The organism is Streptococcus sp. XMC (assembly GCF_021341835.1).
Taxonomy (GTDB): Bacteria; Bacillota; Bacilli; order Lactobacillales; family Streptococcaceae; genus Streptococcus.
The window spans coordinates 1-57,671 of sequence record NZ_JAJTNQ010000003.1 but is presented as its reverse complement, the minus strand read 5'-3'; the positions used below and the strand labels follow the sequence as shown (position 1 = coordinate 57,671).

The window sequence follows — 57,671 nt, the reverse complement described above, 5'->3', positions numbered from 1 at the left end:
CTAAGGATTGGACTGTTTCAAAAGATGGTCTGACCTATACCTATAAACTTCGTAAAGGGGTTAAATGGGTGACCGCTGAAGGGGAAGAATTCGGAGAAGTTAAGGCCCAAGACTTTGTGACGGGGCTTCAGCACGCAGCGGACAAGAAATCTTCGGCCCTCTATCTCGTCCAACAATCTATCAAAGGGTTGGATGATTATGTCTCAGGGAAAACCAAAGACTTCTCAACAGTTGGTATCAAAGCTGTCGATGACTATACGGTTCAATACACCTTGAACCAACCAGAAAGTTTCTGGAATTCAAAAACCACCATGGGCATTTTGATGCCAGTCAATAAAGAATTCTTAGATTCTAAGGGAGATGACTACGGTCAAGGTACGAACCCTTCTAGTATTCTTTATTGTGGTCCTTATTTGATTAAAGCTATCACCTCTAAATCTGTTGTGACGCTTGAAAAGAACCCAACCTATTGGGATGCTGATAATGTAAAAATTTCTAAGGTTAAGCTGACCTATTATGATGGACAAGATTCAGAATCTTTGATCCGTGGATTTGATAACGGAGACTATACCTTTGCCCGTGTCTTCCCAAATGGCTCTAACTATAAGAGTGTAGAGAAGAAACACAAAGATGACATTGTCTTCAGTGACCAAGGATCCTCTACTTATAACTTGTCTTTCAACATTGACCGTCAAGCTTATGAGATTACGACTAAAACTACAGATGCTCAAAAGAGCTCAACCAAGAAAGCAATCTTGAATAAAGACTTCCGTCAAGCCATTATGTTTGCCTTCAACCGCAAGGCCTATGTAGCGCAAGCCAATGGGGAAGCATCTGCAGACAAGGTCATCCGCAACACCTTCACTCCTCCAAACTTTGTTCAAATTGATGGCAAAGATTTCGGTGAGTCTGTAGAGAAAAACTTAGAAGAATATGGTGATGAATGGAAAGGTGTTTCTGTCGAAGATGGAAAAGATACCCTTTACAATCCAACCAAGGCCAAGGAAGAGTTTGCCAAGGCCAAAGAAGCTCTTCAAGGCCAAGGGGTAGAGTTCCCGATTCATTTGGACCTCCCTGTTTCATCCACCTATACAGAAGGAGTCAAGCAAGCTCAATCCTTTAAACAGTCGATCGAATCTACCCTAGGAGCAGAAAATGTCGTCATCGACTTGAATATGGTATCTGAGGACGATCTTAATCGAGTGACCTACTTTGCTGAAAATGCTTCCCAACAAGACTGGGATTTGAACAACAACTTGGGTTGGGGTCCAGACTATACCGATCCATCTTCTTACTTAGATATCACAAGCTCTAAGAATGGTGAAAATGCCAATTCCTACTTTGGATTTGATGCGGGAACGAATAACGCAGCTGCTAAAGAAGCTGGTTTTGATGAATACGATCAATTGATCGAAGACGCGCACAATGAAACAAAAGATGTCAATGAACGCTATGAAAAATATGCTAAAGCTCAGGCTTGGTTGACTGATAGTGCCCTCTTGATCCCAATCCATTCAGATGGAGCTTCTCCAGGTGTTCGTAAGACAGTTCCATACACAGCTGCCTTTGCTTGGACAGGACACAAGGGTCAAACCTTCAACTACAAGTACTTGGAATTGCAGGACAAAGTTTTGACAACCAAAGAGTACGATGAAGCGCGTGAACAATGGAAGAAAGAAAAAGAAGAATCCAATAAGAAAGCTCAAAAAGAACTAGAAAGTCACGTAGAGGACTAGGAGCTTTAAGAGCGATTGTATACTGAACAGGGAAGAGAGTGGGACGGAAATCGCTCATTCGTTAGACTTCGATTTCGTCGTCCCACCTCCGCAAAGTTGAGTAGGGCTGTAAAAGCTGATGAAATCAGCCTAGTAGAGCCCACTCAACCACTGCGTCTTGCTCAACAATCCAAAGACAATTGAGAGGCTAGGACTTTTGTCCCAGCCTCTTTTTGGTGGATAGAACCTTTAAAAATCCCCTAAAAATGGTATAATAGGAGCATCACGAAAATTGGAGAGACAGCATGAGTTTTTACAATCATAAAGAAATCGAGCCTAAGTGGCAAAAACACTGGGCTGACCATCATACCTTTAAGACAGGAACTGACGCATCAAAACCGAAGTTTTATGCACTTGATATGTTCCCTTACCCTTCAGGAGCGGGTCTTCACGTAGGACACCCAGAGGGCTACACAGCGACAGATATTCTCAGCCGTTTCAAACGTGCCCAAGGCTACAATGTCCTTCACCCTATGGGTTGGGATGCCTTTGGTTTGCCAGCAGAGCAATATGCCATGGATACTGGGAATGATCCAGCTGACTTTACAGCGGAAAATATTGCCAACTTCAAACGTCAAATCAACGCACTTGGCTTCTCTTACGACTGGGACCGTGAAGTCAACACAACAGATCCTAACTACTATAAGTGGACGCAGTGGATTTTCACCAAGCTTTACGAAAGAGGCTTAGCCTATGAAGCCGAAGTACCCGTAAACTGGGTGGAGGAACTCGGAACAGCTATCGCAAACGAAGAAGTCCTTCCGGATGGAACTTCTGAGCGTGGTGGCTATCCAGTTGTCCGCAAACCAATGCGCCAATGGATGCTCAAAATCACTGCCTATGCTGAACGCTTGCTCAATGACTTGGATGACTTGGATTGGCCAGAGTCTATCAAGGACATGCAACGCAACTGGATTGGGAAATCAACTGGTGCCAATGTCACTTTCAAGGTGAAAGGAACAGACAAGGAATTCACCGTCTTTACAACACGTCCAGATACCCTTTTTGGTGCGACCTTCACTGTTTTGGCTCCTGAGCATGACTTGGTAGATGCCATCACAAGTCCGGAACAAGCTGAGGCTGTAGCTGATTACAAACACCAAGCTAGCCTTAAATCAGACTTGGCTCGTACAGACCTTGCCAAGGAAAAAACAGGGGTTTGGACAGGTGCTTATGCCATAAACCCCGTCAATGGCAAGGAAATTCCAATCTGGATTGCCGACTACGTTCTGTCTAGCTATGGAACAGGGGCTGTTATGGCTGTACCTGCTCATGACCAACGTGACTGGGAATTTGCTAAACAATTTGACCTTCCAATTGTAGAAGTACTTGAAGGTGGGAACGTTGAAGAGGCTGCTTACACAGAAGATGGCCTTCACGTCAACTCTGATTTCCTAGATGGACTGAACAAAGAAGAAGCGATTGCTAAAATCGTATCTTGGCTAGAAGAAAAAGGCTTTGGTCAAGAAAAGGTTACCTACCGTCTCCGCGACTGGCTCTTTAGCCGTCAACGTTACTGGGGTGAACCAATCCCAATCATTCATTGGGAAGATGGAACTTCGACAGCTGTTCCAGAAAGTGAACTTCCACTTGTCTTGCCAGTCACCAAGGACATCCGCCCTTCAGGTACTGGGGAAAGCCCACTGGCTAACTTGACAGACTGGCTTGAAGTGACTCGTGAGGATGGTGTCAAAGGTCGTCGTGAAACCAATACGATGCCACAATGGGCCGGTTCAAGCTGGTACTACCTCCGCTATATCGATCCACACAACACAGAGAAATTGGCTGACGAGGACCTTCTCAAACAATGGTTGCCAGTCGATATCTACGTGGGTGGTGCAGAACACGCCGTGCTTCACTTGCTTTACGCTCGTTTCTGGCACAAATTCCTCTATGATTTAGGTGTCGTTCCAACTAAGGAGCCATTCCAAAAACTCTTTAACCAAGGAATGATCTTGGGAACAAGCTATCGTGACCACCGTGGCGCGCTTGTGGCAACTGACAAGGTTGAAAAACGTGACGGTTCCTTCTTCCATGTGGAAACAGGGGAAGAGTTGGAGCAAGCACCGGCCAAGATGTCTAAATCCCTCAAGAACGTTGTCAATCCAGACGATGTGGTGGAACAATACGGTGCGGATACCCTTCGTGTCTATGAAATGTTCATGGGACCACTTGACGCTTCCATCGCTTGGTCTGAAGAAGGCTTGGAAGGAAGCCGTAAATTCCTTGACCGTGTTTACCGTTTGATCACAAGTAAAGAAATCGTTGCGGAAAACAATGGTGCTCTAGACAAGGTTTATAACGAAACCGTTAAAGCTGTCACAGAGCAAATCGAGTCTATGAAATTCAACACAGCCATTGCCCAACTCATGGTCTTTGTCAATGCGGCGAACAAGGAAGAAAAACTCTATGTGGATTACGCTAAAGGCTTTATCCAATTGATCGCCCCATTTGCCCCTCACTTGGCAGAAGAACTCTGGCAAACAGTCGCAGCAACAGGTGAGTCTATCTCTTACGTAGCTTGGCCAACATGGGACGAAAGCAAATTGGTTGAAGACGAAATCGAAATCGTCGTCCAAATCAAAGGAAAAGTCCGTGCTAAACTCATGGTCGCAAAAGACCTATCACGCGAAGAATTGCAAGAAGTCGCTCTGGCTGATGAAAAAGTCAAAGCAGAGATTGATGGCAAGGAAATCGTGAAAGTGATTAGTGTCCCTAATAAACTCGTTAACATCGTCGTTAAATAACGAGTTTATTAGCCCTATCTGCCACCTTCAATAGTCCACTGGACTATTGAAGCCAACTAAATTGGTTAATATTGTTGTAAAATAACCAATAAAAAACAGTTGAAATTTTTTTCAACTGTTTTTTTATATTAATGGCGTCGGGCTAAGTCAGCTCCGAATTTATATCCTGCATTAAAGACGGATACGAAAAAGTTCGCAACTCCTGAAATCGCAACGATTTCAGCTAGGCCAACACCGCCCTTGGTGTTTTCTAATTCTTCAGTTGTTAAAAGTTGTAAATTGTTCATTGCTTTTCTCCTTTCTGATTCCCCGATATGCAATGATGAGGATCCAAATAACAAGAATCCCAGAAAGTAAATCACTCACTCCATAAGTTTCAAATGGGAGTGTGAGATAGTGAAGGTCGTGTAAGATTTGTAGAACTGCTAAAAAGATTCTAGAAAAAAGTAAAGTAGATATCGTGATGATATGGAATATGCGTCTTTTTTTCATCGTTCTTACCTATGGACGGTTAGCTAGATATCCTAGTCCTGCTCCTGCAGCAAAAACGAGTCCAATACTACTGACAGCAGTTGCAGCAATTTTCCATGTAGCTACCCCTGCAATGACAGCTGGGATAAATCCACCTTGAATAGAGGCTAGTTCATGATCTGATAGTATGTCATCAGAATGAATAGAAATTGTGTTCATCTATCTTCTCCTTTCTTTGAAGAAAATTGCTTCTTCACCTGTATTATTCGTAAAAATTCTAGAAAATCTCTTATTATTTTCAAAATCATGAAAAAAGTTGAAAGTCACCTTTGGAGTGTGATAAAATAAGGAACTATATTAGCTATGAAGAGATTGGAGAATGAGCGATGAAGAAACCAGTGATTGGGATTACGGGCAACCAACGCCCTTTCCGTGAAGAGGATGGAATGTACCTCAGTTATACACCGACAGGCTTTGTCCAGGGGGTTCAAGAAGCGGGGGGCATCCCTCTGATCCTTCCGATTGGTGACCCAGCAACGGCTGAGCACTATATTTCCTTGATTGACAAGCTAATCATCACAGGTGGTCAGCATGTCTCCCCTCAGTTTTATGGAGCAGAAAAGGAAATTGTCAGTGATGATTACTTGCTTGAGCGTGACCTTTTTGAATTGGCCTTGATCAAGGAAGCAGTAGCTGCTAAGAAGCCTATCTTTACGGTTTGCCGAGGCATGCAGCTCTACAATGTAGCCATGGGCGGGACACTTTACCAAGATATCGACCACCACTGGCAAGAAAATCCTGCCAGTGAAGCTAGTCATTCAATCGAAACAGTTGAAGGGACTGTTTTGCGGGATTTGTTCGGAGAAGTTGGTCAGATCAATTCCTACCACCATCAAGCGATCAAGGATCTAGCTCCTCATCTAGAAGTGATTGCTGTTAGCCCTGAAGATCAGATCATCGAAGCAGTCCAATCATCCCACGGGACAGCTTTTCTCGGGGTGCAGTGGCATCCAGAACTGCGTCATCAGATAAGCGAGGGAGACAAGGCCCTCTTTGATTATGTCGTCAATCAACTATAATGGAAACAAAACACGTTAGAAATCGGGTCTTCTGATAGCTAGCGTGTTTTTTCTATAATCTGCGTAAAAATGACTGAAAATAGTCTCTAGGAAGAGGGCTGAAAGGGAGTATAATAGAGAGGAAGACAATGAGAGAGGATAAACACATGATCAACTTTCCAAAAGATTTTTTATGGGGGACTTCGACATCTGGTCCACAGACAGAAGGGCGCTTTGCCGGAGATGGCAAGGGAGACAACCTCTGGGACTACTGGTACCAGGTAGAGCCTCATCGCTTTCGCTTCCAAGAAGGACCTGGCTTAACTTCGACCTTTTATGAAAACTGGGAAGAAGACATTGAGCTTCTAGTCGAGACTGGGCATACTGCTTTTCGGACTTCTATCCAATGGTCTCGGATTTTCCCTAAAGGACGTGGAGAAGTCAATCCAGTAGGAGTGGCTTTTTACCGCCAAGTATTTGAACGCATCAAGTCCAAAGGCATTCACTTGATGGTCAATCTTTATCACTTTGACCTTCCCTTTGCCTTGCAAGAAGAAGGAGATGGCTGGGAAAATAAGGAGACGGTCTACGCCTATCGCGACTATGCTCGTTTCTGCTTTGAAACCTATGGAGACTTGGTCGATCGGTGGATCACCTTTAATGAACCCATTGTTCCTGTAGAGTTTGGTTACTTTTATGATGCCCATTACCCACATAAGGTAGATGCGGCCGCAGCAGTTAAAGTTGCCTACCATACCCAGTTGGCCAGCAGCCTTGCTGTTCAGGTCTGTCATGAGGTGGATCCAAGCTATCGAATCGGAGTGGTCTTGAACTTAACTCCAGCCTACCCGCGGAGTCAGCATCCAGCAGATGTCAAGGCGGCACGAATCGCTGAGCTCTTTCAAGCCAAATCCTTCCTCGATCCGTCTGTTCTTGGGACTTACCCACCAGAGTTGGTAGAGATTTTGCGGGAGCGTGCTCTCTTGCCAGAGGTGGATCCAAATGACTTAGAGCTGATCAAAGAACATACAGTCGACTTCTTAGGGGTCAACTATTACCAACCAATGCGTGTCTCTGCGCCCCGTTATGCGCCAAACCCAGAGTCTCCTATGTTGGTCGAGCAGTTCTACGAACCCTATGTCATGCCAGGAAGAAAGATTAACCCACACAGAGGCTGGGAAATCTATGAGCAGGGCTTGTACGATATTGCGCAAAATATCAAGGAAAATTACGGCAACATCGAGTGGCTCCTAACAGAGAATGGGATGGGAGTTGAAGGGGAAGAAAAATTCCGTCAAAACGGGGAAATCCAAGATGACTACCGGATTGACTTCGTCAAAGACCACCTGCGTGAGTTGCACCGGGCTATCCAAGAAGGGGCCAACTGTAAGGGCTACCTCATGTGGACCTTTATCGACTGCTGGTCTTGGCTCAATGGCTATAAAAACCGCTACGGCCTTGTCGAATTGGACCTAGCCACTCAAGAAAGACGCCTGAAAAAATCTGGTCATTGGTTCCGTGAATTGAGCCAGCAGAATGGATTTGAAGAGTGAGATTTTGAGGATTCTGTCATCTAAGCACGATAGGCCCGTTCATTTCAGTAAATGACTGACTAGTTTTATTTTCGGAAGTGTGGAACTCCATCAGATGCAGATGTTTCTGACGGTATTCTTCATTTCCGATTTTTCATTTAGTGCTGGAAAAGGTTCAAAACCCTTCAACTTTAATATGTGCTATAATGAAATCAGAAGAAAAGGAGCTTGTATGATGGATTTTAAAACAGAACTAGGACAAAAAGTACAAACTCTACGTGAAAGTAAGGGATTAAGTAGACAAGCAATCTGTGGTATTGAGGACCTATTAACGACGCGCCAACTCCAGCGAATTGAAAAGGGTCAGTCTTTGCCAACGATTGCAACAGCAAAGTATATTGCTGAACAACTAGGTGTTTCTTTGGATGCTTTGACAAATCAAACTAGTTTGGAATTACCTGCAGAATATCTGAACCTGAAATATCAACTACGGACGTTATACCATTATGGAGATCGAGATCGTCTTCATCGGCATGAAGAAATTATTGAGGATATTTACGAAAACTATTTTGATAACCTGCCAGAGGAAGAAAAACTGTCTGTCCAGGTCGCCCAAGCCACGGTTGATATGATTGGATCCAAAAATCCTTCTTTTGATCAAGGTTTATTAGATGAGTATCTAGAGCAAGCCATGAAGAAAAAAGAGTTAAGTCTCAACGATGTGGAGATTATCAAATTGCGCTTGCTTTCTTTGGCTTTGGGAGCCTTTGATCAAGATGAATTTATACACTTAGTAGAGAAAATCCTACTTGCGATAGATTATTTCCCCTTATCAGAATTGGAAATGCTACAAAACACTCTTATCTCAGCTGCAGGTGTGTTAGCCCATTATGGGATATACGACAGATTGCCAGACATTGTTAAAGCCTTAAATGATATTATGACAAAGAGACATGATTTTCAGGATAATATTTTTATTTATGCTTTAAATTGGAAAGTTGCTTTATTTATAGAAGATGACCTAGAAAAAGCAAAAGATGATTATCAAAAAGTATGCTTAATGGCTGACTTATTATCTGAGGATCTAGTGAAGAGAAACATGCAAGAAGAATGGAAAGAGGACCTTGCAAAAAAAGGTCTAAACTACACTGAGGTATAGAGGAGCATTTTTCCTTTCGTCTGTTGTTCTCAAAAAAATATAAAATGAATATTGAAAACCTGTGAATCTTCACAGGTTTTTTTGGTGAAAATGATGGTTAGACTGGACATGAATGTCCTCACGTTAGAGGACAGAAATTGGATATACTGAGAGTACAAGGAAGGAAAAAAGGATCTTGGTGTCAGAAAATGGAAATTAGATTACACAATGTAAAGAAAAGCTATGGTTCCTTTGAGGCTTTGAAAGGAATTGATTTAGTTCTTGAGGAAGGGAAATTTTATGGACTTCTTGGTCCAAATGGTGCAGGGAAAACAACGCTTTTTAATTTGTTGATTCAGAATTTCAAGCCGAGCTCAGGAGAGATTTTTTGGGAAGTAGATGGAAAATATTTGCCAACGAAAGATTTTTATCGACATATCGGTATTGTATTTCAAAGTAATCGTTTAGATGATAACTTAACGGTAGAGGAAAACTTAGTATCTCGTGGATCCTTGTACGGCTTATCAAAATCACAAGTACAAAAGCGTATTACAGATTTGCAATCCTATTTAGATGTTGCCACTCTTAAAAAGAAAAACTATGGCAGTTTATCAGGAGGACAAAAACGAAAAGTAGATATTGCCCGAGCTTTATTGCCACAACCGTCTTTGCTCTTGTTAGATGAGCCAACAACTGGTTTAGATCCACAATCTCGTCATGATTTATGGGAAGCGATTAATTATCTGAACAAAAAAGAAAATATGACAGTCGTTCTAATTACACACTATTTAGAAGAGATGGCTGCTTGTGATGTCTTAAATGTCTTAATTGAAGGGAACTTGTACTATTCAGGAGATATTGCCAATTTTATTAAACAGCATTCAACCACTAACCTGAATCTTACGTTAAAACCTGGTAAACCAGTCAATTCGTTATCTGTCTCTAAGTTTGCTAATAAGTGTCAGATCCTTTCGGAGGCAGAAGTCGTATGTAAGGATGTTTCCGTTGAAGAGATGATGGAAATTATTGCAGAAAATCAAGGAAAATCAATTATTGAAACATTTAATGTAGAATATTCAAATTTAGAAGCAGCTTATTTGAACTTACTAAGATCTAAAGGAGGAGAAGGGAATGCTTGAATTAATCTCTAGAAATCGGAAAGTCTATACAAGAGATCGCTTAGCTTTCTTTATGTCCTTCTTATCGGTCATCATCTTGATCTTGGTTTATCAAGTCTTTTTAGGACAAATTCAGATTGATGCCATCAAGGAGGCTTTGAATAGTGATACCGCCTCTACGGCCACCATCCAGATGGTCAATTATTGGTTAATCTCAGGTTTAACGACCATTATTTCAATGACCAGTACTCTTGGTGCATTTGGAGTAATGGTTTCGGATAGAGAAAAGAAATTGAGTGAGGACTTTAAAGTCAGCCCAGTGTCTAACTTTAAAATTGAACTATCGTATGCGATCTTTGCGATTTTATTTGGGATTATTATGACCATGTTCTCTTGTATCTTTGCAATTGGTATGTTTAATGGTTTTAGTGCTCTTCTTGACTATTCTATGATGGACTACTTATCTATTTTAGGAGTTGTTACAATGGGAACGGTGTTATCTGCAACTATTATTCTGCCAATCCTAGCTTTTATTCGAACCAGTTCAGCATTTACAACTTTGAGTACAATAGTTGGAACTTTTATCGGATTCATTTCAGGTGTTTATCTTTCTATTGGTTCTGTAGGAGGAAGCTTGCAACAGGTCATGACCTGGTTCCCTCTTACACAGGTAAATGCGCTCTTGAAACAGATTTTAATGAAAGCTGCAATTAGTAAAGTCTTTGATCATGCACCGTCTACAGTAATTACGAACTACAAAGAATCTTATGGGATTATCTTGCAAAATGCGAGTGGGGAACATCTATCGAATCACTTCATGCTTGCTTATCTTTCGATTATTATAGTTGTTTTGCTGGGAGTTGATTTGATGATTAAAAAGATCAAAAAATGAAGTGAAACTTATACAATTACTCGATAGGCATTTAGATCAGTTGGCATCAATGACGATCTAAAAATAAGCCAATCATCCTAACCTATCACTAAAAAAGTTGGTAGGTTTTTCTTAATCCTTTCTTAACTAGACCAATTTTTGATATTTTTAAGGTTGACAAACAGAAAAAAACATTGTATACTGACTCCGCTGATAATTTTTCTATCGAATCAGACTAGACCAATTTTATAAATTGGCTAAGAAAATAAGGGAACTCAAGTACGGATACCTATTTTCTTTCATTTTTATAGAAGGAGAAAGCACAGCTTGTCTGTGTCGTATATACTATGTGTGGAATTGTTGGTGTTGTTGGAAATACAAATGCAACGGATATTTTGATTCAAGGGCTTGAAAAGCTCGAATACCGTGGTTATGATTCTGCGGGGATTTTTGTCCTAGGTGGTGCTGAGAACCATTTGGTGAAAGCGGTTGGTCGTATTGCAGAATTGTCTGCCAAGACAGCTGGAGTGGAGGGAACAACTGGTATTGGACATACTCGTTGGGCCACTCACGGGAAACCAACAGAAGACAATGCTCACCCGCACCGCTCTGAGACAGGACGTTTTGTCTTGGTGCACAATGGTGTGATTGAAAACTATCTCGAAATCAAAGAAGAATACCTGGCAGGTCACCACTTCAAGGGACAAACGGATACTGAAATCGCAGTGCACTTGATTGGAAAATTTGCGGAAGAAGAGGGCTTGTCAGTACTTGAAGCTTTCAAAAAAGCCCTTCACATCATCCGTGGATCTTATGCCTTTGCCTTGATTGACTCTGAAAATCCAGATGTCATCTACGTGGCCAAGAACAAATCACCACTTTTGATTGGTCTTGGAGAAGGCTATAACATGGTCTGCTCAGATGCTATGGCCATGATTCGTGAAACAAACCAATATATGGAGATCCATGACCAAGAGTTGGTAATTGTGAAAGCTGATAGCGTTGAAGTGCAAGACTACGATGGCAACAGCCGTGAGCGTGCTAGCTACACTGCTGAACTTGACTTGTCAGATATCGGTAAGGGAACTTACCCTTACTACATGCTCAAAGAAATTGATGAGCAACCAACGGTGATGCGTAAGCTCATTCAAGCCTACACAGATGAGGCTGGTCAAGTAGTGGTAGACCCAGCCATCATCAAGGCTGTTCAAGACGCTGACCGCATCTACATCCTTGCTGCTGGAACTTCTTACCATGCAGGATTTGCTTCTAAGAAGATGTTGGAAGAATTGACTGATACACCAGTTGAACTGGGCATCTCTTCTGAGTGGGGTTATGGGATGCCACTACTTAGCAAGAAACCCCTCTTCATCTTTATCAGTCAATCTGGTGAAACAGCTGATAGCCGTCAGGTTTTGGTTAAGGCCAATGAAATGGGGACTCCAAGCTTGACAGTGACAAACGTTCCAGGATCAACGCTGTCACGTGAAGCCAACCATACTATGTTGCTTCATGCAGGTCCTGAAATTGCCGTAGCATCAACTAAGGCTTATACAGCTCAAATCGCAGCTCTTGCCTTCCTTGCAAAAGCGGTTGGTGAAGCAAATGGCAACGAAAAAGCCAAAGCTTTTGACTTGGTTCATGAATTGTCTATCGTGGCTCAATCTATCGAATCAACTCTTTCAGAGAAAGAATTGATTGACGCTAAGGTTCGTGACCTTCTTGAAACAACACGCAACGCCTTTTATATCGGACGTGGTCAAGATTACTATGTAGCCATGGAAGCCAGTCTAAAACTCAAAGAGATTTCCTACATCCAGTGTGAAGGTTTTGCGGCTGGAGAGCTCAAGCACGGAACCATTGCTTTGATTGAGGATGGAACACCTGTTTTGGCCCTCTTGTCTGACCCAATTCTTGCCAACCACACTCGTGGAAATATCCAAGAAGTGGCAGCTCGTGGAGCTAAGGTCCTTACTATCGCAGAGGAAAATGTTGCTAAAGAGACAGACGATATCGTCCTTACAACGGTCCACCCTTACCTCTCACCAATCTCAATGGTGGTACCAACCCAATTGATCGCTTATTTTGCAACCCTCCACCGTGGACTCGATGTAGACAAGCCACGGAACCTTGCTAAATCCGTAACAGTAGAATAATCTAAGAAAGTCTAGTTCATCTAGACTTTTTTTAATAAGCAAATTCGTTGAGATTATAGCTAATTAGTGATAAAATTCCAAAATAACTAATAATGAAACGAGGAAATCAGTATGGTAGAATTAGGAATTTCAACATTTGGTGAAACAACAGCCTTAAATGGGACTGGACAAGTATACAGTCATGATGAACGAATCCGTCAGTTGGTAGCAGAAATTGAGCTGGCTGACAAGGTTGGTTTGGATGTTTACGGTATTGGGGAGCATCATCGGGAGGACTTTGCGGTATCAGCGCCAGAGATTGTCCTTGCAGCTGGTGCGGTGAATACCAAGAAGATTCGTTTGACCAGTGCTGTCAGCATCCTCTCGAGTATGGATCCCATCCGTTTGTTCCAACAATATGCGACCATCGATGCCCTTTCGAACGGACGTGCGGAGATTATGGCTGGGCGTGGTTCATTCACCGAGTCCTTTCCACTGTTTGGCTATGACTTGAAAGACTATGAAGCTCTCTTTGATGAAAAGTTGGACCTGCTTCAGCTGGTAAATGAAAGCACCAAGGTGAACTGGCGTGGACAATTGACTCAAAGCATTTCTGGAAAAGAAGTCTATCCACGTCCAGTTCAGGAAAAATTGCCTCTGTGGGTAGCGACGGGAGGGAACGTTGAGTCAACCATCAAGATTGCTCATGCTGGTTTGCCGATTGTCTATGCCATTATCGGTGGCAATCCTCGCTATTTTAAAAAGTTGATTCAAGCTTATCGTGAGATTGGAAGCGAAGCGGGTCATGCTGACAAAGACTTGAAAGTGGGAGCCCATTCTTGGGGGTGGATTGCTGAAGATGGCGAGCAGGCAGTGAAAGATTATTTCCATCCGACCAAGCAAGTGGTAGATGCGATCTCCAAAGACCGTCCGCACTGGCAGGAATTGCGTTATGAGCAATATCTTGAGCAGGTGGGGCCAAATGGCGCTATGTTTGTGGGAAATCCAGATCAAGTAGCAGAAAAATTGATCCGTATGATTGAGGATTTAGGCTTGGATCGCTTTATGTTGCACCTACCGCTTGGTTCTATGCCGTATGATCAAGTTCTCAAAGCCATTGAACTTTTTGGAACGCAAGTGGCACCAAAAGTGCGTGCTTACTTTGCCATGAAAGAAGGGTTATAAAAACCCATGAAGGAAGAAACTTCATAGGTTATTTGTTTGATGGTGGTAAGACATAATCTTGGATTGCTTTTGCTACGCCGTGCTCTTGGTTGCTGCTGGTGACAACTTGAGCTTCCTTTTGGACGGCTTCAGGAGCATTTCCCATGGCAACTCCAAGTCCAGCCAGACGAATCATAGGGAGGTCATTGAAGTGATCTCCGATAGTCATGACCTGTTCCAAAGGGACCTGGTAATAAGCAGCCAGTTCAAGGACAGCATCTCTTTTTGAGACGGACTTGGCGGTGACTTCTAGGTAGTTTTCCTTTGAAAGGTAAAAGGCAGTCTGCGGAAATTCTTGTGGATCCAGCTTTTGATAGAGTTCTTGAATGTTTTGAGTCTCGCCGATCAAGAGCAATTTGTGTAGATGGAGAGCATCGTCAGAGAGGGTCTGAGAAAGTGGCTGAATCTGTGGCGTCTCACCAGTAATCGAAGCCTCAACTTGGGTCCACTGATCCTCTCTGGAGTTAAACCAGACTGACCCACTATAACAATTAATCGAAATGCTGGGATCTAGTTCTTCCACACGATGGAGGAAGGTGCGGATCTCATCTTTGTTCAGGCTGTGTTCAAATAGAATCTCTTCTCCCTTGACGATGAGAGCTCCATTGTAGCAAGCGATCGGTTCCTGATGGACGCCCAATCTTCTTGCGATAGGAGCAATCCCGATAGGAGAACGAGCCGATGCCAAGATAAAAGGAATCTTTTTTTCTTGGAGCTGAGGGATGAGTTCGATGAGGTCGGGATCGACCTGATGCTGCTGGTCCAGAATGGTTCCGTCAATATCACTGACAATTAAACGAATGGAAGACATAGGCACCTCCTTTTTCTTTAGTATACCATATTTTAGGAGAATGAAAAGGAGGGGTATAGTTGATTCTTATAACGGGGTCAAGTAATTTTCAAAGTAGGTCACTTTCTTCAAAAATAAAATAATAGATAAGAATGCGCGCAAGGCTTTATTTTCAAGGGCTTGCGCTTTTTTTGATACCTGCCTCAATAAAGAAATTTTAAGGCCTTGATAGGGAAAATATATTAGTCAGCTACTTTTCGAGGTGATATCATGGTTACAAATTTCAGAAGGGAAGCGGTCAGTCAGTTTTCTTTTTGAAGAAGAGATTGAGGAGGTTTCACGGTATGAGTAAAAAAGAATTGGTGCTTCGTGCCATTCGAGGCGAAGCAGTAGAGCGAATCCCTGTAGGATTTTGGCTCCATTATGTGACCCAAGAAGAAAAAGAATTGGGGTTAGACAATCCAGCCGTACTTGAAAAGAGTATCAAAGGACACCAACACTATGTTGAAGAAATATCACCTGATTTTGTCAAGATTATGAGCGATGGCTTTTTCCGTTATCCGAGTGCTCTTTATTCGAGAGAGATCACATCAATCAAAGAATTGAAGGATATTCAGCCCATCGGGGAGCATCATCCTTGGATTGAAAAACAAATTGAAGTGGTCAAGGAAATTCGTTCTCATTTTCATGAGGAGATTGCTTCTTTCTATAACATCTTCTCGCCCATTTCTTATTTGAAACGCTGGTTTCGGACAGATCATTCTCGCGGGGATCAAGTGATTGCGGACTTTATCAAGGAAGATCCAGAAACCTTGGCCCATGTCCTTGATGTCATTGCAGGCGATATCGCTATTCTTAGTCGCCGCTTGATCCAAGAAGCAGGTGTTGAAGGGATTTACTTCTCAACTCAGCAGATCCAAGATGAGCGCGTGACAGATGAAGAATACCGCAAGATCATTGAACCGAGTAACATCGTTGTCCTAGAAGCGGCCAATGAAGCGGGTGGCATCAATATCCTTCATATCTGTGGCTTTGAAGGAGCTAGCAATGAAGTGGAACTCTTCAAGGATTATCCAGCTCAGGTTATCAACTGGGCGACCCATCATGAAGGCCTGAGCCTAGCAGCAGGGCGCAAACTCTTTGGTGATCGTGCCGTCTTGGGTGGCTTTGTCAATGGTAAGAAAGGCTTGCTTTACCAAGGGGAACGAGCAACTATCGAGCAAGAAACCCGCCGCTTGGTGGCAGAAGCTGGAAGTCGCGGTTTGATCCTTGGGGCAGATTGCACCGTGCCAGACGATTTCCAATTGGAACGCTTAGATTGGGTGCGCCAAGCAGCCGTCTTATAAAAGAGAAAGGAGAGGGAGATGAAAAAAATCAATATTTGGTGTCTGATGCTGGTAGCTTTGTTCCTAGTTTTAGGACTCGTAAAAGTTGCTGCCGCTAGCAGTCAAGAGGAAAGCAAAAAGGATCCGGATGTGGAAAGACTGGAGAAAATTCCAGCCCATAGTATCTCCCTCATTCGTCCGTCTGATCTAGCGGGCGTCCTGCTCCTAGAAGATCAGTGATAAAAAAAGATGAAGGGCTTGATAAAAAATATATATTAGTCAAATAAAAGTCCAAGTGTTAAGATAACTAGCAAGAAAAGAACAGAACAGAACGAGGTAAGAACATGTCCACAAAAAGAGAATTAGTCTTAAAAGCTTTCAGAGGGGAAGCGGTTGACCGTGTGCCAGTTGGATTTTGGCATCATTTTACAAGAGAAGATGAATGGTTAAAAGGATTTTCTAATCCAGAAATTATCGAAAAAAACCTCAATGGCCATAAAAACTTCCTTCACAAGGTCAAACCAGACTTTGTCAAACTCATGAGCGATGGCTACTTTGCTTATCCAAACCCAGCCATTCACAAAGGCCTTGAAAACATCTCGGATTTAGCAGGGATTGAACCGCTCGGAGCAGATCATCCATGGATCACAGAACAGGTAGAGCTTGTGAAAAAAATCCGGGCCGGTTTTGAAGAGGACATTGTAGCCATCTACAACATCTTTGCTCCAGTGACCTACTTCAAATGGTTGGTCGGAGAAGTGTCAGGTGGAGATGACTTGATCGCCAACTTTATCGATCAAGATGCAGCCACTCTTAAAAAAGTATTGGATACCATTGGCCAAGATATCGCAAGTTTAAGCCAACGAATCATTAAAGAAGCTGGAGCAGACGGGATCTACCTCAGTGTTCAAAGCATCCAAGATGCGCGTGTCAGTCAGGAAGTTTACAAACAAGTCATCGCGCCGAGTGAACTCCATGTCTTAGAGGAAGCCAATGAAGCTGGTGGCGTAAACATTCTTCATATCTGTGGCTACGAAGGAGCTCGCAATGATATCCACCTCTTTACAGACTACCCAGCTCCAGTCATCAACTGGGCAGTCGGACCAGAAGGCATCAGCCTAGCAGAAGGACGCGAAATCTTCGGTGGACGCACGGTTCTCGGTGGCTTTGAAAATGGCAAAACTGGTCTTCTCTACACAGGAGACAAGGCTGCCATCCAAGCAGAAACCAAACGCATCATCGCAGAGACAGGAACGACAGGCTTGGTCATCGGTGCGGATTGTACGATTCCAAGTGACATTGATGAAGAACGAATCGAATGGGTTCGTGAAGCTGCAGCAGAATAAGGAAAATAGAAAGCGAGAAAAGAGAATATGAGTAAAAAAACATGGATTATCGGTGGGGTGGCTGTTCTTGCCCTTGCAGGTGCAACGATTATTGGTCGAAGCTTGAACCACGCAAACGAAAGTAAAGGATCAACAGGATCTAATAAAGTAACAACCTTGAAAGTGGCCCATACTCAAAACTATGTGCCGTACGATTTCGTTGATGAAAAAGGGGAATCAGATGGCTATGAAGTAGCTGTGCTCAAAGCTATTGACGAAAAGCTACCAGACTACAAGTTTGAGTATACTGGAACCAGTGACGACGATCTCTTGATCGGTCTAGAATCTGGTAAATACGATATCGGAACCAAAGGAGCTTGGTATACCGAAGAACGTGCCAAGAAATTTATCATTCCCAAAGAACCAATCGGAGCCAGTATCATTGGATTTACCGTACGGAAAGAAGATGCGGATAAATACAAGAATATCGATGATTTCGCTAAAGAAAAAGGAAAATTGGTTCCAATTTCACCACAAAATGCGCAATGGAATGTTATTAAAGAATACAATGAAAAGCATAAGGACCAACCAATCGAATTAACAGCTGCGGAATCTTTCAAAGTCGCAGATGCCTATGCTTGGGTTCTGGAAGGACGTTACGATGGTTTCTTTGACATCAAACTTTCCTTTGAAAAAGCTGTCACAGATAAAGATGGTTCTTACCACCAATATGCAGACAAACTTAGCTGGTTTGCCTACAAAGGAATTCCAACTTACCCATTGATCCATAAGGATAAGAAAAACGAAAAATTTGCAGAAGCCTACAGCAAGGCCATCAAAGAATTGGAAGAAGATGGGACACTTGCCAAACTATCCGAAAAATATTTCGGTGAAGATGTCTTCAGTTATGTAGATAAAGAAAAATAAGATGAAACTGGGTGCGTATAGCCCCAGCTTCCTTATTTCTATACAGATACAGAAAGGAAAAGAAACATGGTCTCATACGACATTTCCAAGGTCTGGTCATTTCTTCCAACCTTGGTCCAAGCCCTGCCAGCGACCCTAGCTTTGATGGTGCTAACGACGCTTCTCGGTTCGGCATTTGGCTTGGTTTTGACCTGGGCACAAGTATCAGAAGATAAGGTAGGAGCAGGTCTGGCAAAAGGCTATGTCTTTACCTTGCGTTGTACCCCTCCGATTGTCTTGCTCTTTTTGGTCTTTTATGGACTGCCCCAATTTTTGAACTGGTGGTTGGGCATCGACATTGACCACTGGTCCAAGTTTGTCTTTGTCCTGATTGCCATGTTTCTTCTCTTTGCCGCGATGATTTCTGAGGTCTTCAAGGCAGCCTATTTGGCCATTCCAAAAGGTCAGATGGAAGCGGGCTTGAGTATCGGCTTGACGCCAGCTCAGACCATTTTGCGGATTGTCCTTCCACAAGCCTTTCGCGTGGCTCTTCCAAATATGACAACTGCCATCTTGAACCTCATGCGCGATGCCGCTTTGGCCTATACCATTGGCTTTATCGATATCATGGGAGCAGGAAACAACTTGATCAGCCGCAATCTTGGGAATTATTCTCTCGAGACTTATACAGCTGTTGCGGTGATTTACTGGGTGATTGCCCTTGTGATTTCTTTCTCTGCTCAATTGCTTGAAAAACGACTCAGTGTAACAGAAAGGTAGCTTATGGATTTCAATTTTATTAGTAAAACATTTCTAGCCACCTTGGGTGGTGTTCCAGTGACCCTTCTGATCATGGTCGTGTCGATTCTCTTGAGTTTTTTTCCAGCCCTCTTTTTGGCACTCGGCCAGATTTATAAGGTCAAAGGGGTTCGCAGTTTCTCAGTGGTTTACTTAGCCTTTATTCGCGCGACGCCTCCGATTCTTTTGATTCTCTTCTTTTATAGTCTCTTTCCCAGCCTCTTAAATAGCTTTTTTAAGAGCATAGGCAGTCACTTTAATGTCTTTGAGATCAATCCCATTTACTATGCCTTTATCATCTTTAGCTTGATGACAACAGGGAGTCTGGCTGAAATTCTCCGGTCAGCCATTCTGACGGTGGATAAGGGCCAGCTAGAAGCAGCGCAAGCCATCGGTTTGACCAACCGCCAAGCCTATATCCGCATTGTTTTTCCCCAAGCCCTGCGTGCGGCCCTGCCCAATCTGTGTAACCTGGTTATCAACTTGGTCAAAGGAACCTCCCTTGTCTTTGTCATGACCATCAAGGATATCACTGCCATTGCCAAGGTCGAAGCCTCTTATGGCTATCAATATTTTGAATCCTATCTAGTGATTTTTATTCTTTATATTGTCATTTGTGGGGTGATTCAATGGGGATTCAATTGCTTAGAAAAACGCCTGACGATTGCATAGAAGAAGGAGAAATAAGAAGATGTTAGAAGTAGAACACGTATCGAAAAAATTTAAGGACCACCAGGTCCTGGTAGATGTTAATCTCAAGGTCAACCAAGGGGATGTGGTCGTTATTTTGGGGCCATCTGGATCAGGAAAAACAACCTTCCTTCGCTGCCTCAATCACTTGGAAAAGGCGGATACAGGCCGTTTGACTTTGGGTGGAAAAGAGTATGACCTCTCAAAACTCAGCAAAAAAGAGATTCTAGAAATCCGCCAAAAGACAGCCTTTGTTTTCCAGCATTACAATCTCTTTGCCAACAAAACAGCGCTTGAAAATATCTTAGAAGGCCTGGTTGTAGCTCGGAAGATTCCAAAAGAAGAAGCCATCCAACGGGCAGAATCAGCGCTTGAAAAAGTTGGTCTCCTTGCTTATAAAGATTACTATCCTTCTCAATTGTCAGGGGGCCAGCAGCAGCGGATCGGAATTGCGCGTGCCATCGCAGTGAGACCAGACGTGATCTTGCTTGACGAGCCGACTTCGGCGTTAGACCCAGAGTTGGTCGGTGACGTCTTAGATGTCATGAAGCAATTGGCTCAAGAAGGAGTGACCATGGTTGTCGTAACCCATGAGATGGGCTTCGCGCGTGATGTGGCCAACCATGTCATCTTTATGGATGGTGGACACATCATCGAAGAAAATGAACCGCATGAATTCTTCAACAGTCCAAAAGAAGAACGAACCAAACAATTCCTTTCACGGATTCTATCCGACGCCACCTACAGTGTCGAATACATGATTTAATAAGAGACACACCTAGTAAGGGTGTGTTTTTTAGCTTGGAAAAAATTTTTTAAAAAAATATAAAAAATTATGTAAAAAGTGTTGACAAAAAAATCGTCCTGGATTATAATAATTTATGTAAACAAAAAGAGGTTGGAAAAATCTCAAGAGTTTACAGGATCAATAGTGGAAAGGAGATGGTGAGATGCTATTTCCAAAATATAGAAAACTAATTGATAAAAGAAGAAATACAAGATCCTAGCCTTTGAGGCTATTCATTTAAAAGCAAAATAAAATTATGTAAACAAATTTAAAGTAGCTAAATCAGCTACTCATTTTCAAGAACAAATTAAAATTATGTAAATTAGAGGTAAACAATATGAATAACAACTTTAACAATATGGATGATCTTTTCAATCAACTAATGGGAAATATGGGTGGTTTTCGTTCTGAAAGCCGTCGCTACATGATCAACGGTCGGGAAGTGACACCTGAAGAATTCGCTATTTACCGTCAAACTGGTCAACTTCCAAATGAAGGAAGCGAGCAAGTGCAACACCATCAAGGTAAAGGAATGAAACAAGATGGGATCCTTGCAAAACTTGGTCGTAACTTGACCGAAGAAGCTCGTGAAGGTAAGCTAGATCCAGTTATTGGTCGTAATAAAGAAATTCAAGAAACTTCTGAAATTCTTTCTCGCCGTACTAAGAACAATCCTGTTCTTGTCGGGGATGCAGGTGTTGGTAAGACAGCCGTTGTAGAAGGATTGGCCCAAGCTATCGTGAATGGGGATGTCCCAGCGGCTATCAAGAACAAAGAAATCATCTCCATTGATATTTCCGGTCTAGAAGCTGGTACACAATACCGTGGTAGCTTCGAAGAAAATATTCAAAACTTGGTCAACGAAGTTAAAGAAGCTGGAAACATTATCCTCTTCTTTGACGAAATTCACCAAATCCTTGGTGCTGGTAGCACAGGGGATGGTCAAGGATCTAAAGGTCTTGCGGATATCTTGAAACCAGCTCTTTCACGTGGGGAATTGACCGTGATTGGGGCAACCACTCAAGACGAATACCGCAACACCATCTTGAAGAACGCTGCCCTTGCACGTCGTTTCAACGAAGTCAAAGTCAATGCTCCATCTGCTGAAGATACTTTCAAGATCCTCCAAGGAATCCGTGAATTGTATCAACAACACCACAATGTGGTCTTGCCTGATGAAGTCTTGAAAGCAGCAGTTGATTACTCTGTTCAATACATTCCACAACGTAGCTTGCCTGATAAGGCCATTGACTTGGTCGATGTGACAGCTGCTCACTTGGCAGCGCAACACCCAGTGACAGATGTCCATGCTGTGGAACATGAAATTGAAGAAGAAAAAGCGAAACAAGAAGCTGCAGCTGCAAAAGAAGATTACGAAGCAGCATTAAATGCAAAAATTCGGATCGAAGAACTGGAAAAACAAATTGCCAACCATACAGAAGATCACAAGGTGACTGCAACTGTCAATGATGTGGCAGAGTCTGTAGAACGAATGACTGGTATTCCAGTATCACAAATGGGGGCAACCGATATCGAACGCTTGAAAGATATGGGTCACCGTTTGCAAACCAAGGTTATCGGTCAAGACAAGGCTGTTGAAGCCGTTGCCAAAGCGATCCGTAGGAACCGTGCAGGCTTTGACGAAGGAAACCGTCCGATTGGTAGCTTCCTCTTCGTAGGTCCTACTGGTGTCGGTAAGACTGAGTTGGCTAAACAATTGGCCCTTGATATGTTTGGTACTAAAGATGCCATCATCCGTTTGGACATGTCAGAATACAGCGACCGTACAGCCGTGTCTAAATTGATCGGTACAACTGCCGGTTATGTTGGTTACGATGACAACAACAATACCTTGACAGAACGTGTCCGTCGCAATCCATACTCAATCGTCCTTCTTGATGAGATTGAAAAGGCGGATCCTCAAGTGATTACCCTTCTCCTTCAAGTATTGGATGATGGTCGTTTGACAGACGGTCAAGGAAACACTGTTAACTTCAAGAATACCGTAATTATTGCTACTTCAAATGCTGGCTTTGGTTACGAAGCCAACTTGACAGAAGATGCGGACAAACCAGAACTCTTGGATCGTTTGAAACCATTCTTCCGTCCAGAATTCTTGAACCGCTTTAATGCAGTGATCGAATTCTCACACTTGAGCAAGGAAGACCTTTCTAAGATTGTTGACTTGATGTTAGTAGAAGTGAACAAAACTCTTGCGAAGAAAGACATCGACTTGACAGTGAGCGATGCTGCCAAAGAATACATGACAGAAGAAGGCTATGATGAAGTCATGGGTGTACGTCCACTCCGTCGGGTGGTTGAACAACAAATCCGTGACAAAGTGACCGACTTCCACTTGGATCACCTTGAGGCTAAACATTTGTTAGCGGATATGGAAGATGGAGAATTGGTCATTAAAGAGAATACAAACTCAGAAGAATAACTAGGACATCTAGCACCATAAACGGTAGAAAATCAGTTTGAAAAAGAAGGCTAAGAAGAAATTCTTAGCCTTTTTGATATCGATAAAAGAAAAATATATAAGGTATAGTTTTATCGTTTTTTTTCCCAGAAAGTGAAAAATGATAAAAAATAGGTATGTTTTTTCATGAATTGATGCTAAATACAGCGTGAAAATGCCTTAGAAAGCGTCTGTAAGCAAGATTTTCATATAAATGAACAAATAAATTATATAATATATAAAAGACTAAATTTAAGGGGATAGGATGATTTTATGAAAAATCCAATTGATATTTATTCGACAAAAGATTATAAGAAAGTTGAAGCTGTCGTTCAATTGATGGTGGATGGAAAGGTGACAAGTTATAGAGTAGCAACTGAGACAGATATTAGTAAGATGAGTCTAGCTACCTTGACAAAAGGAACCAGTAAAATTAAAAACATTACCTATCAAACAGCCATGTTGTTGATTGAATGGTATGATAAAAATCATGAAAAATATGGAATCACAATCGATTAACAAAAACCTATTTTTTATGGTTTTTTCTTTTTCTAAAAAAGAAAGCACTAGAAAAGCTATCCGGATCGGATAGTGGCTGGACACCTCCATCTAAGGACTTATTTTTTTGAAAATCAAGGGTTCGTATTGAAAATACCTATAAAATTTGCTATAGTAGAGCATATATGATTTAAAAAGGAGAAACGGTATGCAAAGTGGTACAACCTTGCTATTTATGCTTGCGCTAATGGTCGGAATGATGTTCTTCATGAGCCGTAGCCAAAAGAAACAATACCAAAAACGGATGGAAAGTTTGAATAAGCTTCAAAAAGGGTATGAAGTGATTACCATCGGTGGTTTGTATGGAACAGTTGATGAAGTAGACACTGAACGTAAAACCGTTGTCTTGGATGTGGATGGCGTATACCTCACATTTGAATTGACAGCTATTAAAACAGTTTTGCCAGTTTCAGAAGGAGTGACAGCTGGTGCAGTTGAAGGCGCTGGTGACTCAGATTCTATCATCGACGGTGAATAATAAGAAAGAGCGATCAAACGGTCGCTTTTTTCATTTTTAGCTAGATGCCCCCTAGAAAAGGGGCTAGACTGCCATTTTAAGCGGATTTATGATATAATGAAGCGATAAAAACAGTGAAATAGGTAGAAAAACATGTTTCGTTTTAAAAAGAAAGAAAAATTAAGCGTTCCCCTAGAAGTGCCCAAGCACATTGGAATCATCATGGATGGGAACGGTCGTTGGGCCAAAAAACGGATGCAACCTCGTGTCTTTGGCCACAAAGCCGGCATGGAGGCTTTGCAAGAAGTAACCATCGCAGCCAAGGAGATGGGAGTGCAAGCCCTAACGGTCTATGCTTTCTCAACTGAAAACTGGACGCGTCCTCAACAGGAAGTGAGCTTTATCATGAATCTTCCAGTTGAATTTTACGATCGCTTTGTTCCAGAACTTCATAGAAATAATGTGAAGATCCAGATGATTGGTGAGGTTTCTCGTCTTCCGAAGGAAACCTTAGAGGCTCTGGAAAAGGCAGAGGCGTTAACCCACTCCAATACAGGATTGATTTTGAATTTTGCCTTGAACTATGGAGGACGGGCGGAACTGACCCAAGCAGTCAAACAAATCGCCCAGGAAGTTCTCGATGCGCACTTAAATCCGGGTGACATTTCAGAAGAGACCATTGCCAATTATTTGTATACCAGTAGTCTACCAAGTGACTTGCGAGATCCTGACCTGATTATTCGGACCAGTGGCGAGCTTCGCTTGAGCAACTTTTTGCCTTGGCAAGCAGCTTACAGTGAGCTTTACTTTACCGATGTGATGTGGCCTGACTTTGGAGAAAAGGCCTTGCATGATGCAATAGAAGAATACAGCCATCGTCATCGACGTTTTGGTGGTGTATAGGAGAGAAATAGATGAGAAAAGATTTACAGAAGCGAGTGATTTTTGGAGGAATCGCCCTAGCATTCTTTATCCCAGTTGTCCTTATGGGAGGCCTTGTGTTCCAGATTGTAGTGGGACTCATCGCTATGTTGGGTGTTCATGAATTGTTGAAGATGAAAGGCCTGCAGACTGAAACCATCGAAGGGGCCTTGACCATGCTAGCAGCTCTTGTATTGGCGCTACCCTTAGAGAGTTACCTTCCCTTCTTGCCAGCAGGTGGCAATTTTATCGCCTATGGCCTGTTGGTCTTATTATTGATGGGGACGACTGTCTTGGCACAAGGCTATACCTATGACGAGGTTGTCTATCCGATTGCTTCAAGTTTTTATGTTGGCTTTGGCTTCCATGCCTTGATCCAAGCGCGTTTAGCAGGTGTAGATAAGATTCTTTTGGCCCTCTTTATTGTTTGGGCGACGGATTCAGGGGCCTATTTCATTGGGAGCCAGTTCGGTAAGAAAAAGCTCTTGCCAAGAGTATCGCCAAATAAGACTGTTGAAGGAAGTCTAGGCGGGATCGCTTGTGCTGTCGTCGTGACGATGATCTTTATGATCCTAGATCGTACTGTTGCGGGATCTTACGGTTGGGTAACCATGATTCTCTTTACCATTCTTTTCAGTATAGCAGCTCAGTTTGGTGATCTCGTCGAAAGTGCCATCAAGCGCCATTTTGGAGTGAAAGACTCTGGCCGTTTTATCCCTGGTCACGGTGGTGTCTTGGATCGATTTGATAGCTTGATTTTTGTTTTCCCACTGATGCTATTCTTTGGTCTATTTTAAACAATAATCGTATAATCATCAGATAAAACGAAGGAGCGTGTATGCAATTTATTGCCTTTATTATCATTTTTGGCGTCATTGTTCTGGTGCATGAGTTCGGCCATTTCTATTTTGCAAAGAAATCAGGCATCTTGGTCCGTGAGTTTGCGATTGGGATGGGGCCAAAGATTTTTGCGCATGTGGGCAAGGACGGAACAGCCTATACCATTCGAATCCTTCCGCTGGGAGGCTATGTTCGAATGGCAGGATGGGGCGAAGATACGACAGAGATTAAGACAGGAACGCCTGTCAGTCTGACTTTGAACCCTGAGGGAACTGTTGTTCGGATCAACCTTTCTGGAAAAAATATCGACCAGACAGCTCTCCCCATGAATGTCACAGATTTTGATTTTGAGAATAAACTTCAGATTACAGGAATCGTCATCGAAGAGACCAAAACCTATCCTGTCCACCATGATGCGACCATCGTTGAGGAAGATGGGACAGAAGTACGGATTGCCCCTCTGGATGTGCAGTATCAAAACGCTAGTATTTGGGGACGCCTGATTACCAACTTTGCTGGTCCGATGAACAACTTTATCTTAAGTATTGTTGTGTACTCTCTTCTCGCCTTTATGCGGGGAGGTGCAGTGGACTACTATAGCAACCATGTTCAGGTCGTTCCTCAAGGAGTGGTGGCTAAGGCCGGTTTGAAAGACAATGACCAGATCGTTCAGATCAATGAATACAAGGTTTCCAATTGGGATGAGTTGACCGATTCTGTCCAGAAGGCGACCCGTAACCAAGGAAAAAATCCAGAAGTAACGATTACCTATGAACGAGATGGGAAAACTCAAAAAGTGACGGTTCAACCAGAAGAAGATGGTGGACGCTATTACATCGGTGTGACCAATGCTGTCAAGACAGGCTTCTTAGATAAGCTTCTCTCAGGTGTGACAGATACTTGGTACACCGCAACTCGTATTTTGACGGCCTTAAAGGATATCATCTTCCACTTTAGTTTGAACAAGTTGGGTGGTCCGGTAGCGATCTACAAAGCTAGTTCACAAGCTGCGGAGCTAGGACTTCCAGCCATCCTATCCTTGATGGCCATGCTGTCTATTAATATCGGAATCTTTAACTTGATCCCCATTCCGGCCTTGGATGGTGGGAAAATCTTGATCAATCTGATTGAGCTTGTCCGAAGAAAACCGCTGAAGCAGGAGGTAGAAACCTACTTGACCCTTGCTGGAGTGGCGGTCATGGTTATCTTGATGATTGCCGTGACTTGGAACGATATAATGAAATTATTTTTGAAATAGAAAAGGAATGAATCTGAATGAAACAAAGTAAAATGCTTATTCCAACACTTCGCGAAATGCCAAGCGATGCGCAGGTCATCAGCCACGCTTTGATGCTCCGTGCTGGTTATGTTCGTCAAGTATCAGCAGGTGTTTATTCATATCTGCCACTTGCAAATCGTGTGATTGAAAAAGCTAAGAAGATCATGCGCCAGGAATTTGACAAGATTGGCGCTGTTGAAATGTTGGCTCCAGCCCTTCTCAGTGCTGACCTTTGGCGTGAATCTGGCCGTTATGAAACTTACGGGGAAGACTTGTACAAATTGAAAAATCGTGAGAAGTCAGACTTTATCTTGGGTCCAACTCACGAAGAAACTTTCACAGCTATTGTCCGTGATTCTGTCAAGTCTTACAAGCAATTGCCACTGAATCTCTACCAAATCCAGCCTAAGTATCGTGATGAAAAACGTCCACGTAATGGACTTCTTCGGACCCGTGAGTTCATCATGAAAGACGGTTACAGCTTCCACGCCAACTACGATAGCTTGGATGTGACCTATGATGAGTACAAGGCAGCTTACGAGCGTATCTTTACTCGTAGTGGCTTGGACTTCAAAGCCATCATCGGTGACGGTGGAGCCATGGGCGGTAAGGATAGTCAAGAGTTTATGGCCATCACACCTGCTCGTACAGACCTTGACCGTTGGGTGGTGTTAGACAAGTCAGTAGCATCATTTGACGAGATTCCTACAGAAGTGCAAGAAGAAATCAAGGCAGAATTGCTCAAATGGATGGTTTCGGGTGAAGATACGATTGCTTACTCAAGTGAGTCAAGCTATGCAGCCAACTTGGAAATGGCGACAAACGCCTACAAACCAAGCAACCGTGTTGTGACTGAAGAAGAAGTGGCTCGTGTGGAAACACCAGGTGTTAAATCGATTGATGAAGTCGCAGCCTTCTTGAATATCTCTGAAGAGCAAACCATCAAGACCTTGGTTTATATCGCAGACGAGGAGCCAGTTGTGGCCCTACTCGTTGGCAATGACCAACTCAACGAAGTTAAATTGAAAAACCACCTTGGAGCAGACTTCTTGGAACCTGCAACTGAGGCGGAAGTGAAAGAATTATTGGGAGCGGACTTTGGTTCACTTGGCCCAGTCAATCTTCCAGAAAATGTTAAAATCATTGCTGATCGCAAGGTCCAAGATAGCCGCAATGCTGTTGTTGGTGCCAACCAAGATGGTTACCACTTGACAGGTGTGAACCCAGGTCGTGACTTCACTGCCGAGTATGTCGATATCCGTGAAGTTCGTGAGGGGGAAATCTCTCCAGATGGACAAGGTGTGCTCAGCTTTGCACGTGGGATCGAGATTGGTCATATTTTCAAACTAGGAACTCGCTACTCAGCAAGTATGGGAGCAGATGTCTTGGATGAAAATGGTCGTGCAGTCCCAATCATCATGGGATGCTACGGTATCGGTGTGAGTCGTCTCCTTTCAGCCGTTATGGAGCAACACGCTCGTCTCTTTGTTAACAAAACTCCAAAAGGTGAGTACCGTTACGCTTGGGGGATCAACTTCCCTAAAGAATTAGCACCGTTTGATGTGCATTTGATTCCAGTCAATGTCAAAGACGAAGCCTCTCTCGAATTGACTAGCAAGATCGAAGACCAATTGGTCAAGGCTGGCTACGAAGTCTTGGTTGACGATCGTAACGAACGTGCCGGTGTTAAATTTAGTGATAGTGACTTGATTGGCTTGCCAATCCGCATCACTGTTGGGAAGAAAGCAGCTGACGGTGTCGTAGAGGTGAAAATCAAAGCTTCAGGCGACACGATTGAAGTGCATGCAGACAACCTGCTTGAAACCCTGTCAATTTTAAATAAATAAGCTAAACTGCCAGTTTTACCTGGCAGTTTTCTTTTTCTGAAGAAGTAGCTAAAACCCTGACTTTCCGAAGCGCTAAGAGGATTATTGCTATTCGGAAGACTTTACCCTCGAGCTGAATAGGTTAAAAACAATTTTTTGCAAAAAAACTAACCATAGCGAATAGCTTGGTTAGTTCAGTGTTCAAGACTAGTAATCTAGAGAAGTAGCGATCTAGTTCTCTTCACTAGGGAAAGACTCTCCAAAAGACAACTCAGAGTAGGGGATTTCAAAACTGTCTTTGTTATAAGTTACCTTGACTGAAGTCGTTCCAAAGTCGACGAGGATGGGATGTCCTGAAGTGATGATGGTATAGTGATCAGCGGTTTGTTTGATATCATAGACTGTCGTTGGTCCGTAAAGGTAATCAGAAGAATAGATATCCCCTTTTTTAATTGTTTTTGTTATGGCAACAGTTTCTTTAGTAGGAGAATAGGATAAATTATAGACTTCTTTTCTGTTGATGTCTTGTGCAATAAAAGTTTGATGGTCATCACTTTTTGCTTGATAGTGAATGAAATTTTCATCGAATCGTTTCAGGGCGTTTTGCCTAGTGAGATACAAACTTCCTCCCCATAGACATAGGCCTAAAACGACAAGAGAAGCGATACCAATCAGAACTGTTTTTTTAGTGAGGCGCATAATAACTCCTTTAAATTTATAGTGAATAGAACTAGAGTAAGGAACTCAGATTAAAAAAAAGACGAAAATTTGCGAATAGGTATACGTTCAAAAATGAATTAGAAAGCTTTATTCTTCTTCTGTCAAACCTTGCTCTTCGATAGCTTCAAAAAAGTCTTCTGGTTTATCTTTTAGTTTTTCAAAGAGGCTCCCTTTTTGGTCTGTCACGCCCAAAGCTGCCGCCGCTTCATCTACATCCATCTTGGCCAAATCAAATGTGACAAATTGCCGAACCGTTTTTTTATCTGCAGAAATTCGAACGTTTAACTCAATCCCTTTGGCTTTGTTCATCGCTTCAAAATAGGGACTGCTTTCCATGTCTTCTTGATAATAGTCAGCTAACTCTTCGCGGCTTTTATCTTGTTCCTCTTCAGGGATCTCTTTTTCGTGAATGAAAGAAAAGGCAGTCACCTTATCTTTTAGATAGTAGACTTTGATTTTAGTGACGACATCAGCACTTACTGCCCTTGAAAAAGTTTTCGTCTTCACCTTTTCTTCTTTGGCTTTCTGTTGACTCTGAGTTTGCTTGAGTTTGTTTTCTAGCTGATTCTGACTAGGCGTGCTACAGGCAGTCAGGGTCAGCAGACAGGCACTGGCTAGTAAAATTTTCTTCACAGTGAAGGCTCCTTTTAATAAATATTCTGTTCTATTATATCATAACTGAGCCCCGTGAAAAATGGCTCGCGAATTGTACAGGTTCCCGCACCTGGCCCTATTCTTTTTTGGTCGAAAAACGGGCTGATTTATGGTAAAATAGGGTCACTACTGTACGAGGAAATATCATGTCAAACAAGTTTGAAATCTTAATGAATCAGTTGGGAATGCCTTTGGAAATGCGTGAATCAGACGCTTTTGAAGGGGCTGAAATCCAAGAGGTCATCGTCCATAAGCTCAGTCGTGTTTGGGAATTTCGTTTTGTTTTTGCCGAAATTCTTCCCATCACGATTTTTCAGGAGCTCAAAAACCGCTTGGCTGAGGAGTTTTCAAAGACAGGAAATCGAGCGGTGTTTGAGATTCAGGTAAAGAATCCAACTTTTAGTGAGGAGCTCTTGCAAGCCTATTATCAGGAGGCTTTTGAAGATGGTCCCTGTGCGAGTCAGGGCTTTAAGAGCATGTATCAGCACCTACAAGTCCGCTCTCAAGGAGAAGAGCTGATTATTAGTGGCCCTTCATCTGTGGATACGGAGCACCACCGGAAAAACCATCTGCCTAATCTTGCTAGTCAATTGACCAAGTTTGGCTTTCCCCATTTCCAGTGTCGGGTCGAGGCGGATGACCAGTTGACAGAAGAACTCCAGCAAGCCTTCGAGGCTGAGAAGGATCAAATCTTCCAAGCAGCTAATGAAGAAACTCTGCGGGCCATGGAGTCCTTGTCTCAAATGGCCCCACCACCCGCAGAGGAAAAACCAGCCTTTGATTTCAAGGCCAAAAAGGCTGCGGCTAAGCCCAAGCTGGATAAGGCAGAGGTCACTCCTATGATCGATATCACGACAGAAGAGAACCGCATTGTCTTTGAAGGAGTGGTCTTTGATGTTGAGCAAAAGGTGACTCGGACAGGTCGGGTCTTGATCAATTTCAAGATGACCGACTATACTTCCAGTTTTTCGCTCCAAAAATGGGCTAAAAATGAAGAAGAAGCTCAGAAGTTTGACATGATCAAGAAAAACTCTTGGTTGCGGGTCCGTGGGAATATCGAGGTCAATAACTTCACACGAGACTTAACCATGAATGTCCAGGATGTCCAAGAAGTGGTCCACTACGAGCGCAAGGATCTGATGCCAGAAGGCGAGCGTCGGGTCGAGTTCCATGCCCATACCAATATGTCAACTATGGATGCCCTACCTGAGGTAGAGGAGCTAGTCGCAAAAGCAGCCAAATGGGGTCACAAAGCAGTGGCTATCACAGACCATGGAAATGTTCAGTCCTTCCCTCATGGCTATAAGGCTGCCAAGAAAGCTGGTATCCAACTCATCTATGGGATGGAAGCCAATATCGTCGAAGACCGTGTGCCGATTACCTACAATGAAGTCGATCTAGACCTTCATGAAGCAACCTATGTGGTTTTTGACGTGGAAACGACTGGACTTTCAGCGATTTACAATGATTTGATTCAGGTTGCCGCATCTAAAATGCACAAGGGCAATATCATCGCTGAATTTGATGAGTTCATCAATCCAGGTCATCCTATCTCTGCCTTTACAACGGACCTGACAGGCATTACCGACGATCATGTTCGCAATGCCAAACCTTTGAAACAAGTCCTAGAGGAGTTCCAGGAATTCTGTCAGGATGCGGTGTTGGTTGCCCATAATGCCACCTTTGACGTGGGCTTCATGAATGCCAACTATGAGCGTCATGGCCTTCCAAAAATCACTCAGCCAGTGATTGATACGTTAGAGTTCGCGCGTAACCTTTATCCAGAGTACAAGCGTCATGGTTTGGGACCTTTGACCAAGCGCTTCGGCGTTGCCTTGGAACACCACCACATGGCAAACTATGACGCGGAAGCAACAGGCCGCTTGCTCTTCATCTTTATCAAGGATGTCGCAGAAAAACATGGCGTGACCAATTTAGCTAAGCTGAATTTGGATCTAATTAGTCCGGATTCCTACAAAAAGGCACGGGTCAAACACGCAACCATCTATGTCAAGAACCAGACCGGCTTGAAAAATATGTTCAAATTGGTCTCTCTTTCCAATACTCAATATTTTGAGGGCGTTCCTCGGATTCCCCGGACAGTTTTAGATGCCCATCGGGAAGGGTTGATCCTGGGATCGGCTTGTTCTGAAGGAGAGGTCTTTGATGCGGTCGTCTCTCAAGGAGTTGACGCCGCAGTAGAAGTAGCCAAGTATTATGACTTTATTGAGGTGATGCCTCCAGCCATTTATGCGCCCCTCATTGCCAAAGAGCAGGTTAAGGATATGGATGAGCTCCAGACCATCATCAAGAGCTTGATTGAGGTGGGAGATCGCCTTGGCAAACCAGTCCTGGCAACAGGGAATGTCCACTACCTTGAGCCTGAGGAAGAGATTTATCGGGAAATTATTGTCCGCAGTCTTGGGCAAGGAGCTATCATCAACCGGACTATCGGCCATGGAGAAAACGCTCAACCAGCCCCTCTGCCAAAAGCCCATTTCCGCACAACCAATGAAATGCTGGATGAATTTGCCTTTCTAGGGGAAGACCTGGCGCGCAAGATTGTCATTGAAAACACCAACGACCTGGCAGAAATCTTTGAACCCGTTGAAGTGGTTAAAGGAGACTTGTATACCCCATTTATTGACAAGGCCGAAGAAACAGTTGCCGAATTGACCTATCAGAAGGCCTTTGAAATCTATGGCAATCCTCTACCTGATATTGTTGATTTGCGGATTGAAAAAGAATTGACCTCTATCCTGGGGAATGGCTTCGCCGTGATCTATCTGGCTTCCCAACTCTTGGTGCATCGCTCCAATGAACGGGGTTACTTGGTGGGTTCACGGGGATCCGTCGGATCCAGTTTCGTAGCGACCATGATTGGGATTACCGAGGTCAATCCGCTCTCGCCACACTATGTCTGTGGTCAGTGTCAGTACAGTGAGTTTATCACGGATGGTTCTTATGGTTCAGGCTTTGATATGCCAAATAAGGACTGTCCAAACTGTGGACACCAGCTTAGCAAAAACGGCCAAGACATTCCGTTCGAGACCTTCCTTGGTTTTGATGGGGACAAGGTACCCGATATCGATTTGAACTTCTCAGGGGAAGACCAGCCGAGCGCTCACTTGGATGTCCGTGATATTTTTGGGGAAGAATACGCCTTCCGGGCAGGAACAGTAGGTACGGTTGCGGCCAAGACAGCCTATGGATTTGTCAAGGGCTATGAGCGGGACTATGGCAAGTACTACCGGGATGCTGAGGTAGAACGTTTGGCCCAAGGTGCCGCTGGGGTCAAACGGACGACCGGTCAGCACCCAGGGGGAATCGTTGTTATTCCTAACTACATGGATGTCTATGACTTCACCCCTGTTCAGTATCCAGCAGATGATGTGACAGCCGAATGGCAAACCACTCACTTTAACTTCCACGATATCGATGAGAACGTCCTCAAGCTCGATGTCCTGGGACACGATGATCCGACCATGATTCGGAAACTTCAGGACTTATCAGGCATTGATCCAAATGATATTCCTATGGATGATCCAGGGGTCATGGCCCTCTTCTCAGGAACCGATATCTTAGGAGTCACACCGGAGCAAATCGGTACCTCAACCGGTATGCTTGGGATTCCAGAGTTTGGGACTAACTTTGTTCGGGGGATGGTGGATGAAACCCATCCGACCACTTTTGCCGAGTTGCTTCAGCTGTCAGGGCTGTCTCACGGTACCGACGTATGGTTGGGAAATGCCCAAGACTTGATCAAGGCGGGGATTGCCGACCTATCAACCGTTATCGGATGTCGGGACGACATCATGGTTTACCTCATGCATGCAGGACTCGAACCCAAGATGGCCTTTACCATCATGGAGCGGGTGCGGAAAGGCATGTGGCTTAAGATTTCTGAAGAAGAGCGCAATGGCTATATCGCTGCCATGAAAGCCAATAATGTACCAGAATGGTACATCGAGTCTTGTGGAAAAATCAAGTACATGTTCCCTAAAGCCCATGCGGCAGCCTACGTTATGATGGCCTTGCGGGTGGCTTACTTCAAAGTGCATCACCCTCTCTACTATTATTGTGCTTACTTCTCTATTCGGGCTAAGGCCTTTGATATCAAGACTATGGGTGCAGGCCTAGAAGCTGTGAAAGCGCGGATGAAGGAGATTGCTGAAAAACGAAAGAACAACGAAGCTTCCAATGTGGAGATTGACCTCTACATAACCCTTGAAATTGTCAATGAGATGTGGGAGCGTGGCTTCAAGTTTGGTAAGCTAGACCTCTATCGCAGTGATGCGACGGAATTCATCATCGATGGAGATACCCTTATCCCACCATTTGTCGCCATGGATGGATTGGGAGAAAACGTCGCTAGGCAGATTGTGCGAGCTCGCAAAGAAGGGGAATTCCTCTCTAAAACAGAGTTACGCAAACGTGGTGGCGTCTCCTCAACCTTGGTAGAAAAGATGGATGAGATGGGAATTCTTGGCAATATGCCAGAAGACAACCAGCTTAGTCTCTTTGATGATTTGTTTTGATGGATAAATGATTTTTATTCAAAAGTTATCAATCTTAGATGAACAAAAGTCATAATTACATGACGCAGTAATGAATTGATTTAATTGTTCGTTTTCTAAGTTTGGAAGAATGTTATATTATCTTTTCAGGAGTAGGACGGAACGAAATTTGATAAAAATCGTACTGTTTTACTCCTATTTTATATACTTGTATTCTCAAATAGAGAAAGTTTATTATAGTTGATCTTAAATTGAGAAAAATAATACTATGTTCTAGATAGATAATATTGATTTTACAGTTTGTACATGCTATACTATCTATAATAATAAATGATTAATATATGGTTAATAAAAAGTTGAAAGGAGATGGAGATATGACTGAATGGATTGTTATTGATCAGTTTGGTAATATGATTGCACAAGGATTTTGGACAAAGGAAGCAGCAGAGCAGTATTCAAAAAATATTCCTAATACAAGTGTTATTCAAAAGAATTAACCACCCTTAGCTACAGATTCATATGAATTTGTAGTTTTTTTTAAAATACAATAAAGGCGGATGAAATGGAGATTCAATTTACTTCTAAAAAGGTTGGAGAACTATTGAAAAAAGGAGATTTGCGAATTCCTTCTTATCAAAGACCATATAAATGGAACAGAAAACATATCCGTAATCTTTTTTATGATTTACGAGATGCTATGGGGAAAAAGGAATATCAGATTGGTTCCGTTATCTTGCATGAAAATGATGGAAATGATAGATACTTAGATATTGTCGATGGACAGCAACGGCTAATTTCTATTTCCTTGTTTCTTCATTTATTAGATGATTTAGAGAATTATAAGGGTGCTAATCAACTGCTGAGTGCTGAATTTGGAGAGCTATCTTGCTATCATGCGAGTGAAAATTATAATGAGTGGGAAAATTTGACTCAATTGGTTGGCGAAAATGAGGCAAAAGATATTTGCAATTTTTTATTAGAGAATTGTGCTGTCTCTGTGATTACTATGCCCAAAAAACGATTATCAGAGGCTTTTCAGCTATTTGATTCTCAGAATAATCGTGGAAAAGCTTTAGAACCTCATGATTTGCTCAAAGCCTATCATCTCCGTAAGCAAGATTCAGAAGATGAAAAAATTGTGGAAAAGTGGGAGCAATTTGTAGAAGATAAAAATTTAAGTCTCAAAGAGTTATTTGATAAACATCTTTTTCGTATGAGACGTTGGTCGCGAGGAGAGACAGGATTAACAAACAAGCGTTATGGCTCTTATCTCCGTTTTACAGAGGATTTTATTGACGATTTTAAAGGCGTTGATTTGAATCAGAACTTTCCATATCTAGAATTGTATCGTCATATTGAAAATCTCCCCATGTCCATTACTATGCCAATCATTGATGGAAGTAAATTTTTTGAGTATATTGAATCTGCTCATGAAACTATTAAAGATCATAAAGATTTTTTAAATGAAAGGTTAGGATTTTCTGATGAGCCTGAAGAGGGAGAAAAAAATGTAGCTTACCCAGAAGGTATGTTGAACATTTACAATAGCTCAAAAGGGCGCTATCTCAAGTGTCACAATATATTCCTAAACATTTGCTCGCTTTTCGCAGAGAGATTTGGAAAAGATGAGCTATCAAAGGAGATAGTAGAGACCTTGTTTATTTGGTCTTATTACCCTCGAGTTAAGTCTAAAGCTATATATGATGCAACGGTAGGGAAATATGCTGCTGGTGGAAGTTTTAGACAAAAAGAGGCTCAAAAGCTATTTCAACTTTTATCCCATGCTGTTACTCCGAATGATTTCATGATCAAGATAGATAGAGAATTATTTGAAAATTATACTGTGGACAAGATTATAGAAGAGGAAAAAGATAAATGGTAGAAACACATATAAGCTTATCAGTTAATCGTTTGTTAAATGAAGATACCTATGCTATCCCTCTTTATCAGAGAAATTTTGCTTGGACTTATGATGAAATTGAGCAGTTATTGAACGACGTAGCAGATGCTTTTCAAGAAGATAGAGACAATTATTATATTGGAACATTAGTCGTTAATAAAGAGAATGACATTTTCAAAATCATAGATGGGCAACAACGAACAACAGCTCTTAATTTGATTGCCTTAGCTTTGAAGCATGAGTTTGGTTTTGATAGATTGAAATCTGTCAATCTTACCTTCCCAGCTCGGAAGAAATCAAATGAGAATATTCAAAAACTATTTATCAAGCAAAAAATTTCAAAGGATGATGAAAATGAGCTGACTAGAGGTTATGGACATGCTAAAGAGGCCTTGAAAAAAGTGCTAGAGGAGCGCCAGCTTAATCCTCAGTCTTTCATCGAGTATCTTTTTGAGAAAGTTATTATTTTTCGAAGTATACTTCCTGAAGATTTAGATTTGAATCTTTATTTCGAACGTTTCAACTCTCGAGGAGAACAACTAGAGGCTCATGAGATTCTCAAGGCGCAAATGATGGCTAAATTCGGTACAGATCAAGAAATGGCTCAAAAGTTCGCAAGAATTTGGGATGCCTGTGCAGAATTTGATAAGCCTGTAATCAATGCATTTACAAAAAAAGCAAAGAAAAAGCATCCTGATGCAGAAAGAGAAAAAATATTTCCTTTGAATTGGATTAAAGGAAATAATTATCAGAATAGCTTTCTTTTAAACATTGATAAGTTCTTAAGTCAAATAGAAGTTCAGTCAACTAATAAGAAATCTTTATTATCTAGTATAGAAAATAAAGAATCTACAACAGTTAAAGTAATATCACATACGAATGAAGTGGAAAAATACAGAACGATTATAAACTTTGAAACATTTTTATTTTTCGTATATTATATAACATTTGGGAATGTATCCCCTTCTGATATACAGCTAGATGATAAGAAATTATTAGAAACATTTGAAAATGTAACTAGTGTTAATACAAACATAGAAGATATTACATTATTTATTAGGAATTTATTGAAATTAAAATTTATATTTGATAATTTGATCGTACGAATGTCACAAGAGACTAATAATAGAAGACAAGAAAATGATTGGTTTCTGCAGAAAGTTTATCGGAATGATTATAATAATAAAACTAGAGGAGATTTATTTGTTCAATATTATTATGATAAAAATTCTTTTGAAAAGTTCAATGATGATATTTTAATGCTTCAATCTATGTTTGCTGTGACCTTCACGGCCAATCGTGACAGTCGTTGGTTATATGAGATCTTGCAATTCCTATTTAACCATATTGAAGAGTTAGATCAGCCAGAATTTGGTGCTCATTTTAAAGAATTTCTTGAAAAAATGGCAGTGACGTATGCAGAAGAAAGATTGTATACTGAGGATAGAAGAATTAAGAAATATGGTGACATCCCTGTTTATGCTTTTAACTTTGTAGATTATGTTTTATGGAAAAATCGTGAAGAATTAAAGAAAGCATACGATGTTAAGTTTGAAGATTTCAAATTTGCATATCGTCGTTCTATAGAGCATTGGTTTCCACAACATCCAAATAGTGATGAAAGAGTTGAAAAAATTGATGATAAATTTTTGCACTCCTTTGGGAATCTCTGTATTATTACAGATAGTCAAAATTCGAAGTTTGGAAATTTAGTTCCAAGTGCAAAATATAAACAGTGGGAAGGAATTTTTGATCGTCAGAGTCTAAAATTACAAATAATGGCTAGCATAACAGAAAAAACTAAATGGGAATCGGATCAGATAAAAGGATTAGAAAAAGAAATTTTACCTATGGTCAAAAAATTTATAGAAAGTAAGTCATAAGAATTGCCTTAATTATCAATGTTAAAACGCTATTGTATATCTAATAGATTTACAGTAGCCTTCTTTTTTGTTACAATAATCAATAGAAAGAAGGTGAGAATATGTCTAAGACGAGTATGAGTATTCGTTTGGATAGTGAGGTTAAGGAACAAGCCCAACAGGTTTTTAACCATTTAGGGATGGATATGACTACAGCCATCAACATTTTCCTCCGTCAAGCTATTCAATATCAGGGGCTACCTTTTGATGTTAAGATAGATGAAAACAGGAAATTGCTTCAAGTGGTAACGGATGTAGAGCAAAATCGGAATATGAGTCAGTCTTTTGAATCTGTCTCAGACTTGATGGAGGACTTGCGTGCTTAAGATTCGCTATCATAAACAGTTTAAAAAAGATTTTAAGTTGGCAATGAAGCGTGGATTGAAGGAAGATTTGTTAGAAGAAGTCTTGCATTTTCTGATTCAAGAAAAAGAACTTCCTGTCAGATATCGTGACCATCAACTGACAAACTCCAAGCATTTTCAAGATGTTCGTGAGTGTCATATTCAGCCGGATTGGCTTTTGGTGTATAAAGTGGACAAGGATGAATTGATTTTAAACTTGCTGAGGACAGGAAGTCATAGTGATTTGTTTTGATGGATTCAACAATCCTCGATCAGTTTGAGGTTGGCTAATGATAGAAAAGAAAAAAAGAGCAACACCCTGGAAGTCGGGGAAAGTCATTTCCATTCGCCTACGGAATGGTGTCTATGTCTTAGCACAAATGGTGCGAGAGCCCTATCTGGTATTTTTTAACTATTTTAAGGAGGAAAATAGCTGGAAGGAAGTGACCTTGAAAGAGGAGAATATTCTCTTTTGTAAAGCAGTCACTCGTCAGTTTCTACGCTATAGTCCTGTAACGATTATCAAAGATCTTGACCCTCTCTTAGATTATCGGTTACCCAAAGAATGGATTTATAGCCATATGGGAGGGCATCCGATTACGGTTTTGGTGAAGGGACGGGAGCGCCAAGTAGCTGGTTTTGGTCATCGGCTTTCCTTGGTTCAGGCGGATAAGGATAGTGGCCAACCAGAGGATAATCCTCTAATGGGACTCTTCCAAGCCTATATCCTACCAAATATCCAAGAGCAAGATTGGGAGCGGGTCGGTCAGGCTGAACTCATGTCACTTGAAGTCTTTCCGACACTCAATGAACGTCTTTATCTCTGCTTTCTCTACGGGAAAAATGTGAATCCAGAGCTAGATATCTCTTTGGGAAAGCCCCTGCCCGATGATTATGAAACTTATCTCGATATTCTTACCAATAGCCCAGAGGCACGAGGCCTTTATCTAGGTGAGGAGGATGCTAAGAAAGGAATAAAACGATGAGAGTAAAAATATTTGCAGAAGATAAACCTGCTCAAAAAACATTTAATTATCAATTAGAGCTAGATACTGATACCATTTTAAAAGTAACTGGCCTGGTCTGCGCCACTGTGGTGGTAGCAAACCTCTTGTCACTCTTAAAGGATTAATATAGAAAAGGATTGAAAATGGTTTTACCAAATTTTAAAGAAAACTTAGAAAAATACGCAAAATTGTTGGTTGCGAACGGCATCAACGTGCAACCTGGCCATACCTTGGCTTTGAACATCGATGTGGAGCAAAGAGAATTGGCCCACTTGATTGTGAAAGAAGCCTATGCCTTGGGGGCGCATGAAGTGATCATCCAATGGGCAGATGACTTCACCAACCGGGAAAAATTCCTCCATGCACCGATGGATCGCTTGGACAATGTACCAGACTACAAAATTGCTGAGATGAATTACCTCTTGGAACACAAGGCCAGTCGTCTTGGTGTGCGCTCGTCTGATCCAGGTGCCTTAAATGGTGTCGAGGCAGAGAAGCTTTCTGCTTCTGCTAAGGCTTTGGGCATGGCTATGAAACCAATGCGCATCGCTACTCAATCCAACAAGGTCAGCTGGACCGTTGCTGCAGCAGCAGGACTAGAATGGGCGAAAAAAGTGTTCCCAAATGTGGCGAGCGACGAAGAAGCAGTGGATCTCCTTTGGGATCAAATCTTCAAGACCTGCCGGGTGTACGAAGAAGATCCAGTCAAGGCTTGGGAAGAGCATGCTGCTATTTTGAAGAGCAAGGCAGATACACTCAATAAAGAACAATTCTCAGCCCTTCACTACACAGCACCAGGCACCGATTTGACTCTTGGCTTGCCGAAAAATCACGTTTGGGAATCTGCTGGAGCTATCAATGCTCAAGGCGAAGGATTCTTGCCAAACATGCCAACAGAAGAAGTCTTCACAGCCCCTGACTTTCGTCGTGCTGAAGGTTATGTAACATCTACAAAACCACTTAGTTACAATGGGAACATTATCGAAGGCATCAAAGTGACCTTTGAAAATGGAGAAATCGTAGATATCACAGCTGAAAAGGGCGATCAAGTCATGAAAGATTTGGTCTTCAAAAACAAGGGAGCACGTGCCTTGGGTGAATGTGCCCTCGTACCAGACCCAAGCCCAATTTCACAGTCAGGCATCACCTTCTTCAACACCCTCTTTGATGAAAATGCTTCTAACCACTTGGCCATCGGGGCAGCCTATGCAACCAGTGTAGAAGGTGGCGCAGAATTCACAGAAGAAGAACTCGAAGCAGCCGGCCTCAACCGCTCAGACGTCCACGTCGACTTCATGATTGGCTCAAGCCAAATGGATATCGACGGTATCCGTGAGGATGGAACACGCGTCCCAGTCTTCCGCAACGGAGATTGGGCAATATAGGGAGCAGGACAGAAATCAGTAACTCGAAGAGTTTGATTTCGTAGTCCTGCCCCCGCACAGTTGATTAGGAAGTACGAGTACCGCAGGTAGGAGTAGTTCCAATCAACCACTGCGCCAAGAGACAGAAATCAGTAACTCGAAGAGTTTGATTTCTACTTCGCTTTTCGGTTTTAAGGCTCAGGCAAAAAAGGTCCACAGGACCTTTTTAGTCCCCCCGCACAGTTTATGAGGAAGGGCCTTGCTACGCAATCCCTATCTGCCAGCTCAAAATAGTGTTTTGAGCAATCAACTACTGCGCCAAGAGATAGAAATCAGCTACTCAGAGCCTTTGTTTTTAGAATACATCAATAAAGAGTTTGGTTTTAAGAGCCAAGCTCTTTTTTTGTCCGCTAGTTTTAATGAAATATAGGGATAAAATTTTATAGCTTCTTCTCTTAATTAAAGAACCTTTCAAAGAAGGCTTGACGAGGGCCTGCTTTCTAGATAGACTGGAAGTAAGCGTTTACACACAACAAATTTTAGGAGGTCCTGATGAAATCACATCAACCACGTTATGCTATTCGCAAGTATGCTGTAGGAGTTGCTTCGGTACTGGTTGGCTTTTTTGCCAGTGGTCAAGTCGTAGCAGCAGATATGCCAAGCGTTACAGAGAGCCCTGCAACGACTCTTCCGACGCAGCCAAGTGAAGGAGACTTGCCTCTCTCCGCTACGGAGGAAACTGCTCAGCCGGTAGTAGAAAAACCAATTGTTCCTGCTCCAATCGTTGATCAAAGTCAGCCGACCCTACCTGATCGAGAATTGCGCGCATCTGACCTTGATCGCTTGATTCGTGAAGAAGCGATCTCTGTCACAGAAGCTGATGGAGTAGCTCAACCAGTGACAGCAGCGACGGAAACACCCGCTAAAGATCCTGAACAAGAAGAAAAATTGGCCAAGAAAAAAGTCATCTCTATTGATGCGGGTCGCAAGTACTTCTCACCTGATCAAATCAAGGAAATCATTGATGAAGCCAGCAAGACAGGTTATACCGATTTACATCTCTTAGTCGGAAATGATGGTTTGCGCTTTGTCCTTGATGACATGTCCTTGCAAGCAGGAGATGCATCCTACTCAAGTCAAGCGGTCAAAGAGGCAGTTGAAAAAGGAACCAAAGCTTACTATGACGATCCTAATGGAACAGCCTTGACGCAGGCTCAAATGGATGACATTTTGGCTTATGCCAAATCCAAGAATATAGGCGTGATTCCAACAATTAATAGCCCAGGGCACATGGATGCAATCCTAACCGCTATGGAGCAATTAGGAATCGAAAACCCTCACTTTAATTACTTTGGTACGAAAAAATCAGAACGGACCGTTGATTTAGACAACCAAAAAGCCCTAGATTTCACCAAAGCCTTGGTGGACAAGTATGCGGCTTATTTCAGTGGCAAGACAGACATCTTTAACATCGGCTTGGACGAATATGCCAATGATGCAACGGATGCCCATGGTTGGCAGGTTCTCCAAGCTAGCAAGCATTGGCCAGATGAAGGCTATCCAGATAAAGGCTACGAAAAATTCATCCAATATGCCAATGATCTAGCGGCTATTGTGAAAAAACACAAGATGAAACCAATGGCCTTCAACGACGGTATCTACTACAATGGCGATACCTCCTACGGAACTTTTGATAAGGATATCATTGTATCCTACTGGACAGGTGGTTGGAACGGCTATGATGTGGCTTCTTCAAAATTCTTGTCTGAACTAGGCCATCAAATCCTAAATACCAATGATGCTTGGTACTACGTTCTCGGTCGGGATAAGGCTGGATCAGGTTGGTACAATCTCGATCAAGGTCTCGAAGGGATTTCTAAATCTGCTATTGATGCTGTTCAAAAGAATGATGGGGCTAAGGTTCCATTTATCGGTGGGATGGTAGCTGCCTGGGCAGATACGCCATCTGCAACCTACAAAAAAGAGCTTCTCTTCAAGCTCATGCAGGCTTTTGCGGATAAGAACGCAGACTACTTTGTAGCAGACCCTGAAATCGTCGAAAAAGCTCTTGCGGAAGCTCCAACTGATTTGGATCATTACACTCCAGAATCGCTAGTAGCCTTTACAGCAGCGAAAGAGGCGCTAGGAGGAGTGGGAGCAGAAACGACACGAGCAGAAGCCAAAGAACTGATTGCTTCTCTCAAAGCCGCTCAAGAGGCCTTAGTCCATACAGAAAGCTATGCCAAAGAGTTGGCAGACAAGGAAGCTGCTGAAAAACTAGCCAAGAGCAAGGTAATTTCCATTGACGCAGGACGCAAATACTTCTCGCTAAATCAGTTGAAACGAATCGTGGACAAGGCCAGTGAGCTGGGCTACTCTGATTTGCACCTCCTTGTCGGAAATGATGGCATGCGCTTCGTCCTCGATGATATGACGGTTGAAGCCAATGGCAAGACTTATGCCAGCGATGATGTGAAACAGGCGCTTCTCGAAGGTACCAAGGCCTACTATGACGATCCAAATGGTCAAGCTTTGACACAAACAGAGATGGATGAGTTACTGGCTTATGCTAGCTCAAAAGGAATTGGCTTGATCCCGGCAGTCAATAGTCCAGGTCACATGGATGCCATCTTGGTAGCGATGGAAAAACTGGGTATTGAACATCCACAAGCAACCTTTGATACGGTTTCCAAGACAACCATGGATCTGACCAATGAAGAAGCGGTTAACTTTACTAAGGCTTTGATTGGCAAGTACATGGACTATTTCAAAGGCAAGTCTAAGATCTTTAACTATGGAACAGACGAATATGCCAATGATGCCACCAATGCCCAAGGCTGGTACTACCTCAAATGGTATGAGCTCTATGGTAAGTTTGCGGACTATTCCAATAGTCTCGCAGCTATGGCTCGTGAAAAAGGCTTGCAACCAATGGCCTTTAACGATGGCTTCTACTATGGAGATGAAGATGATGTTGCCTTTGACAAGGATGTCTTGATTTCATACTGGTCTAAAGGATGGTGGGGCTATAACCTCGCATCACCACAGTACCTAGCAGACAAGGGCTACAAATTCCTCAATACAAACGGTGACTGGTACTATGTTTTGGGCCACAGGGGAGATCAAAGCTATCCACTCGATAAAGCTATCCAACATTCAGAAACCGTTCCATTTGAACAATTAGCTTCAACCAAATACCCTGATGTAAAATTACCAGTGTCCGGAAGTATGTTGGGAATTTGGGCAGATGAACCAGCCAATGAATACAAGGAAGAAGAAGTCTTCCAGGTCATGGAAGCATTTGCCAACCATAACAAAGACTATTTCAAAGCTAACTATACAACCCTTCGTGCGGCCCTTGCAAGCGTTCCAACAGATCTTTCCATCTATACAGAGGAATCTCGTTCAGCTCTTGCAAAAGTCTTGGATACATTGAACTGGACTGTCAGTCGTGCCCATCAAGAAAAGGTAGATGAGCAAGTGACAAGCCTAACGCAAGCTCTCAGCCAGTTGAAACCAATCACCCAAGTGGGAAGTCAAGCAGAAAATGATGTCAGAGCCTTGGTAGAAGACAAACCAAGCTTGGAAATCGTTGAAAAAGAACTAGATTTTGAAGTCGTCGAACGTACGAATCCAGACTTGGCCAAGGGTGAACGAAAAGTGGTTCAAGCAGGTGTCAAAGGCCAGAATCGTGAATTTGTTGCGGTCTCTGCTCTTGATAAGAGCCACCAAGTGGTAGGAACAGAAGTTTCGAAAGAAGCTGTTGCTGAGATTGTGGAAGTGGGCACCAAGGAGGCGGAAGTTCTTCCTTCTACCCCAGAAACACCGAAGGTTCAAGGATTCAATGGTGTGAAAGCCTTAGTGCTCGATAAGCCAAGCTTAGAGATTCTAGAGAAAGAAGTTGACTTTGAACGAGTTGAACGGACTAATCCAGAACTAGCCAAGGGTGAACGAAAAGTAGTCCAGGCAGGAGTGAAAGGTTTGCGACGTGAATTCGTGACGGTTTCATCTCTTGATCAGAGTCGTCAACTGGTAGCAACTGAGCTGACCAGTGAAGCTGTTCCAGAAATCACAGAGGTAGGAAACAAAGAGCTTCAAGCATTTATCTCACCTCTGAAACCAGAAAACTCTCGCTCGGAGAAAGATATACTACAAGTAACGGAAGGAAACAAAGAACTTCCTCTGACTGGACAAGAATCTGTCCTAGGTTTGGCCTTGCTTGGAGCGATCTTAGGAGCGACAGGCATGAGTCTCAAAGGACTTAAAGAAGACTAATCAGCCCCCCGATTGAACTAAGTTTTTCTATTTTCCAGAGATGGAAAAGGAAAGGCTTGGTTCTTTTTTGTTTCAATAACTGTACCCGGACAGTTCTCTCTTTTCCGCCTTGTTCAGCTTGGATGAACTTGATAAAATAAAAACATGACACGATACAAAGCAACTATTTCTTACGATGGAACTCTATTTGCGGGTTTCCAACGACAACCGCATGCCCGTAGTGTGCAAGAAGAAATCGAGAAGACCTTGATGCGTCTCAATCAAGGAAATCCTGTGACCATCCATGGAGCGGGCCGGACGGATGCAGGTGTCCATGCCCTTGGGCAAATCATCCACTTTGATCTCCCCCAGCCACGGGACGAGGAGAAGCTCCGTTTTGCCCTCGATACCCAAACCCCAGAGGATATTGACTTTATCCGGGTGGAGCAAGTGCCCGAGGACTTTCATTCACGCTACCAGAAGCACAGCAAGACCTATGAATTTATCGTGGATTATGGTCGTCCCAAGAATCCCATGATGCGTCACTATGCCACCCACTATCCTTATCCTTTGGATGTGGAAAAGATGCAGGCAGCCATCCAAAAGTTGGAGGGAACCCATGATTTCACCGGTTTTACAGCTTCGGGTACCAGTGTGGAAGACAAGGTTCGCATGATTACAGAGGCTCGCTTGGTCGAGGACGTGGCAAATCATCGTCTTCTCTTTACCTTTTCGGGCAATGGCTTTCTCTACAAGCAAATCCGCAATATGGTGGGGACCTTGCTGAAGATTGGCAATGGACGAATGCCGATCGAGCAGATCGATCTGATTTTAGAAAAGAAGGACCGCAATCTAGCAGGTCCTACAGCAGCGCCAAATGGCTTATATTTAAAGGAGATCCGTTATGAGTAATGAATTGATTCTAGCTATTTCAGGAAATGATATTTTTAGTGGGGGAGGTCTTCACGCTGACCTGGCCACCTATACAACCAACAAACAGCATGGCTTTGTAGCGGTGACTTGTTTGACAGCTATGACAGAGCATGGTTTTGAAGTGATTCCGGTGGATCCGACGACCTTTGCTCAACAGCTCCACTCTCTCAAGGATGTTCCTTTTTCTGCTATTAAACTCGGCCTCTTGCCAAATGTTGAAGTGGCAGACTTAGCCTTGGACTATGTCAAAGCCCATGCGGAGATTCCTGTGGTACTAGACCCTGTCTTGGTCTGCAAGGAAACTCATGACGTGGAAGTGTCAGCCCTTCGAGACGAATTGATCAAGTTCTTCCCTTATGTGACCATCATCACGCCAAACTTACCAGAAGCTGAGATCTTGACTCAAAGCAAGATTCAATCGCTCGACGATATGAAGGAGGCGGCGCGCAAGCTCCATGAATTGGGAGCAGCGACTGTCGTGGTCAAAGGGGGCAACCGCCTTAACAAGGAAAAAGCCATCGATGTCTTTTATGACGGCCAAGACTTTACGGTCTTCGAAGAAGACATTTTAGAAAAGAATAATACAGGAGCTGGTTGTACCTTTGCCTCTAGTATTGCAAGCCAGTTAGTCCAAGGGAAGGCAACCTTAGAAGCTGTTAAGGCTTCAAAAGCGTTCGTCTACCAAGCCATTCAAAAATCAGATCAATATGGAGTAGTTCAATATGACCAATAAACGTACCCAAGTAATCGCGCATTTAGCCATTTTAACCGCCTTGACAGTTGTGCTAGGCTATTATACCAAGTTGCCAACTCCGACCGGGATGGTGACCTTGCTGGATCTAGGCGTCTACTTTACCGCCTTTTATCTGGGGCGCAAAGAAGGAGCAGTGGTCGGTGGTCTTGGTGCCTTTCTCTTGGACCTCCTCTCTGGCTATCCTCAATGGATGTTCTTTAGTCTCTTGTTCCACGGAGCTCAAGGCTACTTTGCTGGTTTTAAAGGAAAAGCCCGTTACATCGGTCTGCTTCTAGGAACGGTTATCATGGTAGGTGGTTATGCCCTAGCTTCAGCACTCTTTTTAGGAAATACCTGGGTAGCGGCCATTGAAGAGGTTCCTCATAATCTGGTTCAAAACTTCGTTGGGATGGCTCTGGGATATGCTCTGTATCATTTCTTACCAAAGAAGGGAAATTAGAGGATGGAGTTAGAGCAATTAAAAAGAGAAACCCAGGAGATCTTGCTGGATCTTATATCCAAGTCCAATCTGCATCAGGGACAAATCCTCGTGTTAGGCCTGTCCACCAGTGAAGTCGCTGGTGCAAGTATCGGGAAGAACTCAAGTCTGGAGATTGGGCAAGCCATTGTGAAAACCATCCTAGATACACTGACTCCCAAAGGCATTTACTTAGCTGTCCAAGGATGTGAGCATCTTAACCGAGCTCTGGTGGTCGAACGTGAACTAGCAGAGAAGAAAGACTTAGAAATCGTCAATGTACTGCCGAGCCTCCATGCGGGGGGTGCCGGTCAGTTGGCTGCTTTCGGTTATATGAAAGACCCTGTCGAAGTGGAATACATCACAGCCCAGGCTGGTTTGGATATCGGGGATACTTCTATCGGGATGCATGTCAAGCATGTGCAAGTACCCGTTCGACCTGTCTTGAAAGAACTGGGTGGTGCTCATGTGACGGCTCTAGCCAGTCGTCCAAAGTTGATCGGTGGGGCGCGTGCTACTTACCAAGAAGATCCGCTTCGGAAGTCCTAATAGGAAGGAAACTAGTTCAGGCACGGACTAGTTTTTTTATTCCGGGACAATTTTTGAGATAGAAAAGAGATTTTTAATCTTTTGGTCTTCATAAACCACTATAAAATTCCTCTAAAAAGAAGCAGTTTCCACAAAACCAAGATGCCCAAAAACTTGCATTTTCGAAGTTTTATGGTAAAATTATTAGGAATGACTATATTATTTTAAGGAGAGACAGAATGTCTGTATCATTTGAAAACAAAGAAACAAACCGCGGAGTATTGACTTTTACCATCAGTCAAGACCAAATTAAACCAGCTTTAGACCGCGTGTTTGAGTCTGTTAAGAAAAACTTGAACGTACCAGGATTCCGTAAAGGTCACCTTCCACGTCCGATCTTTAACCAACGTTTTGGTGAAGAATCACTTTATCAAGATGCTTTGAACGATCTTCTTCCAGCAGCTTATGAAGCAGCAGTAAAAGAAGCGGGTCTTGAAGTGGTTGCTCAACCAACTTTTGACGTTGTATCAATGGAAAAAGGTCAAGATTGGACATTGACAGCAAATGTTGTTACAAAACCAGAAGTAAAATTGGGTGCTTACAAAGACCTTGAAGTATCTGTAGAAGTTTCTAAAGAAGTAACAGATGAAGATGTAGATGCACGTATCGAACGCGAACGCAACAACTTGGCCGAATTGGTAATCAAAGAAGGACCAGCAGCTGAAGGTGATACCGTTGTGATCGACTTTGTAGGTTCTGTTGACGGTGTTGAGTTTGACGGAGGAAAAGGAGATAACTTCTCACTTGGACTTGGTTCAGGTCAATTCATCCCAGGTTTCGAAGACCAATTGGTTGGACACTCAGCTGGTGAAACAGTTGATGTCATCGTAACTTTCCCAGAAAACTACCAAGCAACTGACCTTGCAGGTAAAGAAGCAAAATTCGTGACAACCATCCACGAAGTAAAAGCAAAAGAAGTACCAGCTCTTGACGATGAATTGGCAAAAGACATCGACGAAGAAGTTGAAACTCTTGCTGAATTGAAAGAAAAATACCGCAAAGAGTTGGCTGAAGCGAAAGAAGAAGCTTACAAAGATGCAGTTGAGTCAGCAGCAATTGACCTTGCAGTAGAAAACGCAGAAATCGTTGACCTTCCAGAAGAAATGATCCACGAAGAAGTACACCGTGCTGTCAATGAATTCCTTGGAAACATGCAACGTCAAGGAATCTCTCCAGACATGTACTTCCAAATCACTGGTACAACTCAAGAAGATCTTCACAAACAATATGAAGCAGATGCAGCAGCACGTACTAAGACAAACCTTGTCGTAGAAGCAGTTGCTAAAGCAGAAGGCTTCGAAGCAACTGACGAAGAAGTAACTGCAGAAATCGAACAATTGGCAGCAGACTACAACATGCCAGTTGAACAAGTTCGTAGCTTGCTTTCACCAGAAATGTTGAAACACGACATCGCTGTGAAGAAAGCTGTTGAAGTAATCACAAGCACTGCAAAAGTAAAATAAAAAAGACGATCTTCCATCTTGATGGAAACAAGTCATAAGAAGAAAAGCTGAGGCCATGTGTCCCGGCTTTTCTCTTCTTATTGGCGCGGAATTTTCCTTTGACGAAAGGGGAAAATTATCGTACAATAGAGTGTAACGATAAATGATGTATTCTAGGGGTATCCTCTTTTTTAATGAAAAAGAGTGTTGCCTTGAGATAAAAATGAAGGAGATCTACCTTGGAATTAGAAGTATTTGCTGGACAAGAAAAAAGTGAACTTTCAATGATTGAAGTAGCCCGTGCAATCTTAGAGTCACGTGGCCGTGATCATGAAATGTATTTCAATGACCTGGTCAATGAAATTCAAAACTACCTCGAAAAATCAAACAGTGAAATTCGTGAAGCTCTTCCATTGTTCTATACAGAATTAAATGTGGACGGAAGCTTTATCCCACTAGGAGACAACAAATGGGGACTTCGCTCATGGTATGCGATCGATGAGGTAGATGAAGAAATCATCGCTCTTGAAGAAACCGATGAAGATGAAGAGCCTAAGAAACGTAAGAAAAAACGTGTCAACGCCTTTATGGATGGAGATGAAGACGCGATTGATTACAATGCGGATGATCCAGAAGACGAAGATGTCTATGAAGCAGATCCAGCGCTTACTTACGATGATGAAAACCCAGAAGATGAGAAGGATGAAGTGGAAGCTTATGATGCTGAAATTAATGAAATCTCACCAGACGAGTTGGATGAGGAAGTTGAGCTAAGTGACGAAGAAGAGTCTTACGAAGAAGAAGAATAATCCAAAAACAAGGAATTTTTCCTTGTTTTTTTGTTTACTTGAAGGATGATTCAAGGAAGAGTATAATGAGGGTGTAAGCCTGACCTAGCGCAGAAGGAGGAAGGAAATATGGACTGGATTCTGAATCAAAGTTTGGTGGATTTAGGGATTGAGACGGTGGTGATTGGAGTGGCCAAACAGGTGGAGCCACAAGCTCCCTTGTCTGCAACTTTTCTAGCTAAAAAGGAGGAGATGGAAGCCTGGGCCTTAAATTGTGATCTCAGCTCGGTGAAAGAGGAGGCAGTTGTACAAGGCTATATGGACTTGTTGAAGGAAGTGGGGCGTAGTGTCAAGAAGAACCCGCCAACTATTCTCGCTTTGATTAAGAATATCCAAAGTCGAGGCTTCCTACCGACGATCAATAGTGTGATTGATATCTATAATGTTGAATGTCTCCGTTCCTTTTTAGCCATTGGAGGGCATGATCTGGATAAAATCCAGGGACCAATCGAGTTTACGATTAGTCAAAGAGAGGATACATTTTTGCCCATCTTATCAACAGAAAAGCATGTTAGTGAAACCGATCCGGTCTACCGAGATCAAGAGGGTATTATGGCCTGGCTAGATGTGAGAGATGGTGAGCGCTATAAGATGGAGGAGACTACCCGCAATGCCCTCTTTATCATCCAGGGGAACCGAGCGACCTCTGTAGAGATGCGCTTGGAAGCACTGGAACGGATCCACAAGGATCTTGCTTCCTGCATGCCTGATCTTCAATTTGAGAAGTTTATCGTCACACGAAATGGCGTGGAGCCAGCTACTTAAGTGTATAAAAATCATTTTCATGAAAGTTTCAATTTGACAAAGAAGAATATTTGGAGTAAGATATTGTTCGGGCACCTCATTTTGAGGTCGGAGCTCCCTAATCATTAGGGGGCTATTTTTGTTTTTCCGAAAAGGGGAATGGCCTCTACCATATTAAAAGAAGAGGAAAGCATATGTCAACAAAATATATTTTTGTCACTGGTGGTGTCGTATCATCCATTGGGAAAGGGATTGTCGCAGCGAGTCTCGGTCGCCTGCTCAAGAATCGTGGATTGAAAGTGACCATTCAAAAATTTGACCCCTATATCAATATCGATCCAGGGACGATGAGTCCTTATCAACACGGGGAAGTCTTTGTCACAGATGATGGGGCAGAGACAGACTTGGACCTTGGTCACTATGAACGCTTCATCGATATCAACCTGAATAAATACTCAAATGTGACAACTGGTAAAATCTACAGTGAAGTCCTTCGCAAGGAACGTCGTGGAGAATACCTTGGAGCAACTGTCCAGGTCATTCCTCATATTACAGATGCCTTGAAAGAAAAAATTAAGCGTGCAGCAACTACGACGGATTCAGATGTCATCATCACAGAGGTTGGTGGAACCGTTGGAGACATTGAGTCCCTTCCCTTCCTTGAAGCTCTTCGCCAAATGAAGTCTGATGTTGGGGCTGAAAATGTCATGTACATCCACACAACCTTGCTTCCTTATCTTAAGGCAGCTGGTGAAATGAAAACCAAGCCGACGCAACACTCTGTCAAAGAATTGCGTGGTTTGGGAATCCAGCCAAATATGTTGGTCATTCGTACAGAAAAGACAGCTGGACAAGGTATTAAAAACAAACTAGCCCAATTCTGTGATGTAGCCCCAGAAGCTGTCATTGAGTCGCTTGATGTAGAACACTTGTACCAAATTCCATTGAACTTGCAGGCTCAAAATATGGACCAAATCGTTTGCGATCATTTGAAGATTGATGCACCAGCAGCAGATATGACCGAATGGTCAGCTATGGTTGATAAGGTTATGAACCTCAAAAAACAAGTCAAGATTGCACTTGTTGGTAAATACGTAGAATTGCAAGATGCCTACATTTCTGTTGTTGAGGCCTTGAAGCACTCTGGATACGCCAATGATGCCGAAGTGAAGATCAATTGGGTCAATGCTAATGACGTGACAGCTGAGAATGTAGCGGAACTCCTATCTGACGCTGATGGGATTATCGTCCCAGGTGGTTTTGGTCAACGTGGTACTGAGGGTAAGATTCAAGCGATTCGGTATGCGCGCGAAAATGATGTACCAATGCTGGGTGTCTGTCTGGGGATGCAGTTGACCTGTATTGAGTTTGCCCGTCACGTTTTAGGCTTGGAAGGGGCCAATTCATCCGAATTGGATCCAGAAACTAAGTATCCAATTATCGATATCATGCGGGACCAAATCAATGTGGAAGACATGGGAGGTACCCTTCGTTTAGGACTGTACCCATCGAAACTCAAACGGGGATCAAAAGCAGCTGCTGCCTATGACCATCAAGAAGTGGTACAACGTCGCCACCGTCACCGTTATGAGTTTAACAATGCTTTCCGTGAACAGTTCGAAGAAGCAGGTTTTGTCTTCTCAGGTGTTTCACCAGACAACCGTTTGGTCGAAATCGTTGAAATCCCAGAGAACAAATTCTTTGTCGCTTGCCAATACCATCCAGAATTGTCAAGCCGTCCAAACCGTCCTGAAGGTCTGTATACAGCCTTTATTACAGCGGCCGTTGAGAATCACGATAGCAAATAAAAATCAAGGGAGCAGGTCCTTCGACCTGCTCCTTTTTTGTGAAGAAATGACAACCTTTGAAAAAAGTTTGAAAAAAATCTTGACAAGAAAGTAGAAGATTGATATACTAGTAAGGTACTCAATCGCGGGGATGGCGGAATTGGCAGACGCGCAGGACTAAGGATCCTGTGACCGCTTTAGGTCGTGAGGGTTCAAGTCCCTCTCTCCGCATCGGATGATCAAGACAGCTTCGGCTGTCTTTTTTCTTGTTCATTTAGGAGAAAGATTGCTTGAAAGAGAAGAAAACGCTTTAAAGGCTCAGGAAAAGCTAGCATTTTCAATGAAAAAGTGATAAAATAAACAATGTAAGTGGTTTAACCACAAAAAAATAGAGGAGGCCTACTACTAATGGCAATCGTTTCAGCAGAAAAATTTGTCCAAGCAGCTCGTGACAATGGTTACGCAGTTGGTGGATTTAACACAAACAACCTTGAGTGGACTCAAGCTATCTTGCGTGCAGCAGAAGCTAAAAAAGCTCCAGTTTTGATCCAAACTTCTATGGGTGCTGCTAAATACATGGGTGGTTACAAAGTAGCTCGCAACATGATCGCTAACCTTGTTGAAGCAATGGGTATCACTGTACCAGTTGCAATCCACCTTGACCATGGTCACTACGAAGATGCTCTTGAGTGTATCGAAGTTGGTTACACTTCAATCATGTTCGACGGATCACACCTTCCAGTTGAAGAAAACCTTAAATTGGCGAAAGAAGTTGTAGAAAAAGCTCACGCTAAAGGTATCTCAGTTGAGGCTGAAGTTGGTACAATCGGTGGTGAAGAAGACGGTATCGTTGGTAAAGGTGAATTGGCACCAATCGAAGATGCTAAAGCAATGGTTGCTACAGGAATCGACTTCTTGGCAGCAGGTATTGGTAACATCCACGGTCCATACCCAGCAAACTGGGAAGGTCTTGACCTTGATCACTTGAAGAAATTGACAGAAGCTCTTCCAGGATTTCCAATCGTATTGCACGGTGGTTCAGGTATCCCTGATGAGCAAATCCAAGAAGCTATCAAACTTGGTGTTGCGAAAGTTAACGTTAACACTGAATGCCAAATCGCATTCGCTAACGCAACTCGTCAATTTGTACGTGAATACGATGCAAACGAAGCAGAATACGACAAGAAGAAACTCTTCGACCCACGTAAATTCTTGAAACCAGGATTCGAAGCAATCACAGCTTCAGTTGAAGAACGTATCGACGTATTTGGTAGCGAAAACAAAGCTTAATCTTGCTTGAAACGTTATTAACCAGAGGTTTATCCGCAAGGATAAGCCTTTTTTTGGTTCTCTTATTTGGAAAAGTGTTTATTGTAAACAAAAAATGATTGCGATTCTGACAATTTAAGGTTATAATAAACAAAAATGAAGCAAGTAGGTAGGAAATGAGAAAACAGGAAAGACTGAATGAGATTATCAATCTGGTCAATAAGGCTGGAACCGTTTATGTTCAAGACATCATGGAAAGTATGCAGGTGTCGGATATGACGGTCCGTCGGGATTTGATTGAATTGGAAAAGCAAGGTCTCCTTATTCGGGTTCGAAATGGAGCCAAAAGTAACCAATTCCTCCCTTCACGGGAACTGCCCCATGAAGAGAAGTTGCTAAAGAATATTCTGGCTAAGCGTGAAGTAGCGAAGAAAGCTAGCGAGCTGATAAAAGAAGGTGAGAGTATTTTCCTTGGGCCGGGGACCTCTGTTGAGGTTCTTTCCGAAGCCATTAATAATAAGGAACTGCGTGTGGTGACAAATTGTCTACCGATTTTTCAAGAATTGTTAAAGAAAAAAAGTGATACCTTTAAGGTAATCCTCTTGGGAGGAGAACTCCGAGAAACAAGTCAAGCTTTTGTCGGCGAGATAACGAACACTCTCATGGAAAGAATGTACTTCCACAAGATGTTTTTTAGTGGGAATGGCATTGTGGATGGACGGGTTCTGACCTCTTCTTTTGAAGAAGCCTATACGCAAAAGTTAGCTTTAGAACGTTCTTCCGAAGCTTACCTACTGATTGACTCCTCCAAGATTGGTAAGGAAGACTTTACCTCTATCTGTTCTTTGAAAAAAGTAACTGCGGGATAACGGACGATGCATCTGAGAAAGCACATGAAGAATTAGAGGAATATACACGTGTGATTGTATAAATAATAAACTGAAAAGAGAGAGCGATTCTCTTTTTTTGTTTATTACAAACAATTTAGGGCTAAAAAATAAAAAAAAAATAAAGAAAAATGAAAAAAATAAACAAAAAATAGTTGGCAACAAACAAAATTAGCGCTATACTATGTTTGTGAATAACAAAACGAAGTCGAATGAAGAAAGAGGAGAACTTTCTTTGTTGACGGAAATGCAAAAAGGAGAAGCATATGGCAATTGTAGTTGGTGCGGATGCAGCAGGTATTCGCTTAAAAGAAGTAGTCAAAGAATATTTGGAAGCAGAAGGTTTCCAAGTCGTGGACGTGACAGAAGAAGGGCAAGACTTTGTCGATGTGACCTTAGCTGTTGCAAAAGAGGTGAAACAAGCAGAAGATAATTTGGGTATTGTTATTGACGCTTACGGAGCTGGTCCATTTATGGTCGCAACTAAAATTAAAGGAATGGTTGCCGCAGAGGTTTCAGATGAGCGTTCCGCTTACATGACTCGTGGCCACAACAATTCTCGCATGATCACCATGGGGGCTCAAATCGTGGGTGATCAATTGGCGAAGAATATTGCCAAAGGTTTTGTAAACGGTAAGTATGACGGCGGTCGCCACCAAATCCGTGTCGATATGCTCAACAAGATGTGCTAAGGGGAGGAGTAAACGAATGAAAATTGCAATTGGATGTGACCATATTGTTACAACTGAAAAAATGGCTGTTTCTGAATTTTTGAAATCAAAAGGTTATGAAGTTCTTGACTTCGGAACATATGACCACGCGCGTACCCACTACCCAATTTTTGGGAAAAAAGTCGGAGAAGCAGTCGCTAGTGGTCAAGCTGATCTTGGAGTATGTATCTGTGGTACTGGTGTTGGAATTAACAACGCTGTTAACAAGGTTCCTGGAATTCGTTCAGCCTTGGTACGCGACATGACAACGGCTCTTTATGCAAAAGAAGAACTCAATGCTAATGTCATTGGTTTTGGTGGGAAAGTAACCGGTGAATTGCTCATGTGTGATATCATTGAAGCTTTCATCCATGCTGAATACAAACCAAGTGAAGAAAACAAGAAATTGATTGCCAAGATTCAACATTTGGAGACTCATAATGAGCACCAAGAGGATGCAGACTTCTTTACAGAATTCCTTGAAAAATGGGATCGTGGTGAGTACCACGACTAAGAGGTAGGATTATGATCTTAACTGTCACCTTGAATCCGTCCATTGATATTTCTTATCCCTTGGAAGAATTGAAGTTGGATACCGTTAACCGTGTGTCGGAAGTTTCTAAAACAGCAGGTGGTAAAGGGTTGAATGTCACCCGTGTCTTAGCTGAGAGCGGTGAAACAGTTGGAGCAACAGGTTTTGTTGGGGGGACCAATGGTCAATTCATCAAGACCCATCTTCCACGAGATGTTCAATCTTTCTTTTATGATATTCTGGGTGATACACGAAACTGTATCGCCATCTTACATGAAGGAAATCAAACAGAAATCTTAGAAGCGGGTCCAGAAATACTTCGGACGGAAGCCTTGGGATTTCTTCATCATTTCAAACTTCTCATGCCGACATCAGATGTGATTGCTATTTCGGGGAGTCTTCCTACAGGGCTACCAGTGGACTATTATGCGAGCCTAATTGAGATTGCAAAAGAAGCAGGACGCAAGGTTGTACTTGATTCATCAGGCAAATCTTTAGAAGCGGTCCTTCACTCACCATTCAAACCAACGGTGATTAAACCCAATCGCGAAGAATTATCTCAACTCTTAGGACGGGATGTTTCAGCGGATTTTGAGGACTTAAAAGAAGTTTTGAAAGACCCACTGTTTGAAGGAATCGAATGGATTATCGTCTCCTTAGGTGGAGATGGTGCCTTTGCCAAACATGGGGACAGCTTCTATAAGGTCGATATTCCAAAAATAGAAGTGGTCAATCCAGTGGGATCTGGAGATTCAACCGTGGCTGGGATCTCTGCCGCCCTCAGTAGCGGAAAAGATGACGCGGCCCTCTTGACCCATGCTATGGTCTTAGGGATGCTAAATGCCCAAGAAAAGATGACAGGGCATGTCAATATGGCCCACTACGATGATTTGTATCAGAATATAATTGTAAAAGAGGTATAAGATGGTATTAACAGAACAAAAACGCAACTATTTAGAAAAATTGAGCACCAAAGAGGGTGTGATCTCAGCCTTGGCCTTTGACC

At 42.7% G+C, this 57,671-nt stretch carries 50 protein-coding genes, 1 tRNA gene and 1 pseudogene (1 of these 52 running past the window's edge); 47 read left to right on the top strand and 5 right to left on the bottom strand.

The genetic code is table 11. The features are described 5' to 3' along the window. Positions 1 to 1,736 carry the 3' portion of a peptide ABC transporter substrate-binding protein gene (locus LXO72_RS06780; protein ID WP_233331900.1) on the top strand. Its footprint begins 247 nt before the window's first position, so only the last 1,736 of its 1,983 coding nucleotides appear in the window; the start codon falls outside the window, past its left edge; its stop codon occupies positions 1,734 to 1,736. 284 nt (positions 1,737 to 2,020) lie between these two features. Further along, positions 2,021 to 4,522, top strand: coding sequence for a leucine--tRNA ligase (gene leuS, locus LXO72_RS06775; RefSeq protein ID WP_233331899.1), 2,502 nt, complete (start codon positions 2,021 to 2,023; stop codon positions 4,520 to 4,522). A 128-nt stretch (positions 4,523 to 4,650) separates the two neighbouring features. On the opposite strand, the gene LXO72_RS06770 is transcribed toward leuS, so the two are convergent. Together LXO72_RS06770 and LXO72_RS06765 are read right to left on the bottom strand one after the other, a co-directional pair. Then, the gene (locus tag LXO72_RS06770) at positions 4,651 to 4,809 is read right to left on the bottom strand and encodes a class IIb bacteriocin, lactobin A/cerein 7B family (RefSeq protein ID WP_048717604.1); all 159 of its coding nucleotides are present in this window, start codon (positions 4,807 to 4,809) and stop codon (positions 4,651 to 4,653) included. A 214-nt stretch (positions 4,810 to 5,023) separates the two neighbouring features. Further along, positions 5,024 to 5,212: a class IIb bacteriocin, lactobin A/cerein 7B family gene (locus LXO72_RS06765; RefSeq protein WP_048690331.1), complete on the bottom strand. Its 189-nt coding sequence runs from the start codon at positions 5,210 to 5,212 to the stop codon at positions 5,024 to 5,026. Between the two features lie 167 nt (positions 5,213 to 5,379). Here LXO72_RS06765 and LXO72_RS06760 point away from each other — a divergent pair, with 167 nt between their 5' ends. From LXO72_RS06760 to LXO72_RS06730, 7 genes are all read left to right on the top strand, one after another. After that, positions 5,380 to 6,072, top strand: a complete 693-nt coding sequence (locus tag LXO72_RS06760; protein WP_233331898.1) for a gamma-glutamyl-gamma-aminobutyrate hydrolase family protein — start codon at positions 5,380 to 5,382, stop codon at positions 6,070 to 6,072. 146 nt (positions 6,073 to 6,218) lie between these two features. Continuing rightward, on the top strand, positions 6,219 to 7,604 hold the full coding sequence (locus tag LXO72_RS06755; RefSeq protein ID WP_233331984.1) for a glycoside hydrolase family 1 protein: 1,386 nt from the start codon (positions 6,219 to 6,221) through the stop codon (positions 7,602 to 7,604). A 211-nt stretch (positions 7,605 to 7,815) separates the two neighbouring features. Then, positions 7,816 to 8,742, top strand: coding sequence for a helix-turn-helix domain-containing protein (locus LXO72_RS06750; protein WP_233331897.1), 927 nt, complete (start codon positions 7,816 to 7,818; stop codon positions 8,740 to 8,742). A 188-nt stretch (positions 8,743 to 8,930) separates the two neighbouring features. Continuing rightward, a complete protein-coding gene (locus LXO72_RS06745) occupies positions 8,931 to 9,860 on the top strand; it encodes an ABC transporter ATP-binding protein (protein WP_233331896.1) in 930 nt (309 codons plus the stop codon). Continuing rightward, positions 9,853 to 10,731: an ABC transporter permease gene (locus tag LXO72_RS06740; RefSeq protein ID WP_233331895.1), complete on the top strand. Its 879-nt coding sequence runs from the start codon at positions 9,853 to 9,855 to the stop codon at positions 10,729 to 10,731. Before LXO72_RS06745 ends, LXO72_RS06740 begins: the two co-directional genes overlap by 8 nt. 326 nt (positions 10,732 to 11,057) lie before the next feature. Next, on the top strand, positions 11,058 to 12,866 hold the full coding sequence (gene glmS / locus LXO72_RS06735; RefSeq protein WP_233331894.1) for a glutamine--fructose-6-phosphate transaminase (isomerizing): 1,809 nt from the start codon (positions 11,058 to 11,060) through the stop codon (positions 12,864 to 12,866). A 111-nt stretch (positions 12,867 to 12,977) separates the two neighbouring features. Then, entirely contained in the window at positions 12,978 to 14,030 is a 1,053-nt protein-coding gene (locus LXO72_RS06730; protein ID WP_233331893.1) for an LLM class flavin-dependent oxidoreductase, read from the top strand. Positions 14,031 to 14,058: 28 nt separating this feature from the next. Here LXO72_RS06730 and LXO72_RS06725 read toward each other — a convergent pair whose 3' ends face one another. Beyond that, positions 14,059 to 14,880: a Cof-type HAD-IIB family hydrolase gene (locus LXO72_RS06725; protein WP_233331892.1), complete on the bottom strand. Its 822-nt coding sequence runs from the start codon at positions 14,878 to 14,880 to the stop codon at positions 14,059 to 14,061. Positions 14,881 to 15,203: 323 nt separating this feature from the next. Between LXO72_RS06725 and LXO72_RS06720 the strand changes: the two genes are divergently transcribed. The 14 genes from LXO72_RS06720 to LXO72_RS06655 all read left to right on the top strand — a co-directional run bounded on the left by LXO72_RS06720 (position 15,204) and on the right by LXO72_RS06655 (position 29,053). Then, positions 15,204 to 16,205 (top strand): uroporphyrinogen decarboxylase family protein, encoded by a 1,002-nt coding sequence (locus LXO72_RS06720; RefSeq protein WP_233331891.1) that lies wholly within the window; start codon positions 15,204 to 15,206, stop codon positions 16,203 to 16,205. 18 nt (positions 16,206 to 16,223) lie between these two features. Next, positions 16,224 to 16,424 carry a hypothetical protein gene (locus tag LXO72_RS06715; RefSeq protein ID WP_154858917.1) on the top strand — a complete coding sequence of 67 codons (201 nt, stop codon included), beginning with the start codon at positions 16,224 to 16,226 and terminating at the stop codon, positions 16,422 to 16,424. A gap of 104 nt (positions 16,425 to 16,528) precedes the next feature. Further along, complete coding sequence (locus LXO72_RS06710; protein WP_154858915.1) at positions 16,529 to 17,530, top strand: uroporphyrinogen decarboxylase family protein; 1,002 nt, start codon at positions 16,529 to 16,531, stop codon at positions 17,528 to 17,530. A gap of 27 nt (positions 17,531 to 17,557) precedes the next feature. Further along, positions 17,558 to 18,436, top strand: coding sequence for a transporter substrate-binding domain-containing protein (locus LXO72_RS06705; RefSeq protein WP_195348221.1), 879 nt, complete (start codon positions 17,558 to 17,560; stop codon positions 18,434 to 18,436). A gap of 66 nt (positions 18,437 to 18,502) precedes the next feature. After that, positions 18,503 to 19,195 carry an amino acid ABC transporter permease gene (locus tag LXO72_RS06700; protein ID WP_233331890.1) on the top strand — a complete coding sequence of 231 codons (693 nt, stop codon included), beginning with the start codon at positions 18,503 to 18,505 and terminating at the stop codon, positions 19,193 to 19,195. Positions 19,196 to 19,198: 3 nt separating this feature from the next. Beyond that, complete coding sequence (locus tag LXO72_RS06695) at positions 19,199 to 19,885, top strand: amino acid ABC transporter permease (protein ID WP_233331889.1); 687 nt, start codon at positions 19,199 to 19,201, stop codon at positions 19,883 to 19,885. Positions 19,886 to 19,904: 19 nt separating this feature from the next. Further along, a complete protein-coding gene (locus tag LXO72_RS06690) occupies positions 19,905 to 20,669 on the top strand; it encodes an amino acid ABC transporter ATP-binding protein (RefSeq protein WP_154858909.1) in 765 nt (254 codons plus the stop codon). 358 nt (positions 20,670 to 21,027) lie between these two features. Continuing rightward, complete coding sequence (locus LXO72_RS06685; RefSeq protein ID WP_233331888.1) at positions 21,028 to 23,133, top strand: AAA family ATPase; 2,106 nt, start codon at positions 21,028 to 21,030, stop codon at positions 23,131 to 23,133. Positions 23,134 to 23,424: 291 nt separating this feature from the next. Then, positions 23,425 to 23,670 carry a hypothetical protein gene (locus tag LXO72_RS06680; RefSeq protein ID WP_023022151.1) on the top strand — a complete coding sequence of 82 codons (246 nt, stop codon included), beginning with the start codon at positions 23,425 to 23,427 and terminating at the stop codon, positions 23,668 to 23,670. A gap of 187 nt (positions 23,671 to 23,857) precedes the next feature. Then, entirely contained in the window at positions 23,858 to 24,187 is a 330-nt protein-coding gene (gene yajC / locus LXO72_RS06675) for a preprotein translocase subunit YajC (protein WP_006595033.1), read from the top strand. A gap of 132 nt (positions 24,188 to 24,319) precedes the next feature. After that, on the top strand, positions 24,320 to 25,069 hold the full coding sequence (locus tag LXO72_RS06670) for an isoprenyl transferase (RefSeq protein ID WP_233331887.1): 750 nt from the start codon (positions 24,320 to 24,322) through the stop codon (positions 25,067 to 25,069). A gap of 11 nt (positions 25,070 to 25,080) precedes the next feature. After that, positions 25,081 to 25,884 (top strand): phosphatidate cytidylyltransferase, encoded by an 804-nt coding sequence (locus LXO72_RS06665; protein ID WP_233331886.1) that lies wholly within the window; start codon positions 25,081 to 25,083, stop codon positions 25,882 to 25,884. A 41-nt stretch (positions 25,885 to 25,925) separates the two neighbouring features. Beyond that, complete coding sequence (rseP, locus tag LXO72_RS06660; protein WP_154853857.1) at positions 25,926 to 27,185, top strand: RIP metalloprotease RseP; 1,260 nt, start codon at positions 25,926 to 25,928, stop codon at positions 27,183 to 27,185. A 17-nt stretch (positions 27,186 to 27,202) separates the two neighbouring features. After that, on the top strand, positions 27,203 to 29,053 hold the full coding sequence (locus LXO72_RS06655) for a proline--tRNA ligase (RefSeq protein WP_233331885.1): 1,851 nt from the start codon (positions 27,203 to 27,205) through the stop codon (positions 29,051 to 29,053). A 210-nt stretch (positions 29,054 to 29,263) separates the two neighbouring features. Here LXO72_RS06655 and LXO72_RS06650 read toward each other — a convergent pair whose 3' ends face one another. Beyond that, complete coding sequence (locus LXO72_RS06650) at positions 29,264 to 29,731, bottom strand: hypothetical protein (protein ID WP_233331884.1); 468 nt, start codon at positions 29,729 to 29,731, stop codon at positions 29,264 to 29,266. A gap of 108 nt (positions 29,732 to 29,839) precedes the next feature. After that, on the bottom strand, positions 29,840 to 30,385 hold the full coding sequence (locus LXO72_RS06645; RefSeq protein WP_233331883.1) for a DUF1307 domain-containing protein: 546 nt from the start codon (positions 30,383 to 30,385) through the stop codon (positions 29,840 to 29,842). Positions 30,386 to 30,552: 167 nt separating this feature from the next. On the opposite strand from LXO72_RS06645, the gene LXO72_RS06640 reads away from it, so the two are divergent. The 24 genes and pseudogenes from LXO72_RS06640 to LXO72_RS06530 all read left to right on the top strand — a co-directional run bounded on the left by LXO72_RS06640 (position 30,553) and on the right by LXO72_RS06530 (position 57,588). Next, positions 30,553 to 34,944 (top strand): PolC-type DNA polymerase III, encoded by a 4,392-nt coding sequence (locus LXO72_RS06640; RefSeq protein WP_233331882.1) that lies wholly within the window; start codon positions 30,553 to 30,555, stop codon positions 34,942 to 34,944. Between the two features lie 353 nt (positions 34,945 to 35,297). Continuing rightward, complete coding sequence (locus LXO72_RS10155; RefSeq protein WP_257375148.1) at positions 35,298 to 35,420, top strand: hypothetical protein; 123 nt, start codon at positions 35,298 to 35,300, stop codon at positions 35,418 to 35,420. 65 nt (positions 35,421 to 35,485) lie between these two features. Next, complete coding sequence (locus LXO72_RS06635) at positions 35,486 to 36,805, top strand: DUF262 domain-containing protein (RefSeq protein ID WP_233331881.1); 1,320 nt, start codon at positions 35,486 to 35,488, stop codon at positions 36,803 to 36,805. Further along, entirely contained in the window at positions 36,799 to 38,706 is a 1,908-nt protein-coding gene (locus LXO72_RS06630) for a DUF262 domain-containing protein (protein ID WP_233331880.1), read from the top strand. The genes LXO72_RS06635 and LXO72_RS06630 overlap by 7 nt, the downstream gene beginning before the upstream one ends. Before the next feature lie 101 nt (positions 38,707 to 38,807). Then, positions 38,808 to 39,071, top strand: a complete 264-nt coding sequence (locus LXO72_RS06625; RefSeq protein WP_045504412.1) for a type II toxin-antitoxin system RelB/DinJ family antitoxin — start codon at positions 38,808 to 38,810, stop codon at positions 39,069 to 39,071. Beyond that, positions 39,064 to 39,342, top strand: coding sequence for a type II toxin-antitoxin system RelE/ParE family toxin (locus tag LXO72_RS06620; RefSeq protein WP_156676704.1), 279 nt, complete (start codon positions 39,064 to 39,066; stop codon positions 39,340 to 39,342). Before LXO72_RS06625 ends, LXO72_RS06620 begins: the two co-directional genes overlap by 8 nt. A gap of 37 nt (positions 39,343 to 39,379) precedes the next feature. Next, entirely contained in the window at positions 39,380 to 40,075 is a 696-nt protein-coding gene (locus LXO72_RS06615; protein WP_233331879.1) for a hypothetical protein, read from the top strand. Further along, the gene (locus tag LXO72_RS06610) at positions 40,072 to 40,221 is read left to right on the top strand and encodes a hypothetical protein (RefSeq protein WP_167470860.1); all 150 of its coding nucleotides are present in this window, start codon (positions 40,072 to 40,074) and stop codon (positions 40,219 to 40,221) included. Before LXO72_RS06615 ends, LXO72_RS06610 begins: the two co-directional genes overlap by 4 nt. Before the next feature lie 18 nt (positions 40,222 to 40,239). After that, on the top strand, positions 40,240 to 41,481 hold the full coding sequence (locus LXO72_RS06605) for an aminopeptidase (RefSeq protein WP_233331878.1): 1,242 nt from the start codon (positions 40,240 to 40,242) through the stop codon (positions 41,479 to 41,481). A gap of 531 nt (positions 41,482 to 42,012) precedes the next feature. Continuing rightward, the gene (locus LXO72_RS06600; RefSeq protein WP_233331877.1) at positions 42,013 to 45,735 is read left to right on the top strand and encodes a family 20 glycosylhydrolase; all 3,723 of its coding nucleotides are present in this window, start codon (positions 42,013 to 42,015) and stop codon (positions 45,733 to 45,735) included. A 144-nt stretch (positions 45,736 to 45,879) separates the two neighbouring features. Beyond that, entirely contained in the window at positions 45,880 to 46,626 is a 747-nt protein-coding gene (truA, locus tag LXO72_RS06595; protein WP_233331876.1) for a tRNA pseudouridine(38-40) synthase TruA, read from the top strand. Further along, entirely contained in the window at positions 46,619 to 47,380 is a 762-nt protein-coding gene (locus tag LXO72_RS06590; protein ID WP_233331875.1) for a bifunctional hydroxymethylpyrimidine kinase/phosphomethylpyrimidine kinase, read from the top strand. The genes truA and LXO72_RS06590 overlap by 8 nt, the downstream gene beginning before the upstream one ends. Further along, entirely contained in the window at positions 47,370 to 47,840 is a 471-nt protein-coding gene (locus tag LXO72_RS06585) for an ECF transporter S component (RefSeq protein WP_048789871.1), read from the top strand. Before LXO72_RS06590 ends, LXO72_RS06585 begins: the two co-directional genes overlap by 11 nt. A gap of 3 nt (positions 47,841 to 47,843) precedes the next feature. After that, positions 47,844 to 48,407: a TIGR01440 family protein gene (locus LXO72_RS06580; protein ID WP_233331874.1), complete on the top strand. Its 564-nt coding sequence runs from the start codon at positions 47,844 to 47,846 to the stop codon at positions 48,405 to 48,407. Positions 48,408 to 48,625: 218 nt separating this feature from the next. Further along, entirely contained in the window at positions 48,626 to 49,909 is a 1,284-nt protein-coding gene (gene tig / locus LXO72_RS06575; RefSeq protein WP_048717652.1) for a trigger factor, read from the top strand. A 218-nt stretch (positions 49,910 to 50,127) separates the two neighbouring features. Beyond that, positions 50,128 to 50,697: a DNA-directed RNA polymerase subunit delta gene (rpoE, locus tag LXO72_RS06570; protein ID WP_233331873.1), complete on the top strand. Its 570-nt coding sequence runs from the start codon at positions 50,128 to 50,130 to the stop codon at positions 50,695 to 50,697. Between the two features lie 108 nt (positions 50,698 to 50,805). Next, positions 50,806 to 51,501, top strand: coding sequence for a B3/B4 domain-containing protein (locus tag LXO72_RS06565; protein ID WP_233331872.1), 696 nt, complete (start codon positions 50,806 to 50,808; stop codon positions 51,499 to 51,501). A 173-nt stretch (positions 51,502 to 51,674) separates the two neighbouring features. Continuing rightward, a complete protein-coding gene (locus LXO72_RS06560; protein WP_233331871.1) occupies positions 51,675 to 53,288 on the top strand; it encodes a CTP synthase in 1,614 nt (537 codons plus the stop codon). 124 nt (positions 53,289 to 53,412) lie between these two features. Further along, a tRNA-Leu gene (locus LXO72_RS06555) sits at positions 53,413 to 53,498 on the top strand. A gap of 177 nt (positions 53,499 to 53,675) precedes the next feature. Next, positions 53,676 to 54,557: a class II fructose-bisphosphate aldolase gene (locus LXO72_RS06550; protein ID WP_006595009.1), complete on the top strand. Its 882-nt coding sequence runs from the start codon at positions 53,676 to 53,678 to the stop codon at positions 54,555 to 54,557. A gap of 155 nt (positions 54,558 to 54,712) precedes the next feature. Then, a pseudogene (locus tag LXO72_RS06545) lies at positions 54,713 to 55,467 on the top strand (DeoR/GlpR family DNA-binding transcription regulator). Positions 55,468 to 55,689: 222 nt separating this feature from the next. After that, positions 55,690 to 56,115, top strand: coding sequence for a galactose-6-phosphate isomerase subunit LacA (lacA, locus tag LXO72_RS06540; protein ID WP_006595007.1), 426 nt, complete (start codon positions 55,690 to 55,692; stop codon positions 56,113 to 56,115). Between the two features lie 16 nt (positions 56,116 to 56,131). Continuing rightward, positions 56,132 to 56,647 (top strand): galactose-6-phosphate isomerase subunit LacB, encoded by a 516-nt coding sequence (gene lacB, locus LXO72_RS06535; protein WP_233331870.1) that lies wholly within the window; start codon positions 56,132 to 56,134, stop codon positions 56,645 to 56,647. 11 nt (positions 56,648 to 56,658) lie between these two features. After that, a complete protein-coding gene (locus tag LXO72_RS06530) occupies positions 56,659 to 57,588 on the top strand; it encodes a tagatose-6-phosphate kinase (protein WP_233331869.1) in 930 nt (309 codons plus the stop codon). The last annotated feature ends 83 nt before the right edge of the window (positions 57,589 to 57,671 follow it).

Excerpts from the sequence above, each read along its gene's own strand:
- leuS (WP_233331899.1), top strand. The coding sequence starts at position 2,021 with ATGAGTTTTTACAATCATAAAGAAATCGAGCCTAAGTGGCAAAAACAC.
- LXO72_RS06770 (WP_048717604.1), bottom strand. The coding sequence starts at position 4,809 with ATGAACAATTTACAACTTTTAACAACTGAAGAATTAGAAAACACCAAG.
- LXO72_RS06765 (WP_048690331.1), bottom strand. The coding sequence starts at position 5,212 with ATGAACACAATTTCTATTCATTCTGATGACATACTATCAGATCATGAA.
- LXO72_RS06760 (WP_233331898.1), top strand. The coding sequence starts at position 5,380 with ATGAAGAAACCAGTGATTGGGATTACGGGCAACCAACGCCCTTTCCGT.
- LXO72_RS06755 (WP_233331984.1), top strand. The coding sequence starts at position 6,219 with ATGATCAACTTTCCAAAAGATTTTTTATGGGGGACTTCGACATCTGGT.
- LXO72_RS06750 (WP_233331897.1), top strand. The coding sequence starts at position 7,816 with ATGATGGATTTTAAAACAGAACTAGGACAAAAAGTACAAACTCTACGT.
- LXO72_RS06745 (WP_233331896.1), top strand. The coding sequence starts at position 8,931 with ATGGAAATTAGATTACACAATGTAAAGAAAAGCTATGGTTCCTTTGAG.
- LXO72_RS06740 (WP_233331895.1), top strand. The coding sequence starts at position 9,853 with ATGCTTGAATTAATCTCTAGAAATCGGAAAGTCTATACAAGAGATCGC.
- glmS (WP_233331894.1), top strand. The coding sequence starts at position 11,058 with ATGTGTGGAATTGTTGGTGTTGTTGGAAATACAAATGCAACGGATATT.
- LXO72_RS06730 (WP_233331893.1), top strand. The coding sequence starts at position 12,978 with ATGGTAGAATTAGGAATTTCAACATTTGGTGAAACAACAGCCTTAAAT.
- LXO72_RS06725 (WP_233331892.1), bottom strand. The coding sequence starts at position 14,880 with ATGTCTTCCATTCGTTTAATTGTCAGTGATATTGACGGAACCATTCTG.
- LXO72_RS06720 (WP_233331891.1), top strand. The coding sequence starts at position 15,204 with ATGAGTAAAAAAGAATTGGTGCTTCGTGCCATTCGAGGCGAAGCAGTA.
- LXO72_RS06715 (WP_154858917.1), top strand. The coding sequence starts at position 16,224 with ATGAAAAAAATCAATATTTGGTGTCTGATGCTGGTAGCTTTGTTCCTA.
- LXO72_RS06710 (WP_154858915.1), top strand. The coding sequence starts at position 16,529 with ATGTCCACAAAAAGAGAATTAGTCTTAAAAGCTTTCAGAGGGGAAGCG.
- LXO72_RS06705 (WP_195348221.1), top strand. The coding sequence starts at position 17,558 with ATGAGTAAAAAAACATGGATTATCGGTGGGGTGGCTGTTCTTGCCCTT.
- LXO72_RS06700 (WP_233331890.1), top strand. The coding sequence starts at position 18,503 with ATGGTCTCATACGACATTTCCAAGGTCTGGTCATTTCTTCCAACCTTG.
- LXO72_RS06695 (WP_233331889.1), top strand. The coding sequence starts at position 19,199 with ATGGATTTCAATTTTATTAGTAAAACATTTCTAGCCACCTTGGGTGGT.
- LXO72_RS06690 (WP_154858909.1), top strand. The coding sequence starts at position 19,905 with ATGTTAGAAGTAGAACACGTATCGAAAAAATTTAAGGACCACCAGGTC.
- LXO72_RS06685 (WP_233331888.1), top strand. The coding sequence starts at position 21,028 with ATGAATAACAACTTTAACAATATGGATGATCTTTTCAATCAACTAATG.
- LXO72_RS06680 (WP_023022151.1), top strand. The coding sequence starts at position 23,425 with ATGAAAAATCCAATTGATATTTATTCGACAAAAGATTATAAGAAAGTT.
- yajC (WP_006595033.1), top strand. The coding sequence starts at position 23,858 with ATGCAAAGTGGTACAACCTTGCTATTTATGCTTGCGCTAATGGTCGGA.
- LXO72_RS06670 (WP_233331887.1), top strand. The coding sequence starts at position 24,320 with ATGTTTCGTTTTAAAAAGAAAGAAAAATTAAGCGTTCCCCTAGAAGTG.
- LXO72_RS06665 (WP_233331886.1), top strand. The coding sequence starts at position 25,081 with ATGAGAAAAGATTTACAGAAGCGAGTGATTTTTGGAGGAATCGCCCTA.
- rseP (WP_154853857.1), top strand. The coding sequence starts at position 25,926 with ATGCAATTTATTGCCTTTATTATCATTTTTGGCGTCATTGTTCTGGTG.
- LXO72_RS06655 (WP_233331885.1), top strand. The coding sequence starts at position 27,203 with ATGAAACAAAGTAAAATGCTTATTCCAACACTTCGCGAAATGCCAAGC.
- LXO72_RS06650 (WP_233331884.1), bottom strand. The coding sequence starts at position 29,731 with ATGCGCCTCACTAAAAAAACAGTTCTGATTGGTATCGCTTCTCTTGTC.
- LXO72_RS06640 (WP_233331882.1), top strand. The coding sequence starts at position 30,553 with ATGTCAAACAAGTTTGAAATCTTAATGAATCAGTTGGGAATGCCTTTG.
- LXO72_RS10155 (WP_257375148.1), top strand. The coding sequence starts at position 35,298 with ATGACTGAATGGATTGTTATTGATCAGTTTGGTAATATGATTGCACAA.
- LXO72_RS06635 (WP_233331881.1), top strand. The coding sequence starts at position 35,486 with ATGGAGATTCAATTTACTTCTAAAAAGGTTGGAGAACTATTGAAAAAA.
- LXO72_RS06630 (WP_233331880.1), top strand. The coding sequence starts at position 36,799 with ATGGTAGAAACACATATAAGCTTATCAGTTAATCGTTTGTTAAATGAA.
- LXO72_RS06625 (WP_045504412.1), top strand. The coding sequence starts at position 38,808 with ATGTCTAAGACGAGTATGAGTATTCGTTTGGATAGTGAGGTTAAGGAA.
- LXO72_RS06615 (WP_233331879.1), top strand. The coding sequence starts at position 39,380 with ATGATAGAAAAGAAAAAAAGAGCAACACCCTGGAAGTCGGGGAAAGTC.
- LXO72_RS06610 (WP_167470860.1), top strand. The coding sequence starts at position 40,072 with ATGAGAGTAAAAATATTTGCAGAAGATAAACCTGCTCAAAAAACATTT.
- LXO72_RS06605 (WP_233331878.1), top strand. The coding sequence starts at position 40,240 with ATGGTTTTACCAAATTTTAAAGAAAACTTAGAAAAATACGCAAAATTG.
- LXO72_RS06600 (WP_233331877.1), top strand. The coding sequence starts at position 42,013 with ATGAAATCACATCAACCACGTTATGCTATTCGCAAGTATGCTGTAGGA.
- truA (WP_233331876.1), top strand. The coding sequence starts at position 45,880 with ATGACACGATACAAAGCAACTATTTCTTACGATGGAACTCTATTTGCG.
- LXO72_RS06590 (WP_233331875.1), top strand. The coding sequence starts at position 46,619 with ATGAGTAATGAATTGATTCTAGCTATTTCAGGAAATGATATTTTTAGT.
- LXO72_RS06585 (WP_048789871.1), top strand. The coding sequence starts at position 47,370 with ATGACCAATAAACGTACCCAAGTAATCGCGCATTTAGCCATTTTAACC.
- LXO72_RS06580 (WP_233331874.1), top strand. The coding sequence starts at position 47,844 with ATGGAGTTAGAGCAATTAAAAAGAGAAACCCAGGAGATCTTGCTGGAT.
- tig (WP_048717652.1), top strand. The coding sequence starts at position 48,626 with ATGTCTGTATCATTTGAAAACAAAGAAACAAACCGCGGAGTATTGACT.
- LXO72_RS06565 (WP_233331872.1), top strand. The coding sequence starts at position 50,806 with ATGGACTGGATTCTGAATCAAAGTTTGGTGGATTTAGGGATTGAGACG.
- LXO72_RS06560 (WP_233331871.1), top strand. The coding sequence starts at position 51,675 with ATGTCAACAAAATATATTTTTGTCACTGGTGGTGTCGTATCATCCATT.
- LXO72_RS06550 (WP_006595009.1), top strand. The coding sequence starts at position 53,676 with ATGGCAATCGTTTCAGCAGAAAAATTTGTCCAAGCAGCTCGTGACAAT.
- lacA (WP_006595007.1), top strand. The coding sequence starts at position 55,690 with ATGGCAATTGTAGTTGGTGCGGATGCAGCAGGTATTCGCTTAAAAGAA.
- lacB (WP_233331870.1), top strand. The coding sequence starts at position 56,132 with ATGAAAATTGCAATTGGATGTGACCATATTGTTACAACTGAAAAAATG.
- LXO72_RS06530 (WP_233331869.1), top strand. The coding sequence starts at position 56,659 with ATGATCTTAACTGTCACCTTGAATCCGTCCATTGATATTTCTTATCCC.